The organism is Pseudoalteromonas sp. APAL1, from assembly GCF_021532475.1.
Lineage (GTDB): Bacteria > Pseudomonadota > Gammaproteobacteria > Enterobacterales > Alteromonadaceae > Pseudoalteromonas > Pseudoalteromonas lipolytica_C.
This window is the reverse complement of sequence record NZ_JAKGAW010000005.1, coordinates 1-57671: the sequence shown is the minus strand read 5'-3', so window position 1 is coordinate 57671 and position 57671 is coordinate 1. Positions and strand designations below refer to the sequence as shown.

48 protein-coding genes (1 of these 48 running past the window's edge) are annotated in these 57671 nt (G+C 40.6%); 25 read left to right on the top strand and 23 right to left on the bottom strand.

Annotated features, from left to right (window positions below; translation table 11 throughout):
• A protein-coding gene (locus L1264_RS04120; protein WP_199526810.1) for an ROK family transcriptional regulator crosses the window boundary here: on the bottom strand, positions 1-563 show its beginning. The gene continues 568 nt to the left of window position 1, outside the view; only the first 563 of its 1131 coding nucleotides appear in the window; it begins with the start codon at positions 561-563; the stop codon falls past the left edge of the window.
• A 154-nt stretch (positions 564-717) separates the two neighbouring features.
• Between L1264_RS04120 and fucP the strand changes: the two genes are divergently transcribed.
• The 8 genes from fucP to L1264_RS04080 all read left to right on the top strand — a co-directional run bounded on the left by fucP (position 718) and on the right by L1264_RS04080 (position 10397).
• The gene (fucP, locus tag L1264_RS04115; protein ID WP_199526809.1) at positions 718-2007 is read left to right on the top strand and encodes an L-fucose:H+ symporter permease; all 1290 of its coding nucleotides are present in this window, start codon (positions 718-720) and stop codon (positions 2005-2007) included.
• An 80-nt stretch (positions 2008-2087) separates the two neighbouring features.
• Positions 2088-2438, top strand: coding sequence for a hypothetical protein (locus L1264_RS04110; RefSeq protein ID WP_199526831.1), 351 nt, complete (start codon positions 2088-2090; stop codon positions 2436-2438).
• On the top strand, positions 2438-2818 hold the full coding sequence (locus L1264_RS04105; RefSeq protein ID WP_135925735.1) for a hypothetical protein: 381 nt from the start codon (positions 2438-2440) through the stop codon (positions 2816-2818). Before L1264_RS04110 ends, L1264_RS04105 begins: the two co-directional genes overlap by 1 nt.
• Before the next feature lie 84 nt (positions 2819-2902).
• Positions 2903-3658, top strand: coding sequence for a substrate-binding periplasmic protein (locus L1264_RS04100; protein WP_199526808.1), 756 nt, complete (start codon positions 2903-2905; stop codon positions 3656-3658).
• A 3-nt stretch (positions 3659-3661) separates the two neighbouring features.
• The gene (locus tag L1264_RS04095) at positions 3662-5878 is read left to right on the top strand and encodes a tetratricopeptide repeat protein (RefSeq protein WP_235403669.1); all 2217 of its coding nucleotides are present in this window, start codon (positions 3662-3664) and stop codon (positions 5876-5878) included.
• A 156-nt stretch (positions 5879-6034) separates the two neighbouring features.
• Positions 6035-7918: a propionyl-CoA synthetase gene (locus L1264_RS04090; RefSeq protein ID WP_199526806.1), complete on the top strand. Its 1884-nt coding sequence runs from the start codon at positions 6035-6037 to the stop codon at positions 7916-7918.
• Positions 7919-8031: 113 nt separating this feature from the next.
• Positions 8032-9699 (top strand): asparagine synthase-related protein, encoded by a 1668-nt coding sequence (locus tag L1264_RS04085; protein WP_199526805.1) that lies wholly within the window; start codon positions 8032-8034, stop codon positions 9697-9699.
• A 128-nt stretch (positions 9700-9827) separates the two neighbouring features.
• Positions 9828-10397, top strand: a complete 570-nt coding sequence (locus L1264_RS04080) for a DUF2799 domain-containing protein (RefSeq protein ID WP_235403668.1) — start codon at positions 9828-9830, stop codon at positions 10395-10397.
• Here L1264_RS04080 and L1264_RS04075 read toward each other — a convergent pair.
• Positions 10383-12065, bottom strand: coding sequence for a sensor domain-containing diguanylate cyclase (locus tag L1264_RS04075; RefSeq protein ID WP_199526803.1), 1683 nt, complete (start codon positions 12063-12065; stop codon positions 10383-10385). The two genes, L1264_RS04080 and L1264_RS04075, sit on opposite strands and share 15 nt — an antisense overlap.
• Positions 12066-12175: 110 nt before the next feature.
• A complete protein-coding gene (locus L1264_RS04070) occupies positions 12176-13492 on the bottom strand; it encodes a DASH family cryptochrome (RefSeq protein ID WP_199526802.1) in 1317 nt (438 codons plus the stop codon).
• A gap of 236 nt (positions 13493-13728) precedes the next feature.
• On the opposite strand from L1264_RS04070, the gene L1264_RS04065 reads away from it, so the two are divergent.
• Positions 13729-15366, top strand: coding sequence for a hypothetical protein (locus L1264_RS04065; RefSeq protein ID WP_199526801.1), 1638 nt, complete (start codon positions 13729-13731; stop codon positions 15364-15366).
• Here the strand turns inward: L1264_RS04065 and L1264_RS04060 are convergent.
• Together L1264_RS04060 and L1264_RS04055 are read right to left on the bottom strand one after the other, a co-directional pair.
• On the bottom strand, positions 15363-15836 hold the full coding sequence (locus L1264_RS04060; RefSeq protein ID WP_138624797.1) for a VOC family protein: 474 nt from the start codon (positions 15834-15836) through the stop codon (positions 15363-15365). The two genes, L1264_RS04065 and L1264_RS04060, sit on opposite strands and share 4 nt — an antisense overlap.
• A gap of 68 nt (positions 15837-15904) precedes the next feature.
• A complete protein-coding gene (locus L1264_RS04055) occupies positions 15905-17161 on the bottom strand; it encodes an MFS transporter (RefSeq protein ID WP_199526800.1) in 1257 nt (418 codons plus the stop codon).
• Between the two features lie 249 nt (positions 17162-17410).
• On the opposite strand from L1264_RS04055, the gene L1264_RS04050 reads away from it, so the two are divergent.
• Both L1264_RS04050 and L1264_RS04045 read left to right on the top strand, forming a co-directional pair.
• Positions 17411-19780 carry a TonB-dependent receptor domain-containing protein gene (locus L1264_RS04050; protein WP_199526799.1) on the top strand — a complete coding sequence of 790 codons (2370 nt, stop codon included), beginning with the start codon at positions 17411-17413 and terminating at the stop codon, positions 19778-19780.
• A 119-nt stretch (positions 19781-19899) separates the two neighbouring features.
• Complete coding sequence (locus L1264_RS04045) at positions 19900-20808, top strand: alpha/beta fold hydrolase (RefSeq protein ID WP_199526798.1); 909 nt, start codon at positions 19900-19902, stop codon at positions 20806-20808.
• Positions 20809-20884: 76 nt separating this feature from the next.
• On the opposite strand, the gene L1264_RS04040 is transcribed toward L1264_RS04045, so the two are convergent.
• Together L1264_RS04040 and L1264_RS04035 are read right to left on the bottom strand one after the other, a co-directional pair.
• Positions 20885-22252, bottom strand: coding sequence for an alkaline phosphatase PhoX (locus L1264_RS04040; RefSeq protein WP_199526797.1), 1368 nt, complete (start codon positions 22250-22252; stop codon positions 20885-20887).
• A gap of 372 nt (positions 22253-22624) precedes the next feature.
• Positions 22625-23074, bottom strand: a complete 450-nt coding sequence (locus L1264_RS04035) for an Lrp/AsnC family transcriptional regulator (RefSeq protein WP_199526796.1) — start codon at positions 23072-23074, stop codon at positions 22625-22627.
• Positions 23075-23172: 98 nt separating this feature from the next.
• Here L1264_RS04035 and L1264_RS04030 point away from each other — a divergent pair, with 98 nt between their 5' ends.
• The 5 genes from L1264_RS04030 to dps all read left to right on the top strand — a co-directional run bounded on the left by L1264_RS04030 (position 23173) and on the right by dps (position 27394).
• The gene (locus L1264_RS04030; RefSeq protein ID WP_199526795.1) at positions 23173-23763 is read left to right on the top strand and encodes a LysE family translocator; all 591 of its coding nucleotides are present in this window, start codon (positions 23173-23175) and stop codon (positions 23761-23763) included.
• A gap of 122 nt (positions 23764-23885) precedes the next feature.
• Entirely contained in the window at positions 23886-25058 is a 1173-nt protein-coding gene (locus L1264_RS04025) for a GGDEF domain-containing protein (protein WP_235403667.1), read from the top strand.
• 83 nt (positions 25059-25141) lie between these two features.
• A complete protein-coding gene (locus L1264_RS04020; RefSeq protein WP_199526793.1) occupies positions 25142-26152 on the top strand; it encodes a substrate-binding domain-containing protein in 1011 nt (336 codons plus the stop codon).
• A gap of 79 nt (positions 26153-26231) precedes the next feature.
• Positions 26232-26651 (top strand): CBS domain-containing protein, encoded by a 420-nt coding sequence (locus L1264_RS04015; RefSeq protein WP_054551886.1) that lies wholly within the window; start codon positions 26232-26234, stop codon positions 26649-26651.
• A 224-nt stretch (positions 26652-26875) separates the two neighbouring features.
• Complete coding sequence (dps, locus tag L1264_RS04010; protein ID WP_135925754.1) at positions 26876-27394, top strand: DNA starvation/stationary phase protection protein Dps; 519 nt, start codon at positions 26876-26878, stop codon at positions 27392-27394.
• 60 nt (positions 27395-27454) lie between these two features.
• On the opposite strand, the gene corA is transcribed toward dps, so the two are convergent.
• The 4 genes from corA to L1264_RS03990 all read right to left on the bottom strand — a co-directional run bounded on the left by corA (position 27455) and on the right by L1264_RS03990 (position 30648).
• The gene (gene corA, locus L1264_RS04005; RefSeq protein ID WP_135925755.1) at positions 27455-28411 is read right to left on the bottom strand and encodes a magnesium/cobalt transporter CorA; all 957 of its coding nucleotides are present in this window, start codon (positions 28409-28411) and stop codon (positions 27455-27457) included.
• Between the two features lie 120 nt (positions 28412-28531).
• Complete coding sequence (locus L1264_RS04000) at positions 28532-29761, bottom strand: serine hydrolase domain-containing protein (RefSeq protein ID WP_199526792.1); 1230 nt, start codon at positions 29759-29761, stop codon at positions 28532-28534.
• 28 nt (positions 29762-29789) lie between these two features.
• Positions 29790-30404, bottom strand: a complete 615-nt coding sequence (locus tag L1264_RS03995; RefSeq protein WP_199526791.1) for a hypothetical protein — start codon at positions 30402-30404, stop codon at positions 29790-29792.
• A gap of 31 nt (positions 30405-30435) precedes the next feature.
• Complete coding sequence (locus L1264_RS03990) at positions 30436-30648, bottom strand: helix-turn-helix domain-containing protein (protein ID WP_130050899.1); 213 nt, start codon at positions 30646-30648, stop codon at positions 30436-30438.
• Between the two features lie 230 nt (positions 30649-30878).
• On the opposite strand from L1264_RS03990, the gene L1264_RS03985 reads away from it, so the two are divergent.
• Entirely contained in the window at positions 30879-31529 is a 651-nt protein-coding gene (locus L1264_RS03985; protein ID WP_199526790.1) for a tellurite resistance TerB family protein, read from the top strand.
• A 45-nt stretch (positions 31530-31574) separates the two neighbouring features.
• Here L1264_RS03985 and L1264_RS03980 read toward each other — a convergent pair whose 3' ends face one another.
• Positions 31575-31823 (bottom strand): hypothetical protein, encoded by a 249-nt coding sequence (locus L1264_RS03980; protein ID WP_135925759.1) that lies wholly within the window; start codon positions 31821-31823, stop codon positions 31575-31577.
• A 159-nt stretch (positions 31824-31982) separates the two neighbouring features.
• On the opposite strand from L1264_RS03980, the gene L1264_RS03975 reads away from it, so the two are divergent.
• Positions 31983-32429, top strand: coding sequence for a carboxymuconolactone decarboxylase family protein (locus tag L1264_RS03975; protein WP_138556619.1), 447 nt, complete (start codon positions 31983-31985; stop codon positions 32427-32429).
• Positions 32422-33192 carry an AraC family transcriptional regulator gene (locus L1264_RS03970; protein ID WP_199526789.1) on the top strand — a complete coding sequence of 257 codons (771 nt, stop codon included), beginning with the start codon at positions 32422-32424 and terminating at the stop codon, positions 33190-33192. The genes L1264_RS03975 and L1264_RS03970 overlap by 8 nt, the downstream gene beginning before the upstream one ends.
• On the opposite strand, the gene L1264_RS03965 is transcribed toward L1264_RS03970, so the two are convergent.
• From L1264_RS03965 to L1264_RS03955, 3 genes are read right to left on the bottom strand one after another with little or no spacing between them, the layout of a single operon-like run.
• Positions 33189-33395, bottom strand: a complete 207-nt coding sequence (locus L1264_RS03965) for a helix-turn-helix domain-containing protein (protein WP_054560721.1) — start codon at positions 33393-33395, stop codon at positions 33189-33191. The two genes, L1264_RS03970 and L1264_RS03965, sit on opposite strands and share 4 nt — an antisense overlap.
• Positions 33395-33952 (bottom strand): DUF2975 domain-containing protein, encoded by a 558-nt coding sequence (locus L1264_RS03960; RefSeq protein WP_062565018.1) that lies wholly within the window; start codon positions 33950-33952, stop codon positions 33395-33397. The genes L1264_RS03965 and L1264_RS03960 overlap by 1 nt, the downstream gene beginning before the upstream one ends.
• Positions 33949-34803, bottom strand: a complete 855-nt coding sequence (locus L1264_RS03955; RefSeq protein WP_206769133.1) for an alpha/beta hydrolase — start codon at positions 34801-34803, stop codon at positions 33949-33951. The genes L1264_RS03960 and L1264_RS03955 overlap by 4 nt, the downstream gene beginning before the upstream one ends.
• A 264-nt stretch (positions 34804-35067) precedes the next feature.
• On the opposite strand from L1264_RS03955, the gene L1264_RS03950 reads away from it, so the two are divergent.
• Positions 35068-36216, top strand: a complete 1149-nt coding sequence (locus L1264_RS03950; RefSeq protein WP_199526787.1) for a hypothetical protein — start codon at positions 35068-35070, stop codon at positions 36214-36216.
• A 35-nt stretch (positions 36217-36251) separates the two neighbouring features.
• Here L1264_RS03950 and L1264_RS03945 read toward each other — a convergent pair whose 3' ends face one another.
• The gene (locus tag L1264_RS03945; protein ID WP_199526786.1) at positions 36252-37856 is read right to left on the bottom strand and encodes a sensor domain-containing diguanylate cyclase; all 1605 of its coding nucleotides are present in this window, start codon (positions 37854-37856) and stop codon (positions 36252-36254) included.
• Positions 37857-38044: 188 nt separating this feature from the next.
• On the opposite strand from L1264_RS03945, the gene L1264_RS03940 reads away from it, so the two are divergent.
• Both L1264_RS03940 and L1264_RS03935 read left to right on the top strand, forming a co-directional pair.
• On the top strand, positions 38045-38584 hold the full coding sequence (locus tag L1264_RS03940) for a heme NO-binding domain-containing protein (RefSeq protein ID WP_199526785.1): 540 nt from the start codon (positions 38045-38047) through the stop codon (positions 38582-38584).
• Between the two features lies 1 nt (position 38585).
• Positions 38586-40313: a response regulator gene (locus tag L1264_RS03935; protein ID WP_199526784.1), complete on the top strand. Its 1728-nt coding sequence runs from the start codon at positions 38586-38588 to the stop codon at positions 40311-40313.
• 3 nt (positions 40314-40316) lie between these two features.
• On the opposite strand, the gene L1264_RS03930 is transcribed toward L1264_RS03935, so the two are convergent.
• On the bottom strand, positions 40317-41453 hold the full coding sequence (locus L1264_RS03930; RefSeq protein ID WP_235403666.1) for a helix-turn-helix domain-containing protein: 1137 nt from the start codon (positions 41451-41453) through the stop codon (positions 40317-40319).
• 224 nt (positions 41454-41677) lie between these two features.
• Between L1264_RS03930 and L1264_RS03925 the strand changes: the two genes are divergently transcribed.
• Entirely contained in the window at positions 41678-42490 is an 813-nt protein-coding gene (locus tag L1264_RS03925; protein WP_235403665.1) for a DUF2306 domain-containing protein, read from the top strand.
• 67 nt (positions 42491-42557) lie between these two features.
• On the opposite strand, the gene L1264_RS03920 is transcribed toward L1264_RS03925, so the two are convergent.
• From L1264_RS03920 to L1264_RS03905, 4 genes are all read right to left on the bottom strand, one after another.
• On the bottom strand, positions 42558-43559 hold the full coding sequence (locus L1264_RS03920; protein WP_199526783.1) for a family 43 glycosylhydrolase: 1002 nt from the start codon (positions 43557-43559) through the stop codon (positions 42558-42560).
• A gap of 303 nt (positions 43560-43862) precedes the next feature.
• A complete protein-coding gene (locus L1264_RS03915) occupies positions 43863-45290 on the bottom strand; it encodes a hypothetical protein (RefSeq protein WP_235403664.1) in 1428 nt (475 codons plus the stop codon).
• Positions 45291-45558: 268 nt separating this feature from the next.
• On the bottom strand, positions 45559-47334 hold the full coding sequence (locus tag L1264_RS03910) for a sodium:solute symporter family protein (RefSeq protein ID WP_199526781.1): 1776 nt from the start codon (positions 47332-47334) through the stop codon (positions 45559-45561).
• Positions 47335-47352: 18 nt separating this feature from the next.
• Positions 47353-48495: a Gfo/Idh/MocA family protein gene (locus tag L1264_RS03905; RefSeq protein WP_135925770.1), complete on the bottom strand. Its 1143-nt coding sequence runs from the start codon at positions 48493-48495 to the stop codon at positions 47353-47355.
• A 432-nt stretch (positions 48496-48927) separates the two neighbouring features.
• Between L1264_RS03905 and L1264_RS03900 the strand changes: the two genes are divergently transcribed.
• Both L1264_RS03900 and L1264_RS03895 read left to right on the top strand, forming a co-directional pair.
• Complete coding sequence (locus L1264_RS03900) at positions 48928-49713, top strand: IclR family transcriptional regulator (RefSeq protein ID WP_135925771.1); 786 nt, start codon at positions 48928-48930, stop codon at positions 49711-49713.
• Positions 49714-50016: 303 nt separating this feature from the next.
• The gene (locus L1264_RS03895; RefSeq protein WP_168246743.1) at positions 50017-52815 is read left to right on the top strand and encodes a TonB-dependent receptor; all 2799 of its coding nucleotides are present in this window, start codon (positions 50017-50019) and stop codon (positions 52813-52815) included.
• Positions 52816-52970: 155 nt separating this feature from the next.
• On the opposite strand, the gene L1264_RS03890 is transcribed toward L1264_RS03895, so the two are convergent.
• On the bottom strand, positions 52971-56039 hold the full coding sequence (locus L1264_RS03890) for an Ig-like domain-containing protein (protein WP_235403663.1): 3069 nt from the start codon (positions 56037-56039) through the stop codon (positions 52971-52973).
• A 562-nt stretch (positions 56040-56601) separates the two neighbouring features.
• Positions 56602-57671 (bottom strand): iron-containing alcohol dehydrogenase (locus tag L1264_RS03885; RefSeq protein WP_235403661.1); only part of this gene is annotated, 1070 nt, incomplete at its 5' end.

The window sequence follows — 57671 nt, the reverse complement described above, 5'->3', positions numbered from 1 at the left end:
TAAACAGGTAACTGAAACTGACTTTCTAAGTAGCCTTTCAAATCAAAGTTTTGCCATTGGCTAAGGGGATTTTTTGCTGAGTCTGAAGTTGCCTGCCATTGCCAAATATCAAACGGCATAGCGACCCCAAGCCCGCACACATGTGAGCGCAGCTCAGGTTCTAATTGGCTGATTAATTGAGGAATATGTGTTTCTAAAAATACTTTAAGCTCATCAACCGATGCCTCATTCACCTCCAAAGATACAGACGCTCTTTGCGTGCTTTGTAAATCAACGAGTATCAGGTCGAAGCGTCGTCGTCCGATTTTTAAACCAAAACTAAACGCGCCATCAGGGTTAAGCCTAAAAGGCACACTTGGCTGCCCTACTCGGCCTTTAACAGGTGCATCACGAAGCAATAGCTTATCTTCTTCGAGCTTATTGATATTCACTGTTGCCGCCTGAGCAGACAAAGCTAACGCCTTCGCTATTTGTGCCTTAGGTATGCTTTGCTGCTGCCTAATTAAACTTAAAATTGCGCGCTCGTTATTGCTTCTTGGTGCTCGCGATAAACTGCTCTTCATAACATCCTTCTTGATACAACCTGATAAGCGGCCTATTAGACCTGTTTGGAGTACTATCTACCAGTCAAAATAATAAATCAACTAGGTTGATTTATTATTTGTAGTCGTTAATACTGTCGGCCACAACAATATGAACACATTAATCTGGTGAACTATGCAAACACAGTCCGCTATTGTATCGCGCCAAATGCTATGGCCTTTTATTCTGCTTACAATTTGCTTTGCTGCTTGGGGCACTGCAGCCAATATGACAGACCCATTAGTGAAAGTTTTTAGCAAAACATTTTCGATGAGTGCCTTGCAATCAGCATTGGTGCAGTTTAGTTATTATGGCGCTTATTTTTGCCTAGCTTTACCGGCGGCCATGATCAATAGACGGTTTAATTATAAAACGGGGCTGTTAGTAGGTTTAGCCATGGCCGCCTGTGGTGCTTTATTGTTTTACCCTGCTAGCCAAACCATGCTCTATAGTCACTTTTTATTGGCCTTGTTTATACTTGCAGGTGGTTTATCTATTTTAGAGACCTCTGCAAATCCCTATGTCATGCAGTTAGGATGCGAGCAAACAGCAACCCGCAGACTTAACCTGGCACAAGCTTTCAACCCCGTTGGGACTAATATTGGTGTGTTTTTGGCGGCGACGTTGATCTTACCAAACTTAAATCAAGCCGATAGTGCAAGCCGTGCTTTGATGAATGAGGCACAATTAAAAGCCGTTGTTAGTGCTGAACTCGATGCTGTGATGGTGCCGTATGTGGGCATGGCCTGTTGTTTAATCTTGCTATGGCTATGTATCTTCTTTAGCCGCTCTCCTGCAACAGAAACAAAAGTAGCAGCGCAGCCATGCAAACTTAAAAAGACCTTTCAACATTTGTATCAAAACAAGCATTATCGATTTGGTGTGCTGGCACAATTTTTTAATGTTGGCGCTCAAACCTGTGTATGGACCTACACCATTGGCTACACCATGGAAGCACTTAACACCACAGAGGTGACTGGTGGCCAAGTATTACAATATTCGATGTTGGTATTTTTAGTATCTCGCTTCATTATGACATGGCTCATGCGCTTTATAAGCGGCGCTAAATTACTGCGTTTTATGGCTTTAGTTGCAGCTGTACTTTGTTTTATTGTTGCAACGCAAGTTAACTTAATGGGCGTAGTCGCACTTGTTGCTATTTCGAGCTGTCTATCTTTGATGTTTCCGACCATTTACGGCACAGCACTTGAAGGTCTGGGTGAAGATGCAAAAGTGGGTGCAGCAGGCTTAGTAATGGCTATTTTAGGAGGCGCATTTTTACCGCTGATCCAAGCCGCAACCATAGATGCCTTTAACACTGCGGTTTCGTTTGTTGTACCACTTGTTTGCTTTTTAATTGTTGCTTTGTATGGTCACCATACCAAAGTAGCAGCAATACCCGCCAAAGCGGAGTTGCAGGACTAAACGCATCAATGAGATAATGCACCTCGTTTACCTACTTAAGCGAGGTGTATCGTCAATTAATGGCACATATTACATTTTTCATGGTCAAGTTTTTGGCCTTTTCTGTTGGCTGTTTTGCCTGCTTTTTACTTCATGACCAAGCTAATGTTGCCCTTGTTTTATCTGCCGCAGTTACTGGGTTAGTTGGCACATTCATTCCTTTTCCTGCTCGTTTTGGTAATCACCCATATGCAGCCATATACGCTGGCAGCTTTGCTGGCATGTGCTCATCAAGTTTAATCAACAGCTACTGGGAACTGAGCTTTATCTCTTTAATTGGTGCCAGCCTTTACGTATTAACTATGAATCTATTTGCAGGTTTTGGTGGTCGTCTTGGTAGCGTTGCTTTTGCCAGTGTAGCGCTTTATATGCTGGCAAAAGGGGTCTTTTAATGGATTTATTTATTGCTATTACCGCTTTATTAGGAGCCTACTCAACGTACTTTTTAGCGCATCATAATCGCTTTGATGGCATCCGTGCATCAGCGGCTACCAGCATTATTGCATTTAGTGTCTTGAGCCTTTTATCTGTTGATGTGGAGCTCTACAGCGTGGCTTTCTTTGGCGGGACTTTCATTGGCATGAGCGCACCAAAGCGCTTTGGTATCTTCACGTTAGCCATTTCTTCGTTACTATTTGCAATGTTGTTTGAATACTTAGTGCCACGTTTGCATGGCTACGGCGGCGCACTTGGCGTAAGCGCATTTTTATCTGTATGTGTTTGTCATATAGGAATTTTACTGGGTGCTCCTCGCAGTAAAAAAAGTAACTAAATCTTACGCAGCAGCTAAAAACCTATACCTTTTCACTAATATTAATTAATATGTTAATAACTTGTTTAAGGATAAAGGGTCTTTATGCTGCTCCGCTCATTTATGATTGCTACCCTGCTTTGTTTCATCAGTTGTGCGACGGCTGCGAAAACACTGACCTTTCTTGCCGAAGATTTACCACCGTACCATTTTAAAAATCAGCAAGGCGAAGCAGACGGTGCGCTTGTTGAAGTAGTAAAAACAGCTCTGATAAGCGCAAACATCTCCGGCGAATTCAGAATTATGCCAATGGCACGGGCTTTTTATGAGCTTGAAAACAATCCAAACATGTTAATGATTTCGTTACTAAAAAATCCAGCTCGTGAAAGCCGGTTTAAGTGGTTAGCACAAACCTATTTTTCAGATGCTTATTTAGTGGATCTATCGAGTAAAAGCCACAAAATATTTAGCTTAAAGCAAGCCCAGCAGTACCGTGTAGCGACTATTCGAGGCTATTCAAGTGAACATTATTTGAAGCAAGCGGGATTTAATGAAGATAAAAACTTGGTGCTAGTCAGTCATTACCATCAACTTTGGCAATTGCTTGAAAAAGAGCGCATCGACTTTGTGCTTACCAACACTCTAACCTTGCAAAACGAACTGGCATTATCTGGAGTTGACCCTAGTGACATTCATAAAAGCCTGCACTTAGACGACTTTCCTTCAGGCCTTTACCTCGCTGCAAACCTTAATATAGACAAACAACTCGCTATACAATTAACTGATGCAGTTAAAGCTTTAAAGCAAAGCGGTCAATACCAAGCAATTTTACAAAAATGGCAGTTGCCTTTACCCAAATAAAAAATGAAAAATACTCCATTATTTTACAAAAGCTTAGCTTTGGCTTGCGCCCTTAGCTGCCTATCGTTAAGCATCTTTGCAATAACTCCTGAACAGGCTCAAGAAAAACTAAACGAAGCACAATTGCTACGTAACAGTGATCCAAGCCAAGCAACGGATATATTTGAGCAGTTAACTAACGATACAACCCTCATCAATCAGCCACAGATCATTCAAGAAGCGCTCGAATCGTTGGCGTTTATGAATGTAAGCAATGGCGATTATGACCAAGCACTGAGCTATGCAGAGCAACTACTAGATTACGGACAAACACAAAATAATCAGGTTGTAACGGTGCGAGCAATGCTTATTCAGGGTTACGCACAAGGTAGAAAAAGTAACTTTCTTACTGCAGAGCAGCACTACCGAGATGCATTATCCATTGCCAAAGAGATACAAGATTCTATGCTGATAGCCCAGTCTTATGAGCGATTAGCAGCTATTTTACGCTGGCAAGATAAATACATAGCTGCTCTAAGCGAAGCACAAAAAGCAGTCAATATTTTACGCGAGTTCGATGACGAAAAATCGTATGCATCTGCGCTACAAAACTTAGGTATTATTGAAGCCATTATTGGCGATCACAATGCGGCGCTTGCTAATTTAACTTTATCATTTTCTTTGCATCAAAAACTTGATGATAAAAAAGGCATTGCAGATGCGCTTTATGAAATTGGCGAAGTTTATCGACGTATGGGTGACAATGCTCAGTCGTTAAAGCACTTTAAAATGTCTCACGTGTTGGATTTAGAAATTGGCTCCAAAGTCGATATTGGTAATAGTGCCATGAAAGTTGGCTATGCTGCACTTAAACAAGGTGAACTTGCTACAGCCACGGATTACGCTGAGAAGTCGATTAGCTATTATCAACAATCATCTTCAAACACAGGGCTATGTCGCTCGTATAATTTAATGGCGTTAATTGCTTTACAACAAGGCAACATTAGTGAAGCGCAAGCATATATTGATCGCGCTTTAGCAATCGCTACTGACTATAATTTTCGATCACACTTAGTGTCTTTAGGGATCACTCAAACACGCATCTATCAAGCCCTTGATGATCATTCAAAAGCTATTAAAACCGCAGAGCAAGCTTTAAAACAGGCTGACGAACTGCATGATGTTGAAGATCAAATCAGCTTAAATAAACTACTCACTGACTCTTACCTTGCATTACAACTGTATAAACAAGCATTTGAATCGCAAAGCCGCTATCAAACCCTTGAAGATAATACCGGTAAAAATCAGCACGACTTAACCGTGGCCGCAATGCAAAGCCAAGTGGCTTTTATGCGAAATCAGCAAGAAATCAATCAATTGAGTGCTGATAAGCAAATTCAAGCCGCCCAACTAAGCGAAAGTGAATGGCAATTTAAAGCGTGGTTACTGGGCTTAAGCTGCGTGATTTTACTGATATCAGGCTTTGGCTACCGCTCATTTAAAAAGCGTAAACTTGCCAGCGAACGAGCACAGCTACTCCAAGAAGTTGTTGATAAAAAGAACCGCTTACTAGCCGATGTATCTCATGAAATTCGCACGCCACTCACAGCACTACAATTGCAAGTTGAAGCATTGCAATACAATATCGCCAAAGACGTTGATGCCTCTTACGATGCAATTAATCGAAAACTCACCGATATCAATATACTGATCCGTGATATCCATCAACTAGCACAAGCAGATTCAGATAGCCTGTACCTTAACTTAAAACCCTACTTACTTGCTGATGTATTATCCGTTTGGCAACAAGACTTTACTGCTTTTGTAGAAAACAAAGGCTTTGAATTTACTTGTAACATTCGCGTTGCTGCTGATATCAAGGTGACATGGGATATCGATAAAATTAAGCAAGTACTGACGAACCTTTTATCAAACAGTACTTTTTATACTGATAAACCCGGAAAAATTAAATTTATAGCAATGGCCTCAGAGCAGAGTATTACTTTTAGTATTGAAGATACCCCACCCGGCGTTACCGACAATCAGTTAGTTGAAATATTCGAACGCTTATACCGCGTTGATAAGTCGCGCAGCCGTCAAACGGGGGGCTCAGGCCTTGGACTGGCGATTTGTAAAAGCCTGATTGAAACACACAAAGGCACTATAAAAGCTGAGCACAGTGAGTTAGGTGGCGTTAAGATCCTCATTTGCTTACCGCTTATTAGTGAACAACAGGTTTAGTATCACAACTCCCTGGAATCGCCCCTAAACCGGGCGGTTTCATTACATCTAGCCCAATTAATGCCGACCAAGGTCGCATATTATTTAATCAAAAACCGCCCTATATTTTTTAGTACGTTGTACAAATCTCTCACTAAAAAGTATAGGAGCCTCACAATGGCGGGCGAATATCAACAACAATATCAACAGTTCCAGCGCGATCCGGGTCAGTTCTGGCTTGAGCAAAGTAAACGAATTCCTTGGTTTAAAGAGCCAAGTGCTCCTTACCAATATGACGATAATGATTTTTACCATTGGTTTGCCGATGGTCAGCTAAACACTTGTTACCTAGCCCTCGACCAACATGTCGAGGCAGGCTATGGCGACCAAACTGCACTGATTTACGACTCCCCTGTTACCAATACCAAACAACAATACACTTATGGCGAGTTACAAATTCAGGTAGCTAAATTTGCAGGGCTCATGCAATCCCTTGGCGTAAGCAAAGGTGACCGCGTAGTCATTTATATGCCAATGATCCCACAAGCGGTTATTGGTATGCTGGCATGTGCGCGCCTCGGTGCCATTCACTCCGTTGTATTTGGTGGTTTTGCACCGCACGAACTCGCGGTGCGTATTGATGATGCAAAGCCTAAGCTTGTGCTTACTGCGTCTTGCGGGGTCGAAATCAATCATGTGATTGAATATAAGCCACTGCTTGATGAAGCACTCGACAACGCCAAGCATGCTGTTGAACACTGTATTGTATTTCAGCGTGAACAAGCCATCGCCGAGATGCAAGATGGCCGAGACATCGATTGGCAATCAGCCTCTGAGGCAGCAAGTGCAGTCGATGCAGTACCTGTTGCAGGTGATGACCCGCTTTATATTCTTTACACATCAGGCACTACAGGAACTCCTAAAGGGGTGGTTCGAGAAAACGGGGGTCACGCAGTTGCAATGCATTACAGCATGGAAACCGTATATGGCATGAAACCCGGTGAGGTATTTTGGGCAGCTTCTGATATTGGCTGGGTAGTTGGTCACTCGTACATTGTATATGCGCCGCTCATTTATCGCTGTGCCACCGTACTTTACGAAGGCAAACCCATTAGAACCCCAGATGCCAGTGCGTTTTGGCGTGTTGTCGAAGATTATAAAGTCAGCGCCTTATTCAGTGCTCCTACTGCGTTTCGCGCAATTAAAAAAGAAGACCCTAACGCTGAGGGCTTTAAACAATACAACACCTCAAGTTTAAAGCGTTTATTTTTGGCCGGCGAGCGCCTCGATCCACCCACTTATGAGTGGCTAAAAGACAAAACGGGCTTGCCCGTACTCGACCACTGGTGGCAAACAGAAACAGGTTGGGCAATTGCGTGTAACCCAATTGGTATTGAACAACTTGCCACTAAACCGGGCAGCTCTACTGTACCGACACCGGGCTTTGATGTACAAATTCTTGATATGAACGGTGAGCAGTGTGCAGCAAACGAAAGCGGCGCTGTAGTTATTAAACTGCCTTTACCTCCTGGCTGTTTACCTACAATTTGGCAAAACAATGAACGCTTTCAAGCGGGCTATTTAAGTGAATACCCGGGTTATTACCTCTCTGGTGATGGCGGCTATATTGATGACGATGGGTATCTATTTATTATGGGTCGTACCGACGATGTGATTAACGTTGCAGGTCATCGCTTATCAACCGGTGAAATGGAAGAGATTGTAGCAGCCCACCCTGCTGTTGCTGAATGCGCAGTATTTGGGGTTAATGATGCACTCAAAGGGCAACTACCCATGGCAATGATTGTGCTCAAAGATGATTACCTTGGCGATAGCAAAGAAGTCGAGCAACAATTAGTTCACTCGGTAAGAAATCAAATTGGCGCCATTGCCTGCTTAAAAAACATTTTGCATGTTGAGCGCCTCCCAAAAACCCGCTCAGGGAAAATACTCAGAAAGAACCTACGCCAATTGGTCGATGGAGAAGAACTACAAATTCCATCTACCATTGATGATGCAAGTATTTTTGATGAGATCAACCAACAACTTAACAATCGCTGATCTGCGTTTGTAATTTTGTAATGTTACCCAAAGGCCTTGTTTAAGGCCTTTATTCGTTTTGGCCTATGGCTTGCAATTTTACTAGTAAGTTAGCAAACGAAAAGGTGGTTAACATGGCTGTTATCGCAGGTTATATCCAATTCAATGAATTAGGCAAAACAGAATTTCATTATATTAATCAAATAGCTGATGTGTTTAATCGCTATAAAAAAGCAGATGTTAAGCGCTTTGATTGTGATAATGGAGCTATTTTTCAATATGATTTTGATGCATACCAACAAGCGAGTTGGTTGCAAACTGAGTCGCAAATTGCAACGCTGATTGGTCATCCCTTACTCAGTAGCTCGCGCAGTGATGATTTAAAAGCCATGGCCAATACAGCTTCGCTCAACACCTGCTTACAGCAATGTGAAGGGGTATTTAGCTTTTGCCAGTTTAATAGCCAATTAGGCAGCTTAGTACTTGCCACCGACCCACTTGGCTTAAAACCATTTTACACCTTAAAAACGGCGCAAGGCTTACTGTTTTCAACCAACTTGGGGATATTTAAACAACTGAGTATTGAGCTTGAAAGCGATGCCGAAGCACTCACAGAGCTTGCTGTACTTGGTTACCCGCTATTAGATCACACGCCTTACAAAAACATTAAATGCTCATACCCAGGCGAAGTATTACGTTTTGATGCCAGCCACGGCGTGGTAAAACAACGTTACTTTGATTGGGTCGCCCTTGCCAAACAAAACCGAGAAGTGACCGATGCAATTGAAGGCGTTACTCAGGCCTTTCGCAGTGTTGTAACAAAAGCGATGCACACCGATAAAAAAGTGCTCAGTACCCTGTCGGGCGGCTTAGATTCACGGTTAATTAACTGCGAGCTATTACGCCAAGGGGTTCAGCTAAAGTCGTTTAATTTTTCGCAATCAGATAGCCAAGATCTCTACTGCGCAAAACAATATGCTTCGCAAAATGCCCTTAAACTTGAAGTAGTGCAAGTACGCGACACACAAAAGCTCTCTGTTGAGCAGCGCCTTGGCAAATACTGGCGCAAAGCACATCACAATGAATATAAAACCGTTTCAAGACCACAAATTAGTTGGTCTGGTAATGGCGGCAGTGTTGGCTTAGGTGCGGTGTTTTATGGCGACGCTATTTATGCTGCGGCAAAAGAAAACAATCTTGATAAACTCATTCAAGCTTATTTAGATCAGCAGTACGCTTATTTGCCAAAGTCAGTGGTACATAATGCATCTGCACTACAGCAAAAACTAATTGATAACCTAAAACTTAGTTTTAAACCCTTGGCTGAATTGCCACTCGAAAAAGCATTTCAATTGTTTTTGCTACTCAATGATCAACACCATCATTTGAGCATTCCAAACGAGCAAGTATGCGAGTTTAAAATGGAGTTCTTTCATCCGTTTTATTCGTGGAAAGTGCTGCAATATCCTTTAGCAGTCTCTGTTGAATATGTTCGTAAGCACCGTTTTTATCAGCGCTGGCTGAAAACCAGTTATCCGCGTGCCATGCTTGCACCATGGCAAGCCTATCCGGGCCATATGCCCTGCCCAATCAAAGTAAACTACCAGTCGCAGTGGCAATTTAACAATAACAACCTGATGCGTTTTGGTGAGCTGTTTAAGCTATGGTACGAGATCATGCGCTTTGACCGTCATCAGCTTATAAAACGCAGTCACTTTACCGCGTTATGTATATTGCAATTAGTACATTTAAAAAATGCACAGCCAAATATTCGCATCGCCCAGCGGTTCTGTCAGTGGTGATGGATACTAATCGGCAATAATACTTAATCATGTGAAGGCATTGTTATGAAATACAAAAACAACTTTCTAAAAAATAATATTTCAGGCTAGAATCAAGTCAGTTATTAATAGTTCAAGCTGAAATTTCAATGAGAAAATGGATCCTTGCCCTGCTTCCTTTAACCGTATTAGCAGGCTGTACCTCGGTAAGTAAAGATGAATGTTTACAAGCCAATTGGCATGGTATTGGTTATAAGCATGGTGCAGATGGCACTGAGTATCGTGATGGCATAGATGCCTTATCACAATGCAGCGAATATGGCGTAAGTGCCAATATTGCTGAATATAAAGTGGGATATGATCAGGGTCTGGCGGTGTATTGTGAGCCCGAAAATGGCTTTACCCTTGGCATGCAAGGCGCATCTTACAATGGCGTTTGTAACAGCACTGCTTTTCGTGAAGCATGGCAAGAAGGCAATGATAGGTACGAAGTACAGCAAAGACTGATATACATTGATGAGCGAATTAACGACATTGACCGCCGCTTAAAAGATATTCGCGCAGAGCTAAATAGCAACCAGCTTGATAATGGCCAGCAAAAAGAGCTTTATCGAGAACGCAAAGATTTAGAAAACGAACGCAAAGATTTACGCAAAGAGCGCGCCTTACTACCGCTTTTAAATAAACTACCTAGCGTCGAAATATCAACCGAGTGGTAACGATTTGTTCTTTAGCTTCATTTTATACATTTGCTCGTCAGCTGAGGCGAGCAACTGTTTGGCATTTTTACCATCCTCTGGAAACATCGCAATACCAAAACTTGCACTAACGGGTAACAATGTTGCGTAACGCTTGGCAACTGCTTCAACCGCTTTTTGACAGCGCTCGGCAATATCCTGACAAACAAAGCGTTTTGCTAAGGTCGGCAGTAGAATAACAAATTCGTCCCCGCCAATACGCGCCAACACATCATTATCTCTTAACTGTAATGAAAGTTGCTCACTGATATCTAACAGTAAATTATCGCCCTTTTCATGGCCAAAAGTATCATTAACAAGTTTGAAGTTATCGAGGTCTATATAGATTAACGAAAAGTGATTATGCTCAACGGGCGCTTGCATTGAAAATGCATTCAATTGAATATCTAAGCCGCGTCGGTTTAGTAATTTAGTTAATGGGTCTTGATTGACTAATTCACTTAATAATTGTCTGTTTGCCACCTCTTGGGAAATATCATCAAATGCGCCAATGTAATGACTTACATTGCCGCTGTCATCATATAAAGCATCAATCGATAATAACTCAGGAAAGACCTCGCCTGATTTACGTTTATTCCACACTTCTCCTTGCCAAGAGCCATCAGCAAGTAATGTCTGCCACATAGATTTGAAAAACTCACAAGGATGACGGCTAGAAGATAAAATGGCAGGGTTTTTTCCTAAAACTTCAGATTTTTTAAATCCCGTTATTTGTTCGAAAGCAGGGTTTACATCAACAATTTTAGGTTCTGAGGTGGTGATTATGATGCCTCTACTGGTTGTCGAAAAAACTGCTGTGAGTAGTTTTATTTGCTCGTTATTTTTAATTTCTTCGCTAACATCTTCTAAATACCCATTCCACTCAACACTTCCATCTTTATGTGCTACAGGTGAAGACTTGCCTTCAACCCATATTAATCCCTTGGTTGGATGATTAACCCGAAAAACCTCATGCCAATCGTCTAAACTAACGCGTGACCGCACAACACTTTTGTAAATACGTTCATAATCATCTGGATGAACTGTGTCTGTTAAGATACTGGCTGATTGTTTTATTTCTTCAGGTGTACACCCATAAATATCAACCACCTTAGTTGTTGCAAAAGGAAATGATGCATGGCCTTGCTCATCAATTACAAATTGATAAACAAACCCGGGAAGATTGTCAGTAAAGGTTTGTAGCTTAGCGTGCAAAAACTCTATTTCACGTTCTTTGAGCCATTGTTCTGTAATATCAATGTGAACCCCTAGCATCCATTCAGGATTACCTGCTTCATCCCAGCTTTGCACCTTACCTTTATCAAGCACCTTTACCCAGTGCCCTTTTTTATGCTTCATACGAACGTCACAAATATAACGCTCAGACTCACCACGAAAGTGAGCATTAAGAAGCTTTTCTGAATTTTCTAAATCATCTGGGTGGGCTAAATTCATCCATGTTTCTATCGATACAGGCTTTAATTCGTCTAAGGTGAAGCCAACGATTTTAGCCCACTTATCATTAAAAATTGTTTCGCCGGTTTGTATATTCCAAAGCCAAATGCCTGCATCACTGCCATCAAGAATTAATTGAGCCACATCTAAACCTAGCTTAGATTTGACCGTCTCATAGCCTTCACTAAATATCATAGTTTTCCTTGCTCGCTAACCCAATGGCACCAATCAAGCCTCTATATTTATATTAGTTAACAAACAATAAAACCTCTAACAGAGTAGGCAAGTATATTGATCTACAACAGCTAAGTGGCTATTGGCCAATCAGCTGCATCGACAACATCAATAAGCTCAGAGACTGTAACATCACCTTGCCATTTTCGAATGTAACGAGCCAAAGGATCATACAGCGCTGTTTGCTTATTAATATGAAAGTGCCGCCCTCCTCTGGGGTCAACACCGACACCCGCAATGTATTGCCAATTCCCCCAATTAGCTGCTACATCATAATCAATGAGCTGTTGCTCGAAATAAGCCGCACCATAGCGCCAATCAAGCTCAAGTTCGTTGACCAAACAACTTGCCGCAATTTGGCGCGAGCGATTAGAAATATAGCCTGTCGCATTAAGCTCATGCATTATTGCGTTCACCAAAGCAAACGGCGTGCGGCCTTGGCACCACGCCTCAAAGCGCTGACTATTAAAGGTAGTCAGAGGCGCGCTTTGCTTTTGCCCTTTAAAATGGAATAGTTTTGCACCAGCCTGTACTGCATGCCACTTAAAGTATTCGCGCCACAGTAATTCGAACTTTATCCAATAACTAGACTCATTCGCCCCGTTTTTAAGCTCATATACTTCAACCTCTCTGTACAGCTGTTTTGCGCTAATTGTGCCACCAGCGAGCCATACACTGAACTTGGTACTGTTACTAAAACCATCTAACTCGTTACGCGTTTCTTTATAACTGCTTGGCGCTTTAGACGAAAAATATGCATTGCAATGCTGCTGAGCTGCAATTAAACCACCTTTAAAACTGCCTGAGTGAGCAGGAACATCATCTATAGCTTGCTCAGGACATAGCTGAACTGGGTGAGGCAAAAGGCTTACCGCTGGCAAAGGCGCTGCTATAAAGGTTGGCTCAGCTTCTACCTTGTTACGAAAAGCAGTAAAGTTTTTTGGGAGGTTATCAAGTTGAAAAGGCAAGTCACTTGCCTTGAACAAGGTATCTTGCTGATAGGTTTTCACCGTCACATGTGGGCATAATGCTTTGATTTTATTGAGCTGCTTTTGCTCGTAAACACCAACCTGCTCAGTACAAACCAATGTTTCAATTTCATATTTTTGCAATCGCTGACTAATTACTTGCTCAGGCTCACCAGTGATCACATGCAGTGTTTGCCCAAGCTTCTCAACTGTTTGTGCAAATGCCGCGAGACTCTCACGTAAAAAGTTGAATTTATGCGTACCAAACGATTTCGACTGATAGTTAGTTTGCCTAAACCAGCGTGGTTCAATCACAAACACTAAATCAAGCTCACCATCAAAATCAGCTAACTCAGATAGAATTTCATTGTCGACTAGGCGTAAATCATTTTGCAGCCAATATAAAACACGCTTTTTCATTACTTACTCTATTAGAAACCTTAAGAAATCATACGTAAGCCAGCTATTACACGATTAATTTCGCCTCAGTTGATTATCATATCCCTTATTAATCATAGCGTTACAATCTTCAATCAAGTTTAAGTTTTAGTTAAGTTTTTCTTAAGTTAGCGATTTTATGCTGAGAACTGTAAAGAATTTAAAGGTTGATAAAGCAAATCGCTGCGTCTCCTTGGTATTTAGTAGGCATAACAAAGATGAATAAAATAACCTCCGTTTTATTATTTTCATGCACTGCTACAGGGACAGTTTATGCAAAAGAACCTTTAAGCTTAGATGTTGTTTGTGAAGTAAAAAGCAAACCTACAACTGAGTTGAGTGAAGATAAAGACATCTTCGTTGATAAACTCAACATTGATACACACACGATTTTTGACCCCAATGATCCTGAAACGACAGCATTGCATCGCTTTATCAATTGGCTACATATTGATACCAAGAAAAACGTAATCAGCGAACAGATAACCTTTAAAGAAGGCGACCAAGTTAGCGAACGCCAGCTTCAAGAAGCAGAGCGCATCCTACGCGGCAAAAAATACTTAAGAGATGCCAAAATTAGCTATACAAACGACTGCCTTGAAGATGAGCCACGCGTGGTGCAAATCGATACCTGGGATACCTGGAGTTTATTACCAACCATTAATTTTGGCCGTAGTAGCGGCAATAATAAATACAGCTTAGGTTTTAAAGAAGAAAACTTTTTAGGCTACGGTATTCGCGCATCATTAAAGTATAAATCAGATCATGAACGCTCAGGCTACCACTCAGTGCTGCAAATGCCAGTGCCTTGGCAGCCTCATGCAACCCTCACTTTACAAGCTGATGATTACGATGACGGGCAAGTCTTTTTAGTGGATTATCATCAGCCTTTTTATCAACGCAGCAGTGACGCACTAATGCGCTACTTTGCACAATCTCAAAAGCAAAAAAGTTATATCTATCAAAATGGCATGACTCGTTCAGAGTTTTTTACTGATGAATTAATCGCCCAGTTTGCTTACGGCGGAATTTTATCGCAAGACAGCCAGCAAACCTTCCACTGGCTTGCTGGGATTGATTACCAAGATGTCAGCTACCGCCCTTTTGAAACAGAGCCTTTACTTGCAGGCCTTAACGATTACACCATTGCAGCGCCTTGGGTCGGATTACATTGGATAGAGGACAATTACGCCGTATTGCACGATATTGACCTAATAAACCACAACGAAGACGTTAACCTCGGCTGGGAGCTAAATTCAAAGTTTGCCATCGATACCGTAAATTTTGGCCAAGGCTTTTTATTTGATACAAACCTTACCAAAGCGTGGTTTAACAATAACGCCTTGTATCGATTTGCCGCTGGAATCAAAGGCAATGTCGGAACTGAGCTTGATGACCGCTTAGCTATCTATTCAAAAGCACAAATGAACTATCGCTGGTCAGACTCATTTGCTTTTTATGCGCATGTAAATGGTCATTGGCAAAATCATGAATTTGCTGATAAACCGCTGGCTGTTGGCGGTGAAGAAGGCATGCGTGGCTTCCCAGAAAGTTACCAACATGGTACTTCAAGCGTAAAAGCGACGGCTGAACTAAGAATGTACCCTAATATTAATTTGTATCAGTTCGTAGATGTAGGCTTTGTTGGCTTTGTTGATGTTGGGCAGGCATTTGGCAGCACTGAAACTGCGAATATTTCAGATTCAATGCTAACCAGTGCGGGTGTGGGTATTCGCCTATATTCATCGCGCTCAAGTAACGATAACGTTATCCATATCGACTTTAGTACGCCACTTGGCAGTTACCAAGACGTTGATTCATGGCAAATAGGAATGTCGGTTGAAACAACTTTTTAAGCATCTTGCTCTTTGCTCATAAGCTCACTCATTCGCTGCATCAGCTCTTGCTCACTGAGGTCTTCTTTGTGTGTGCCTATAGTCCAAATATGGCCAAAAGGGTCTTCTAAAGTCCCTGATCTGTCGCCATAAAATTGATCATGCACGGGGCGCAGCTCTTTCGCGCCAAGCGACAAGGCTTTAGCAAAAACAGCATCGACATCTTCAACATACAGCATAATGCTCACCGGTGTACCGCCAAGTTGTTGCGGCGACTTAAATTGCACATCAGGGCAATTATCAGAAAGCATAATATGAGAATCGGCAATTTTTATTTCAGCATGCGCCACTCCACCATCAGGCAGAGGCATTTGCATTACAAGTTCAGCAGCAAAAGCTTGTTTGTAGAACTCTATCGCCTTAGTGGCACCTTCAATAACCAAATACGGGGTTACCGCATGGAAACCTTTTGGGATTGCAGAAACAGCCATGTTACACCTCAACGTTAAATGTGTGAGTTATAAAGGTAGCAGCTGTTGTGCAATTTCACGTTATAAATTTACTTTGATAATGAGTTTGCAAAATCTGGTCTGGGTAGCTTTTCGAGTATGGCGTATAAGTAAATCACCACAAGGCAAAGCCCTCCCGCGACAAAAAACAAGGTTGGGCCATCGTAATAATCTAAAATTAAACCGCCACCGAGCGGCGCTAAAGCAAACCCTAAATCGTAAAACGAAGCCGCGCCGAAGTAAGCTCCACGTAAATGAGATGGCGCGAGCCTATCGAGGTGCACGTTCATCGTCGGAAATAAAATGGTTTCGGCCAAACTCATCACCACTATTGCACCAATCCAGCCCCAAAATAAATCGATCGGATTAAGTGCTAGCCAAAACTGCGACACCATTAATAGCACTAAACCAATTTGAATTCGCACCGTTAGGTTAAATCGTGCCATCATTTTTAACAGCAAAAATTGGCTTGAAATGATCACCAACGCATTGGTAAATATCAGCGCAGAAATCAATCCAAGTAGGTCGGGTGCCTCTGCACGAGTGAGGTATTGTATGAGTGAACTATCCATTTGCGCATAAATAAACATGCACAAAATATTGGCTAAAATTAAACATTGCAGCAGTTTATCAGCAAATAAAATACGTAAGATTTGCTTGCCCTGTACAGCTGGTTTTTTCTCTTCGGGCTCGTCAATTGCGGCAGTATTTTTTGCGGCTTTATCACTAAAATTAAAGCCCCAAACAAGTAGCACCAATAAAATAGCAAATGCTACTGCGGTAATATAAAAGCTCGACTGCTCACCAGTTAAACCTAGCCATACCCCAGCTAATGGCCCCACCGCACAGCCCACATTTACAATAAAGTACAGCGACTGCATGGCCAGCTCGCGAGTTTGTGCATCATCAATAATATCGCCAATCGCCGCGCTGGTTAATGGTCGCCAAAGTGCGGTTGCTATCGAGCATAAGGTCATCACAATCACATACCCTGCTACCGTTTCTACCTCAGCTAACAACGAGAAAGAAATGATATACAGCACGCCAGTAATGTACATCAGCGTATGCCGGCCCACTTTATCTGATAGGCTGCTACCAATAAAACTGGTGAACACCGAAATCACGGCAGCACTGGTAAGTACCAAACCGACTTCAGTCGCCGATAACGCAAACTTTTCGTACAAGATCACCGCAAGAAATGGCCACACCATGTAATAACTGCCACGGGTAATAAACGAGCCAAATAAGAAGATCCACATAAGCACAGGAAATTGCTTAAAGCGCGCTAAAGCGATATCTGAATTCATTACTAAAATTTTAATTGTGATGGTTAAAACAATATACCTCAATAACCTCTGCTAAGAGTATTTAATCTACAGCTCATTTGTAACACCGCATTAATTAGCTAAGAACCAAAACAACTCAACTAAAAATATTATTTAATGAGTTAAAACCCAAAAACCTAAATACGAATAATTATTGATTGTATTTTTAATTTGTGTACTATACGCACCGTTCCTCAAAAGGAAATCAACATAAAGAACTGGAAACCTACAATGAAATCAATAAAACCAAGCTTACTGGCACTTGCCATAGCAACACATTTTTCAGCCTTTGCTGATGACGCTAAGCCTAAACAAGATATGGAACGTTTAGTGATTACTGCAACAGGCTTTGAGCAAAAAGTTACCGAAGCACCTGCAAGTATTTCAATTATCACCAATGAAGATATTAAGTCTCATGCCTTCACCTCAGTGCTTGATGCTGTTCAGTATTTAGAAGGTATCGACATTGGTACAACTCGTGATAAAACCGGCCAAGGCAGTGTGAGTATGCGTGGTTTAACAGGTGAATACACCCTGTTACTCATTGATGGTAAACGCCAAAATAACCATGGCGATATTTATCCAAACAATTTTGGTGGCAACGCGTTTAACCACGTACCACCAGTTGATGCCATTGAGCGTGTTGAAGTTATTCGCGGCCCTGCATCAACGCTTTATGGTGCAGATGCACTGGGTGGTGTAATCAATATCATCACTAAAAAGCACACTGATAGCTGGAGCGGTGCTGTTTCATTTAGTCGTTCATTACAACAAAACGATGATTTTGGTGATGACATTACCACTGACTTTAGTGTGATGGGCCCGCTTATCAAAGACGTATTAAGCTTAGGTGTACGCGGCAGTGTTTACGAGCAACAAGCATCATCGCCAACATTTGAACCAGCAACCGATCCAAATGGTGTTGTTCATACTCGTTCATTAGGTTTTGGTAGTGGCGGTCGTACCGTTGATAACACCAACGAGCAGTATGGTTTTACTCTAACTTATACCCCGTTTGAGTCTCATCATTTACGTTTTGATTATGATAATTCAAGCCAAGTGTACGACAACACGCCAAGCTACGACATTGAATCAGGCACCATTACTTACCCTCTTGGCACTAAAGATAATATTGAATCAATTTGGCAAGACCGCCGCGGCCAAGTAAACCCGCGTGCAGGTTATGCAGCAGACCAAGAGTTTGATCGTGAATGGTGGTCATTCAGCTACGATGGCGAGCTTGATTGGGCAACGCTGAAGGCCTCGGTTTCTTATGTTGATACACAAAATAATGGCCGTACTTTACCACTGAGTGTAAGCGAGCGCTTAGAGCTGCAAGCTATGTACGATGGTACTGGCGAATATGAAGGAATGGACGAGCAAGCACGTAAAGACTTAGCCGAAGAAACTTTCCTACCACGCCCTGCACGCCCACTAGAAAGCAGCCAGTATACCTATGACTTACGCTTTGATATTCCTATCACAGGCAGCTTTGGTAGCCATAATCTAGCAATTGGTGGTCAATTAATTGATGGCGAGTTAAAAGACGGTGTATTTGGTCTTGAAAGTGACCAAGCAGGTAAAGTACAAGAGCAAAACATGTACTCAATCTTTGCCGAAGATAACTGGATGGCAACCGACAACTTTACCTTCACATTAGGCGCTCGTTACGATGATCATGATGTATTTGGTAGCCAAGTATCACCGCGCGTTTACGGTGTATATAACCTCTCTGACACTTGGACCTTAAAAGGGGGCGTAAGTACAGGTTATAAAACGCCGCAAACCACTGATCTTTACGACGGTATCACCGGATTTGGTGGTCAGGGCACAAGCCCATTTGCGGGTAACCCAGATTTAGAACCAGAAACCAGTGTGAACTCAGAAGTTGCACTTTACTGGACTTCGCTTGATGGCGATCACAACATCAATGTGACTTACTACAACACCAAGTTTGAAGACAAAATTGCCAGCGGCGACACTATTTTAAGCTGTGAGCAAACTAACGATGTACGCCCTTGTGTGAACTTAGGTCAGTACGATCAACTTGGCTACGATAGCTATAGCCAAAAAATCAATATCGACGAAGTAGACCTACAAGGTGTTGAAATTGCAGGCCAATATACTATCAGCAAAACAGTGTCTGTTAACGGTAACTACACCTGGACTGATAGCGAACAAAAGAGCGGCCCTGAACAAGGTCAGCCACTAACGAACTCCGCTGAGCACATGGCAAACCTTACCCTAAACTGGGAAGCGACTGACTTTATGAACCTATACCTACAAGGTGTATATCGTTCAGACCGTTACCGCGGTTGGGATAACGTGCACGACAAAGCGCTGTACTACAAAAACTACAACCTACTTAATTTAGGTGCGCAGTTTTATGTAAATGAGTACGTGCAAATCAATGCCCGTGTAAACAACCTATTAGACGAAGATTTCACCTCGTATAGCACAAGCTATACCGACCTAAATGGCGATGGTGAGTATGAGTACCTAACAGGTCGCGGTGTAATTAGTGAAGTCACATTCACAGACGACTACAACGTTAAAGATAAAGGCCGTAACTTCTGGATTGGCGTTACCGCTTACTTCTAAGAAAACTCCCTGAAAATAGACAGCATGCAGTCATGTGCTGTCTATTTTTCTTGCTGTCACTAAACTGCCAACTTCACACACTAAGCTGATGATACCTGCGTAAGCTTATTTGTCAGTCTATGGAACATATCCTTACAGCCAGCGGTATCAGTATTAGTTATCAAGATGAAGGCGATGAAAACGCGCCTGTGATCATCTTGATTATTGGCTTAGGTGCTCAATTTACCGTTTGGCCAGAGTCGCTTTATTTTGGCTTAGTCGAAAAAGGTTTTCGGGTTATTCGTTTTGATAATCGTGATGCAGGGCTATCTTCATCGTTAGATGAGTTAGGCAAGCCGAGTCTTGTAAAACATTGGCTTAGCCGCCGATTACCCATTCGTGCAAAACTGCCCTATTCGCTCGATGACATGGCTCGCGATGTAAAAGAATTAATGGATGCACTGGCTATCAAAAAAGCGCACTTAGTGGGGGCGTCGATGGGTGGCATGATTGCGCAAATTACCGCGGCAAAGTATAAAAAGCGCGTGCTGAGCTTAACTTCAATTATGTCAAGTAGCTCGCCGTTATCGTTTTCGGGTTCAAACATAAACCTATTAGTAAAGCTCGCTAAAATACGCCCTCGAAGCAGTAATAAAGAAGCCGCGATTGATTACAATGTTAAGCTCAACCAACTCATTGGCAGCCCAGCCTACCCACAAGATGAACACGCTTTATACGCCAACGCAGAACGCTATGTTGAGCGGGCCCACACAAATCAAACAGGCTTTAAACGTCAGCTTGCAGCCATTGCCGCAACGCCCTATCGTGAGCAACTTTTAAAGAAGATTAAAGCCCCCACGTTAGTGATCCACGGCAGTGCTGATCCTGTTATGCCACTGTCTGCGGGCATCAACACCGCTCTGTTAATAAAGCGCAGTAAGTTAAAAGTTGTGCCCGGAATGGGCCATGATTTTCCACCCGCTTTAATGAAAAAAATGACTAAATGGATTGCCAAGCATGCTAATAAAGTGAACTGTAAGAATAATTAGAATTCATGGCTATGCGGTCCAATTATATTATCAGCTTCCAGTAAATTGAGGCACTCATAAAAGAGTGCCTACAGAATTAAACACTAAACTGGTGCCATGGGCCTGTTATAGCTAGGGTTTTAGAAGGTGAGTAAACATTTACAAACAAGGTGCTTCCATCCGGTGAAAAACAGGCACCTGCCAGCTCGGTTTGCGCAACCAAACGGGCAAAATTATAAACTTGGCCTTGAGGTGTAACACCACGAAGATGGTTATCAACCACATCGGTGTATTGGTCTTCACAGACAATTAAATGCCCATTAGGTGACACGGTTAAGTTATCGCCAAAGTTGTAGAGGGTTTTGCTGGTACTTTCTACAAACAACGAGATTTTACCGGGTTGCTGTGCTTCTTTATCGGTGCCTTCAAATTCTGATGGTTGATATTTCATAACCTGACCAAGTTGTTTTTTACCACCATTGGTACAGCAAAAATAAAGCTCTTTATCACCCCAATGAATACCTTCACCGCGAGCAAACAGTGCCGCGCCTTGCTTGTATCCACGTAATCGTAAGTCGTCTTTCGGGCTTTCTGGGTTATCTAGATTTACCCACTCAACCTCAAGCTCTTGATGTAGCCTCATGGCTTTATTGTTCCAGTTACGGCTATCGAATTGTGGCTTACCTTTTACCACCATAGCCTGTAGTTGCCCGCCTTTATGCAGCTTGCCATATTCATTTGGAATAAAGCGATAAAAGACGCTATCACCTTTGTCTTCTGTTAAATAAACAATGCCTGTGCGCGGATCAACGGCAGCCGCTTCGTGGTTAAATCGACCCATGGCTTTTAATGGCTCAGGTTTAATTAAGCCTTTGCTATTTGCGGGTACTTCAAAAATATAACCATGATCTTGGTTAAATCCATCAGCTTTAGTATCGGTGGTTTCTTCGCACGTAAGCCAGGTGCCCCAAGGCGTGATACCGCCAGAACAGTTACGAATAGTGCCGACCAATGACAAGTATTCTTGCTCTTTTTGATGGGTTTTTAGGTTATAAATGATATGACTTGTGCCACCCGGTAACGCCACACCGTCACTGTTAGTATCAAAAGCCAGAGGTGTTTTATGATTGGCAATACTTGCTTCAGCTTTCGCTAAGTCTTTTGGCTTTAGCTCATGGTTTCGCACTAATGCAACACGGTCATTACCAAGCGCTAGACAGCCCATGCCATCGGCTTTATCGGGTACAGTAAAGCCATCAGACATTTTCTCACCTAGGCTTGAAACTACTTGATAACTAAAGCCCTCAGGTAAGTCGAGCAATTTATCTGGATCAGGAATTAACGGGCCAAAGCCGACAGCCGTTGTTTTTAAATCACCTAATGACACCTTTCCTATGGCACTTTTTGATAATCCTAAAAAAGCTAACGTGCCCGCCCCTACTAAAAAATCTCGACGTGAAACCATACTAACTCCAAGCTAAACCCAAGTTTATCATACAAATAAAATGGCATTATAAAGCAAAGAAACGATAAAAAGTTACATTATCACAATCTTCACGAAATTGTCATAAAGCTTGATTTTAGTGATTGAACCCGTGCAGCATTAAAAAATATTGATTTAGAGTTTTCGTAAAACGTGCTTTCTAGACGGCGCTTGCATTTAACACACGTTTTGAAAACTTACGTATAAAAGTTGAAGATGGCGACATGGTAGTCCCAATGACGGCTAACGTTTTGATGCAAATTCAGTAACTGAGACATGGCTATGTATCTGCTTATTGCTGCCTATGTGTTTTTATAAATCAGTAATAACAACTAAAAAGCTTAAACTCTGTCGTTATGCACGTTCATCTTTGGGTGATTCCATTACTACATGAGTTGTAATGGTGCGTACTTGTGGGATAGAGCCGATCACATCAGCATGAAACGCTTTATAAGACTTAAGATCTGCCGTCTCGACTCTCAGCAAATATTCAAACGAGCCAGTTACATTGTGGCACTCTTTTACTTCATCAATAAACTCAAGGGCTTGCTCGAATGCTCGCTGAGATACCGTTGAGTGCTCATTTAAACCAACCCCAACATAAGCGATAAATCCTAGACCCACAGCCTGATTATCAATAACCGCCCGATACCCCGCAATAACCCCAAGTTTTTCTAATTCTTGCACTCTACGAAGGCATGCCGATGGCGATAAACCCACTTTATCTGCCAGCTCCGCATTGGCAATTCGACCATTGCGTTTAAGCTCATGCAATATTCTGTCGTTAATTTTATCTTTTTTCATTTTATGTTGTGAACTCTGAATACATATAACAACATTAAGCGCAAAAATTGCGCTTAATTCAACTTATAATTGCATAAAATTAAAGTGGAGAGATAGCAATGAGTTTTGAAATTTTAACAGCCCTGGCGTTATTTGCCTTGGTGTCATCAATTACTCCTGGACCGAATAACTTAATGTTGATGAGCTCAGGTGCCAACTTTGGCTTTAAAAGAACCACACCACACTTACTTGGCGTGACGCTTGGCTTTATGTTGATGCTGGTTCTAGTGGGCCTTGGCATCATGCAACTATTTGATTTATTTCCACCAAGCTACTTGATATTAAAAGTGTTTTGTATTGCTTACTTACTCTATCTGGCGTTTAAAATTGCCACAAGTAGCGCTCAACAAAAAGCCAATAGTGAAAGTAAGCCGTTTACCTTTATTCAGGCTGCACTTTTTCAATGGGTGAACCCAAAAGCATGGGCAATGGCATTAAGCGCAGTAAGCTTGTATGCCCCAGACAAAAACCTCACCTCTGTGTTAGTAGTAAGCCTCGTATTTGGTTTAATTAACCTGCCATGCGTCAGCTCGTGGACTCTACTTGGCGAAAAGCTTCAACACTGGCTTGCCAGCCCAAAGCGCTTAAAAGCATTTAACTACTTAATGGCAATACTATTAATCGCTTCAGTGATGTTTAGTTTGTTTTAAATGAGCAAGATTTGCTAGGAAGTATTACGTACATAGCCTTTGGCAGTCGTATTTTAAGATTTTAAGATGAGAAATTTACCCTGTGCTAAGATTTATTTATCTAGATCTTTTCAGTGCGATTCATGGCTAGTAACGTAGAGAATTACTTTTACCACGGCTTTTTCGTCTTCTTACTTATTACGGTAGTAACCTGCTCCATTATAGCTACGCGCCTGATGCGCAGTAGTTTTAATAACCGCTCAATTTACCTATTTAATCTATTCTTTTACCTTGGTGTAATTGGCTTTGCATGGCTTTGGATCCAAGATCTATTCAACCTTGCGCCGAGCTTTCGCTCTGGTGTGGTGATTTATATGATCTCCATGACATTGCTGCAATTATCTATTTATAATCACGACGAACCCTGTCGATTTAATAAGATAATTATTGCTCATGGGGCTATTTTTTCTGTATTTGCCATCCTTACTCAAAATATTAACCAACTGGCCTTAGTCGAAGCTTGTTATACGTTAAGCGTGCTACCTGCACTGATTTACTACACAACAAAGCGTGCTGTATGTGAGAAAAATATAGGCAATACTGTGTTGTCGATGGCGCAATGTATCTTACTGTTAGTGCCCATTTCACAACTGAGTATCATTACCCATGAGCACAACTTAGCAACCCTTTATTCACTTACTGTAATTGCCCATGCAACCGTATTTGTTATGACAGGTCTTGGACTCATCACGACACTATTAGTTGACGAAAAGAAACGTTATTTGGAGCTGTCTTTAAAGGATCCGCTTACCGGACTTTATAACCGCCGCGGACTGCAATTTATTATCGAACAACAGCAATTATTCAGCCCGAACCAAACTTCTAGCCTTTATGCCTGCGTTGTTGATATTGATTACTTCAAGCAAATTAATGATAGATACGGTCACGATGGCGGTGATCTAGTACTCGAAGTGTTCTCTGATTTAATGAAACACCATTTAAAAAAAGAAGACTTATGTTGCCGCCTTGGTGGTGAAGAATTCTTACTGCTATTCTTTGCAGCCGACATCAGCTCAGCGAGACAATTTTTAGACAGCCTTCGTAAAACCATTGAAGCCAGTCAAATAGCTTTTCAAAAGCATCGTATATCGGTTACCGCTAGTTTTGGATTAACTAACTGGCAAGTAAATGACAGCTTTGAAAGCTTAGTGAATCGCGCAGACAAAGCGGTTTATGAAGCGAAAAATAATGGCCGTAATCGAGTCGAAATCAACACCCAAAACCAGAACAAAGAACCAAATAGACCAAATTGGTAAATGCTTTTGTATTAATCTTGTAAATTCAAACTCTACCACTATAATTAGTGCGTGCTTATACTTAAATTGCAATATGTAGTGCTATGTCTTTAAAAGTATTATTAAATTTCAAATTAAACTGGGTGTTTTTGTGCGCCAGTTTTTGGCTTTTTGCCCTGCCAATTCAGGCTAAATATGTGGTGGCTGTTGTGGGTAAAACCAAAAACGATAGCTTCTATCAGCAAGCCTTTAAAGGGTGTGAGCAATTTGCAAAACAGCATCTCGATTTTGAATGTATTTACGATGGCCCTAAAGACTTTCAAGATATTCGCACACAAGTATTAGTGATCACCGACCTCGTGCGCAGAAACAACATTAGTGGTTTATTAATCGCTACTACAGACTCTAATTACCTTGTTGAACGCGCTTTAAAAAAGCTTAAAGACAATAATATTCCTGTAATTACCTTTGACTCTGATTTGCTCGAAGATGATCAGCAGTATCGTTTAGCCTATGTGGGTACTAATAATTTTGATTATGGTGTGGCCTTGGGGAACGAACTAAAAAAATTCACTGACAAAGAAGTTAACCAAGTCTGTATTCAATCCGGACATTCCACAACACCTAATTTAAACAAACGCATTGAAGGTGTTCGTTATGCGTTATCAGGGCAAAAAGATAAACGCTTAACTGGTGAAAATGGCTGGAGTGAATTTGACCGCTGCCCTTTATATAGTTTAGGAAAACGTGAAGTATCACTGGGTCAGCTCGACAAACTACTTAATATTGAAAACCCACCACTATTTTTAGCTGTAGCAGGTTTTGCCCAATTTAATCCTAACTACGCAAAAGTGATTGCTAAACAGAAACAACGTATTGCCAGTAAAGAGGTGGTCATTGTTTCTGCCGATACAGAACAAATGCAATTAGAAGTATTAAAACAAGGATTATCATCGGCTAATATTGGTCAAAATCCATTTGAAATGGGACGCCTGTCTGCCGAATTGATGTATCAATACCTAACAAAAGGTGAGCGACCAGCCAAGTCTCACTATTACCTAGACTTTCATTATTGTCAGCAAAGTAATGCAGGTACATGCACAGTTAATCACTAAAACTTTGATCTCACTAAAGTGCAAATAAGTCGATAAGCGCTAGACTTACCACAGCTTGATTAATTGTAAGGATTTAGCCATGACACACCTAGTTAGTGATTTGATGACGCCAGACCCATTCGCCATTAGCGCGCAAAATACCCTGCATGACGCGCATAATCTAATGAAAGAGAAAAATGTCCGCCATATTCCAGTGATCAATGAGCACGGTGGTTTAGTTGGCATGTTAACGCAAAAAATCATGATTGCTCAGGTAATGAATATCATGGCGAATTACAGCGCCAGCGCCCTTGAACGCAAAGAAAAGCAAACTAAAGTGGTTGATATTATGGCCACTGATTTTACCAGTATCTCGCCAGAGCAGCCGCTACACGAAGTTGCTAAGTTTTTTGTTGAAAATCGTCATGGCTGCATGCCTGTGGTTGATAAAGATAACAACTTAGTGGGAATTCTAACCTCATCTGACTTTGTTCGTTTAGCGGCGGCATTACTTTCTTAAGTCGTAAATTTGTATCTGCACACTGAATTTTTTACAGAAGGTGTGCAGAGTTTTCATACTCATACCTCATCACAACCACTCCACCTCAAAACAAAATAAAATTAACCCTATAAATTCAACTAGTTAACAAAATTCCATTTTAGGCACAACGTTTGCTTCTACCTAATCAAGCGCGCTTTTAAACTAAAAGCGAAAGGAAATTTATAGATAATCTCGGAGGAGTAATGAGTAATTCATCATCAAAAATCGCAGAATTTACAGCACCCGGTGTTAAAGACCAAGCTGCAGCTGACACGATTGCAATTTTAGACCAGCGTATGGTCGCTTTAATCGATTTACACCTCACTTTAAAACACATTCACTGGAATGTTGTTGGTCCTAACTTCATTGGTGTACACGAAATGCTAGACCCACAAGTAAGCGCAGTGCAAGAGATGACTGATACGATTGCAGAGCGAATTGCAACCATGGGCGGCGTACCTGTTGGCACACCGCAATCAATTGTAGATCGTCGTACTTGGCAAGACTACTCAATTGGTAAAGGTTTAGTCACTGACCATCTAACAGCGCTTGATAAAGTGTATAACGGCGTTAATAAAGATCACCGTGCAGCTATCGAAAAGCTTGCTGAGTTAGACCCAGTTTCTGAAGATATGATCACCGGTCAACTGGCTGATCTAGAACAATTCCAATGGTTTGTTCGTGCGCATATCGAATCGTCTACTGGCGAATTGAAAGGCTAAAACCGCAAAGTCTATCCGAAGACCCCTTGCCCAGCATTTGCTGGGCTTTTTTATGCTTTGCTACAGCCAACCTTTATGTTTAAAGAACAAATAAGGTGCAAAGCCAGACAACAACATGATGCCAATCGCAAACGGGTAACCCCATGCCCATTGCAGCTCAGGCATGCTATTAAAATTCATGCCATAAATACTGGCAACGACGGTCGGAGGTAAAAACACCACAGAGGCAATTGAGAAGGTTTTAATAATTTGGTTTTGTTCGATATTAATAAAACCCTGAGTCGAGTCCATTAAGAAATTCACCTTATCAAACAAAAATGTACAGTGAGACATTAGGGTATCAATATCGAGTACAATTTCACGTAGTGACTCGCGGTCTTCAGTTGGTGCACCTAAATGACGCAGTAAAAACGAAATATTTCGGCGCGTATCCATCAAACATAATCGCACCTTACCGTTGTTATCTTCAAGGCGCGAGATCCGGCTGACGGCTTCTTCTAAATCTGAGTCGTCCTCTTCAAGTACATAGGCACTGAGTTTTTCTAACTGGTGATGCATATCTTCAAGCATATCAGCGTGGTTTTCGACTTTTTGGTCAAACAGAGTCACTAAAAGTTGCTTGGGATTATCACACGCCACTTGCCCTTTACGAGCGCGAAGTCGTAATAAACGAAAATCGGCTAATTCATCATCGCGGATTGTCAGCAAACAGTTGTCTTTTAACAAACAAGCCACGGTCACCGTATTAAAGCGCCCTTCATTTGGTGACATAAAAAGCGCATGCACATGTAGGCCTTCGTGGTCGATAAAACAACGGGAAGATGCCTCGATTTCTTCAACATCATCAGCACCGGGTAAGGTGATATTAAGCGTGCTTGCCAGCGCTTGTCGCTCTTCTTCAGTCGGATTTATGGTGTCAATCCAGTGGGCATTTTTAATAGAAGTAACAAGAGGCGTATCTGCAGCTGGCTCAGTTTCTGTGATCACACCTTGGTCTATAGAAAAAAAACGTAACATTTGCCCTACCCTGATAAATCAATTTAAAACAAATACTATAGCTGTTCACGTTAATGAACAATGACAATGCAACGAATTAAAAGGTAAAGTAGAAAATAATTAAGACCTTACATCATTTACTTATTTCGCTTTTTTGAAACGCACAATAATCATACCTATGAAGATGATGACAAGGCCTATTAAGCAAGGTACAAAAGCGCTTTGCAGGGCAACATCAAACGCTAAAAAGTCGGGGTAACCGGTTTGCCAAAGCGTCCATTCATACCCGAGTTTTGATGCAATATGTTCACCACCGCTGCTAAGTACGATGATTGCATCATTGTTATCTGGGTTGATGCGAAGTGTGCTATTTATTGCTGGCTCATTCGCGCCATCATGACCAAACACAAAATCTCCCGATGCTGTTGGTGCATAAAGCATGGTACCAAGCCCCCAAATTGGTGCGCCTAAGCTAATAGCCAAAGGCGCTCGCATAGTGCTAATCATTTGTGAGCTTAACTGTCCTTTTTGAGGTGATGTTAATGCGTTAACTAAAGCGATTAAATCATGGCTACTTGCCAGTAAACCTGTTGCCGCTGCCGATGCGTATTGAAAATGCCCAGCAGCTTGCCCGCTATTATCATAAGCAGGTGCGATGCTATCTAACTCGCTAAGTACATCGTAACTGGCATCAGTCATGTTAACTGACTTAAAGACGTTATCATTCATCCAAGTTGCAAAGCGTTGATTGGTTTTCTCTTCTACCAGCAGCTCTAGCATCAAATAGCCGCCCCCAGAATACTGAAAATCGCCCACAGGCTTGGTGACTTTAATTTCACGCACACCCGTTGATGATAGCGGCTTGTTTAGCGACTCAAGCAAGCTTGGTACGGTTTCATTTAGCTCAATATCAGCAAAGCCTAAACCATCACCAAGTCCCGCAGTATGCGATAACAGATGTGCAATGCTAACTGGTTGATTATCAAACTCTGATTCAGGTAACTGCCAACCCGTCAGTTGCTCATTAATCGCGTGATCTAAACGGATTTGCTGCTGCTCTGCCAGACTCATCACGCCATAGGCAGTAATAAATTTACTGAGTGATGCCACTGGGAACAGAGTATTGGCGGTTATTTCATCTTTGCTTTTAGAGTAATCTTGAAAAACCACTTGGCCATTTTCAATCAAAACATAAGCTATGTTTGCGTGTTTGTTGGCAATCAGCGCCTGACTGTTGGCAATAAATTGCTCAGTGTTGCCCGTTTCGGCGATGGGTTTTAAAAACCAACCACTAACACCACCATACACACAGATTGCAGCCCAAACAGATGACAAAAACAGTGTTAACAAAATTGTTTTAAACCAGCTCATACTCTATACCTTGTATTACAAAGCGACCTTAAACTACTTCGATTTGTTCAGGTTTTCTGATAAAGAACACCATTAAAATTAATAATGCTGCTGGGAATAAGAACACATTCAAATAAGCAAAAATAACCGTTAGCTGTAAGATACACATCAGTAACAGTAGAATAGAAAACACCGTTAGCAACGACGACATTCCATGGCGTTTTGTTAGTAATAACGCAGCGGTGATCAACCCCACTAGCGCATACAAGCCTAAACTCCCAGCCGAGACCACCATGGCAATAATTGAAATACTTTCAACCACATCGCTCGATGCTTTTTCGCCAGCAACGGCAAGATAAACATCGCATAACACAGTGGCATGAAAAGCCAATACCAGCACGGCTAACACACATAACAAGATGCGAACGCCTTCAACATCAAACATATCTTTTAGTGCCTTGCGTAAACTCAGGTACACATAGATTTCAAGTGCACCAATGAGTACAAACACAAGGTCTGAAAAGTTTAAGCTTTGCAAATCGAGCTTAAGCGCTTCGCCTAAGCCATCAAGTGTTTCGCCAAATACTGAAATCCAGTACATAGGAAAAATTATGGCAAGTAACCCCGCTGCTATGCCGGGTAGTAAATAGTCACGGTTGAGCATACGCCCTCCAAAATCCTGTTTCGTTGTAAAGTTATTCGCTATCGCGTTCGTACACCAAAATATCGCCGGGTTGGCAATTAAGCTCTTCACAAATAGCTTCAAGGGTACTAAAGCGGATCGCTTTCACTTTTCCGTTTTTTAGTAATGATAAATTGGTCATAGAAATACCAATGCGCTGAGATAGCTCCTTCAGCTGCATTTTGTTCTTTGCCAATTCTATATCTAGGTTGATTCGTATTTTCATAGCCTAAAAAGTACGCAATGGATTTATGATTGTCAAACTTTATTTTACGATTATCATAAAATAAAAAATGAAAAGCATAATTAACACGTTTGTATTTAACTCCGTTTTAAGACTAAAAACCCAGTTAAATCAGCTGTAGGTTCATTCATTGTTGTTTTTTGTAACACTTCTCACATTTTCTTTTCGGCGCGAATCACCTAACCTGAGAAAACACATGCAAGGAGAGAACAATGAAAGACTTACAAAAATTAGTGGGTAATTTAAATAAATCAGGTGCGCTGAGTGGTTTTTTAGGAGGTGTTGCTAGCGGCGGACTAACGAGCTTAATGGGCGGAAAAACTAAAAAGAGCAGTAAAAAAGCCGTAAAATATGGTGCGCTTGCTGCTGTTGGTGGCCTTGCTTGGAAAGCCTATAAACAATACTCAGAACAAAAAGCGGCTCCAGTTCAGCAAACGAGTTCACGTGGTTTTGATTTTACCCCCGCTACGCTGCCTGAGCAGTCATTTACTGATGCAATCGACGATAATCACAGTGATGGGCAATTATTACTCATGCGCGCTATGATTGCAGCCGCCTATGCTGATGGCCACATTGATGAAACGGAAAGACAAAAAATTTTCGCACAAGTAGAAACAATGCAATTGTCTGTGCAAGAAAAGGCCATGCTGTTCGATGAGCTAAGAAAACCAATGCAACTATCAGAATTAGTTGCCGCTGTGCCAAACGCACAAATGGGTATTGAAGTCTATGCAGCCAGTGCCAGCGCAATTGATTTAAGCCAAGCAATCTCTAAACACTACTTAGATACGCTGGCTAATCAATTATGTATTCCTAGAGAATTGGTAATGAGCATTCATAGAGAACTTGCCGAGTACCAATAAAAATGGGGCCTACTAGCCCCGTTTTTAGTATTAAGCCTTTGCTAATTAGTGCGGTTTTTTAGTGCCGTAACGCACCATATCTTTACCGTTTTCATACACATCATTGCTTACGTAACGGCCAAGTAAAAGTTGATGTTTATCATCAAGTACCGCGATAAATGGGCGGCCATCACTATTGTTGGTTGCAAGGGCTACACCGGTTACATTCTCAAGTCCTAAACCGCCATTTTCAACTAGGCGTAAAAACGTTTCTAATTCGTCTAATGTTTCAATTACATCGTTATCGTTAATCATCTCAAATACTCAGTGATTGCTAATGGGCGTAGCATAGCAGGATTAAAAATAAGGTGCGAACCAGTGCGTAAATTTGCCACCATAAATGTCGTTTTTTTGCAATATTTCGCCTATTGCCATCGTTACACTTATTGCTCTTCAAACAGCTTAGGAATCACCATGAACCGAGCCAATTATTTTGCTTTACAACCTCAATTAACAAAACATCTAATTGATCAAGAACAGTTAATTAAACAAGCAGCCGAGGCAACTTTCGGCTTAACGACTTGGGAGCTAGTGAAATTAAGAGTATCCCAGCTAAATCAATGCGCGTATTGCATTGCTATGCATACCAAACAAGCCAGAGAGTACGGTGTAACTAACAACCGTATTATTGCTTTAAGTGCTTGGCAAGACATGCCAATTTACTCACAGCACGAGCGACTAGCCTTAGAATTGTGTGAAAAATTGACACAAGCACACACCATTGATGATACTTTCTACCAGACCCTAGAAAATCAATTTACAGAGCCAGGCTTGGTTGCACTCACCATCGCTATTAACGCGATTAATAGTTGGAATCGTGTAGTGAAGATATTTAAGCCTACTGTGGAGTTTAATGAATAACCATTTAACGCTAGAACTAAAAACCCCAGAGGGCAATCTTGCCGAGAGTATACAGGCTATATGGTATGCCAAAGCACACTTAGCAGGTGAACAATGGCTGGCTTGTGATGGTGCAACTGGGGTTATTTTTCCCGTTACAGGTGAAGTTTTATTGGATGATGAATCTCTTGCGCATCCCTATGCATTTCAACAAACCTCAACTCATGCTTCTAAGCTCAGCTTTTCTAAAGGTGCTCAATTTTGTGGTATTCGCTTTAATCCAACCGTATTGCCAGAGCTAAAAAGAAACGACCATCCGCTGATTGCTACGCCTTCACTGTGCGCCATAGCTGAAGGCCTGCAAGATAACGCCAGCTTAGCAGCGTTTGTTGCGCTTATTAGTCGCCACTTTACTAATAATAAAAACATTAACCGAAGTAACAAACACTCAAAACACTTAATCCGTAACCTTATTGAGTTAACACCACTTGAAACCGCTTATCAACTTGCCCCTCTCAGTCAACGCCAGCTTGAAAGGCAAGTAAAGGATCAATGCGGTGTCACCCCTAAGTATTTTGAGCGAATATACCGGGTAAAACTTGCTAAACAAGCGATTAAAGATAACCCCGAAATGAGCTTTGCAGATATTGCACTTGAGTGTGGCTTTACCGATCAGCCTCATTTAATCAAAGAATTTAAAGCCATAATGCACATTACCCCGGCAAAATACCGCAGATTACTGAAAGACTCTCAAACAAAACAAACAAAGCTCATTTTGCGTTAGTCATCCTCAAAACGCAAAATATCACCAGGCTGACAACCTAAGTGCTTACAAATTGCATCTAAGGTCGTAAAGCGCACAGCTTTAGCTCGTCCAGCTCTAAGAACTGATAAGTTTTGTGGCGTAATACCTATCGCTTCAGCTAATTCTGCAGACTTCATTTTTCGCTTAGCTAACACTACATCTAAATCAATAATAATCGCCATTAAATCACTAACTCTTGCTCTTTTTGTAGCTGCTGCGCTTGACCCATGATCCAACCAATAACATAAATAATTAATCCCATCACTAAGCCTATAATATCAGTATCTTGTATAGCCACGACCCTTCCGATATCTGATCCTGTTGCCAAGTTAAGAAGAGTTATAAGTAGTGACGGGTAGCACACAACTAGTGCAAATTGCGCCAATAATACGCCACCTAACCATTTAAAACATTGTATATTTTCAATAGCGAAGAAGGATCCACGTCGGTAAAGCAAAAATAACCGAATCAAAATTATGTTGATCAGAATAAACGGTAGCAATTGCACAAGACCAAGCCATAAAACACTATCAAAACCATGCTCATTTAATGTTTGTGCTACTCCTTGCCAAGAGCCGCTGACTTCAAGACCAATCCACATATGCGCACCATTACTTTGTGTAAAACTTAAAACATTACTGTCACTGAAAAGCACAATAATGCTTGTTACTAACAAGCTAATAAGCGTAAAAAATAGCAGGCTTAGGATAAACGAACTCATCCAAACAATTTTTTTCATGACGATTTACTCAGTGTTATTTGTTTTAGAAGTTGCTCATAATGAGTCGCTAACTGCTTACCTGTTAACGCATTAGAATGGTGCTTCCCTTTTGCAATGTAAATCTGCTTTTGCTGAGATTTTGCATGTTGATATAGTGACTTAGCTAACTCAGGTGGAGTTTGAGTGTCTTTTTCACCGGTAATTATTAATAGCGGTGCTTGATAAACTTGTAACGCTTTTAAATTATCGACTTGTTTAATCCCTTCACTAAACTCAACACTAACAAACGGTTTAGCAAACCACGGAATTCGTGCTGCTGTCATCTGTTCAACATTTGTCACACTCCCTTCAAGTACCAGAGCATCAACGTTACGCTGACTGGCAAGATAACCGGCAATCATACTTCCTAAAGAATGACCATGGATCACCACAGGCAAAGTATTTAGGTCTGATCTGCTTTTTACATAATCAAATACCTGTAATGCATCAGCTTGCAGATTAGCTACGCTAGGTACTCCAGAACTAAGCCCATAACCACGATGATCCATCATTAAAATATTAACTTGAAAAGGTAAAAGTAGCTTGGCAGGTTCCCCACCTGCGGCACTAACGCGAAACTGGTTACCACCGAAGTAAATTACCGTGGCACGAGCATCTGCAACTTTAATAAGGGTACCCTTAAGTCGAGTACCCTCATCGGTAGTTAAAGTTATCTCCAGTGTTTTGGCGGTGGCATTAACACTTTGTATTTCCTGCATCGTTATTTTTTTATCAGGGTATAAAAAGTGAGACTCCTCAACCTTAATTGTCGTACAACCAGTTAATAACAGCACAATCAGCGAAACCACCGCAATAGAACCAAATTTCATTTTCACGATCCTTCTAGTAAAAAAACTACTATGGCACTAGATAAGTTAAAAAACAAACTAAAATTACCGAAAAACGATAATTAATTATTTAATATCGAACATTAAAAGCCCTTCCTTTGAGAAATAACTTTGATCAAAAGCGCTATCTCCTTTAATTCATTATTTTTCAAATTCTGTGTTGAGCGATTTTATTTGCGCTCGGCATTTATCCATAGGATAGTTAACGCAAGCCTACTAAACGTGCTGTAACTAAATAGGATAATCATGAAAAAAGTTTTACTTGCCACCAGCTTAATCGCCTCGTCATTTACTGCATTTGCAGCCAATTTAACCGTTGAAGAACTGCGTATTGAAAAAGCCAGCAAAGCCATGCCAAAGGTGTTGAGTGCTTTTTCTGATCAAGTGAATCAATTTGAAAAACAGTGGCAAGCTGCCGCCAGCTATCAGCAAGCAAGTGATCTTATTGATGATTACGCTAAACAATTATGGCGCGATGCCAAAGCACGTATCATTAAAACCAATAGCTTCGACGACCGTGAACTGTATTGGGCGCGTTTACTTTCAAGCAAGATTATTCGCAGTGCTAAACCACAGTTTGCAATCACCGACAGTGAACAAACCGCATTATTAACAATGCTTGAAAATGGCAGCCGTGGCCGCACCGACCTTGATTACAGTAAAAACACCGACAAACGCATTTTAATTACCGGTTTTGATCCATTCTTACTTGATCGAAATATTAATCAAAGTAACCCATCCGGTGTTGCGGCATTATTACTTGATGGCCAAGTTATTAATTACAATGGCATTAGTGCTGAGATCAATACTGTGATGGTACCAGTACGCTACGAAGACTTTGACCAAGGTATCATCGAGTCATTACTTGCGCCGTATTACGCACTTAATAATGTTGATATGATTGCCACTATCAGTATGGGCAGCAAAGACTTTGATCTTGAACGCTTTCCTGGTAAACGCCGCAGTGTAACGGCGCCCGATAACGCCAATATTGTTTATGGCGGTACAGCCACTGCACCAAAAATTTCAAGCCTGAATGATCGCCCTCTTCCGGGTAATGAGTTTGTGACTTTTAGCTTACCAGTTAAGCAAATGCAACAAGCCAAAGGGCCATTCCCAATCAACGACAATAATAAAGTTGTGACTCTAGAAAAAGCATTTGAGCCAAAATCACTTAAAGAGTTAGAAGGTGCGATTGCGGTTAAAGGTGGCGGTGGCGGCTACTTATCTAATGAGATTTCGTACCGCAGTATTCGTCTTCGTGATGAGCTTAATTCAGACATTCCTACAGGGCATATTCATACCCCACGTATTCAACAATTTGAACCAGAAACAGAAGCTAAAATTGTTAAGCAAATTAAAGCCATGCTAGAGCACAGCTTAGTTGCAATTTAAAGCGTGAAGCTCAGCTATAAAGCAATAGCTGAGCTTCACCCTGCAACACAGCAGTTGCGGCTTTGCTTTTTCGCTTTATAAAGCGCGTCATCCGCTATTTTAAACAAGCTATCTGAATCAAACGCCTCATTAGCAGCCTTACTGGCAACACCTATCGATAAAGTAACAAACTTAACGTCACTTCGTCCTTCATGCACAATAGCTGCTGACTCTACCGCTTTACGAAGTGTCTCAGCAACACCAAGCGCTCTCTTTGCATCGGTGTTACTAAGCACCATTACAAATTCTTCGCCGCCATATCGAGCTACAAAATAATCCTCGGGCGCTGCTATAGTCATTAAAACTTTGGCCACTTTACACAACGCTCTATCACCCTGTTCATGGCCATAATAGTCGTTATAGAGTTTGAAGTGATCAACATCAGCTACGATAAATGATACTGCGGTCTCTTCACATTGCGGATCATTAGCAAGATCTTCTAAATGCTTATCCAATGCTCGACGATTTGCCAGTAAAGTCATTGCATCTGTATTACTGATTTGCTCAAGTTTTGCATGGCGCGCAAACAGTTCAGCGCGCTGTGTTTCAATTAATGCGAACAGTTCATTAATACCTTGTCCTAACTGGTGTAATTCATTGTCACCATGGTAATTAGCACGGATACTAAAATCGTTGTTACTGATTGCCGAATATACCGACACTTTCACTTTACTAAGGGGGCGTAAAACTTGTTGATTAATGTAAAGATAAAACAATATAAACACAGAACCAGATATCATTAATCCGGTTAGCAAAGAACTATCAAATAAATTTTTATCATAGGTATGTTCTCTGGTAGGAATTGATAATACAAACAGAAGGTTAGAATATTTATCTTCAACACCAATATAGAGTTGATCATTGTAAGTGATCGGCTGAAAATCTGTATTTTTTTTGCCAAAAACTGTGGTTAAATAATCAGAGTAACGTTGTGCTTCCTCACCTTCGTGATAGCCAATATCCTCGGCAAGCCCGGGCGTTAAAGTCTCAATAAATGCTTCATCAATAAAACTCCACAACATTAAAGAGCCGGTCGGTTCGCCCAATCCATCTGACTTAGTAACATTATAAGACACAGTTAATGCAGGCTTGTTATCAATTTGTATAAAGTGAACTTTAGAAATTAATGGCTCTGATTGACTATTCAAATCACTCGGTAAAACAATCAAATCATTATCTATCAGTAGTTTTGGTGTCTCAAGAATGACTGGAGAATAGGCTTGGTACTCATTGTCAAAGCTTCCTCCTGCAATAATTACAGCTTCAGTATCGTACAAATACCAACCATTAACGTCTAATCGTTGAAGCGCATCTGCAATAATATAATCATTGTTGAACCAGTCTGCATTGCGCTCTTTGGCTGCATTATACATGACGTCCCAAGCCGAGCTGTCGAACACCATTTTCGATAAAGCATCTATTTCTTGTTGTAGTTGTGATTGAACTCGTTGAATATCAATTTTGTCGTTTTGCTTAGCCATTGCCTCGAAAGAGGGCAAAATCCAAAAATGCCTAATAATGGTCTGCGCACCTAAAATAGCAAAGCAAGCAAAGGTAAAAGCAAGAAGTAAACGTTTTTTCAGTCTCGTTCCTATAACCATAAAGCAGTGCACCAACCACAAAAGAACAACTTAAGTACTACCAGTATAATCCCCTTTTGCCTGTTTGCTTGTTAGTCAGCTAATAATCTGTCAATAAAGGATAAAGTACGATGCCCCTTACTCATATGAAATTGTAAATCTAATTTTTACATCTAAACTCTTATTATGAGGAATCGTTAGATTTACGCATGAAAGGTATTATTTTTACTGAATTTATAGATATGGTTGAACATGAGTTCTCATATGAACTAGTGGATAAAATAATCACAGAAAACTCACTGTTCACTGATGGTGCTTATACGAGTGTGGGCAACTATGATAATAAAGAATTGATCATGCTAGTCACTTCACTAAGTAAACATATTGATAAGCCTGTTGATGAGCTTGTACATGCCTATGGTAAGTACCTGTTAGGTCGCTTCTTTGTATTATTCCCACATTTTTTCAAAAACGTCAGTAACACCTTTGACTTCCTTGATACTATTGACCGTCACGTTCATATCGAAGTCAAGAAGCTATACAGTGATGCAGAGCTGCCAAGCTTTTGGACACAACGTATTAGTGATACACAAATGCAAATGTTCTATCGCTCATATAACCCTTTTGCTTGTTTAGCTGAGGGGTTAATCGAAGGAGCATGCGAACATTTTAATGAAACATTGACCGTTAAAAGTGAGATTGAACCTGATTATCAATCGGCCATTTTTACCCTAACAAAAGTAATCTAGCGTGGATGAGAACCTTTTTAAACGTCGATTAGAGCGAGAGCGCCGAGCTAGAATAGAGGCTGAAGCGCTTCTTGAGCAGAAGTCAATGGAGTTATATGAAGCGAATATGACTCTAAAAAAAGCAGCCGAAACACTAGAGCAAGAGGTTGCCCAGCGCACTGATGACTTAAACAAAGCCAAAATAGCTGCTGATACTGCAAATAATGCAAAATCAATGTTTCTAGCTAATATGAGCCACGAAATTCGCACTCCGATGAATGCTATATTAGGCATGGCTTACCTTGCCTTAGATACTGAGTTAACTGACAAACAATATGATTACATTGAGAAAATTCAATTATCAGCTAAGTCTTTACTAGGGATCATTAACGATATTTTAGACTTTTCAAAAGTCGAAGCGAATAAATTAGAATTAGAAAGTAATGATTTCAATATTAATGACCTTTTATCCACTTTGGCTAACTTAGCCAGTAGCTTGATTGAAAAACATAACATTGAGGTCATATTTGATATTGATGATAATATTCCCGAATACCTCATTGGCGATACGTTAAGGTTAAATCAGGTACTGTTAAACCTACTTAGTAATGCAATTAAATTTTCAAATAATAAAAATGTTAAGTTAACACTCTTATGTGTATCGCAAACTGATGAGAATATTCAAATTGAATTTAAAGTCACTGATCAAGGGATTGGTATGACTGAGGAGCAGGTCAAGACGATATTTAAGCCATTTTCTCAAGCTGATATTTCAACAACAAGAAAATTTGGAGGTACAGGCCTTGGCTTAGTGATCAGTAAAAAAATAGTTGAATTAATGGGTGGCAATATTCACGTTGATAGCCAGCTAAATGCTGGCAGCTGCTTTAGCTTCACCGCATCTTTTGGTAAGTCGGCTGTAAAAAGTAACTATAATACAAACGATTACAAAAACAAAAGTGCGCTAATAATTGAACAAGACCATGTAAAAGAAAGGCACCTTTTTAAATTACTCGAAAAGTTGGGCATAAAAGTTGATAGTATTTCTTATCATGATGACAAACTATTAAACATAGATCCCTGCCAAGACTATGACTTTATTTTCCTTGATTGGCATATTTTTAATGATGAACACAGCCCCCTTCTCAATAACCTAAAAAAACAGCTTACTATCAATATTAAGAAAATAATTTTTCTTGCCTCATTTGAAAATCAAAAAGTAAAAAGTAGCTTAACTAAGCTTGATAAAAATATTGATGAAATTTTATTAAAACCAATTATCAAAGCTAACTTATGTAAATCACTGGATCACGTCTTAGGTATTGAGAAAAAGAAAACAAACAAAATTGATACCAGCTGTTTTAAAAAATTCGCTGGTTCAAGAATTTTATTAGTTGAAGACAATCCGCTTAACCAACAAATTGCATCACAAATATTGCGCTCAAATGGCTTTATTGTTGATATTGCCGAAGATGGTATTGCGGCCATTGAAGCTGTCGAAAAAGACACATTCGATTGTATTTTGATGGACTGCCAAATGCCAAGAATGGATGGTTATACCGCAGCGAATAAAATTAAAGAGCAGCCAAAGTTTGCCCATATCCCTATTATTGCCATGACCGCCAACACCATGGAAGCCGACCTCACCAAAGCCAAAGAGTCAGGGATGCAAGGTTATATAGCCAAGCCTATAGAAGTACAAACTATGTTTGAGGTCATTGCAGAGCATTTAACTCAAAAACCACTGTGAACGCTAATCAGTAAGCTCCACGATTTGTTGTTCAACTAATGAGTTGTTCTGCTTACGAAACTCATTAGGGTTTACCCCGACAATGCTTTTAAAAACACGGTTAAAGGTAGCAAGCGAAGAAAAACCACTTTCCAATGCAATACTGAGAATACTCCAATGACTTGCTTCATCTTTTAGTAATAGCGTTTGTGCATACTGAACTCGGTACTGATTTATAAATAAATTAAAATTAGTGGCTTTAAAATGATGGCGAATAGCGCGGCTAATCTTGTACTCAGGTACTGCTAATACTTGTGCAAAATCAGAGATTTTTAAATTACTTTGTAAGTAAAGCTGCTTGTTGATCAGTGCTTCTATACCCGTGATAATCTTAGGCTCTACCTCTTTATTTTCAGACAACTCAGTTTGTTTGTGAGCTGTGCTTACATCTTCAGAGTTCACTACTTCAGTATCAACTGATTCAGGCACGCTACTATGAGCACGTTTTTGCAAAAACATCACTAACTGCATCGCAAGTACAATCAATAACGCAGATGAGGTAATTATAAGCGGCTCAAAGCGTTGAAATTCGCTTTCACTAAATAAAAACTTAGGCAAAATGCTGGCATTAAATACCGCTAAAAAGTAGCAACTAGCAAAAATTTTTGCCTGCAACTTTTGTGTGTCGGTTTTATCTTTGTAACCTCGTAATGCTTCCCAAAAAGACAGCACCAGAATACTTGAAGATAGCAGCACTGTTATTTCGGCCATACCTTGCTTTAATCGCCACATAAATTGGCTATCAGGGAAAACCTGCACATCAATACTTACTAAATAATGCCAAGTTTGGTTGAACATAATTAACCCCGCAATCGCGCCTGCCACTGCAATATGTACGGTAGAAATAGGTTTGTGCTCACGAAATAAAGTACGTGAAATCAGCCAAGACATATTACAGGTAGCACAGGTAAATAAGCCAATTAAATAGCTGTAAACACCTATACTTGGTGCACTGATTTTTTGCACACCAACCATGCAAAGCGAGCCACAAAATACAGCAAACAGATAATGAATGAGCTGCTTATCCTTTTTCATGCCATTTAGCAGCATTAGCCCCATACAGACAAAAACGAGCACGTAATAAGGGGAAGTATTTTGCATAACTCGGCATACCTTAAATTGGGTGTTTGATGAATTATTTACCAATCAGGTAATCTTACTTTTTCAAAATCAACATAGCAAAAAGAGTTTGTTAGTGAATGTGTCAAACCCTGTGTGAGTTCTCATAAATAAACACAATATTTCATTGATCAAATTTCGAATTTGAGAAGAAATCTTGCTCTAGCCCTTTATATTAGCGGCATTAGAAAAATGTAATGGAATTGATGATGTTTAACAAAAATAGCAAACTCACACCTTTTAAAGCGCTCGAATACAGTAAAAAACTTTGGTTTATTAGCCTGCTAATGGCGCAAACTTGCTTTGTGATTTACCTCATTCTTGGTTATGGAATGACAGGGTTAACTACAGGTCTGTCAGGTTGGAACCGACTTAATAACACCGCCTATGTTGCTAATGATGCCACAGGGAATTTAATGTATGCAGTGCATGTATTATTTGCAGTCGTGATGATCCTTGGTGGAAGCTTACAGCTCATTGAAAAATTGCGAGCAAAATACAGAACATTTCATCGTTACAATGGCCGTGTCTTTGTTGTTTTAGCTTGCTGTATTTCATTTGCGGGCATGTACTTAATGATAGTAAGGGGCACCGTTGGTAATACCTTGATGCATGCACTGACGATGTTTGGCGGCTTTGTGGTTATTGTATCAAGTATATTCGCGGTTAAAACTGCGCGGGCTCGTGACTTCAACGCGCATAAAACTTGGGCGATACGCTTATACCTTGCAGCTAATGGTGTGTTGTTTTTTAGATTACTGATATTTGCATGGTTTTTAGTATTTGGCACCTTAGGCGTTGATACCGCGACCTTCACAGGGCCAGCAGTGATTGCCGTAAGCCTTTGCTCTTATTTAGTTCCTCTTTTAATCGCTGAGCTTGTCCGCTATGCAGAGCAAACTCCCCATACATCTATCACTCTCGCTACTGCATCTTTGATGGCGTTAATATCTGTCGTATTTTTAATCGGCTTATTTGGGGTGACGCTGGCAAACTGGTACCCTGCCATCACCGCTTAACCAAGCTTTAAAGCTAAAAAGCCACCTATATAGGTGGCTTAATACTTTTAATCTGCATTACAGTAAATTAATACAATTCAAATAACGGGCGGCCATTTTCGTCGTATTTTACTTCCATAACACGAGCATGGCGGTTTGGATCGTAAAGCGGATCTTTTACAATCTCTTCAAGTGGACGCGTATCTGTTTTTGGCACCACACTTGGCTCACCTACTGCGTGCTCATAGTCACGGGCATGGTAAACACACAGTGGTGTTTCTCCATCTTCAGCAACAGTAAAACAGTTATGACCAGGGCCGAAAATTTTCTTTTCAACACTTGTTTCAAGCACTGGCATACGTGTTTTAGCCCAAGAATTACGATCAAGCAAGTCACTGTTTTCGTCAGCTTCCATATAGCCCATGCAGTAACATGCACCAGTTGCGCTTGCAGAAAAAGCAATGAAGATTTTCCCGTTATTTTTAAGCACTGCTGGGCCTTCGTTTACCCAAAAGTCGACACGTTCCCAATCATAATCAGGGGTTGTTAGCATAAACTGTGCGGTTTTTAGCTTAATTGGCGATTCCATTTCAGCTAAATAAAGATTTGATGCCGCAAATTGGCCACCAGTTTTCTCTGCCCAGCAAAAGTAACGTTTACCGTTATTTTCAAAAATGGTGGCATCTAAAGAGAAATCAGTGAACGACTTTTCATCGCCGTCAGCTGCTTGCATCATGCCAAGCTCAACCCATTCGTCATTTAGTGGATCTTGACCCTTACACTCAAGTACATACGGGCGTAGTGCCCAGATATCTTGTTCTTCGCTGGCTGCAAAATAGATATACCACTTACCATCGAGGTAATGAATTTCAGGTGCCCAAATATGTCGGCTCATTGGGCCGCTGTCGTGTTTAAACCAAATATCAAAGGTCTCAGCGTCTTTTAAGCCCTCTAAAGTCGCAGACTTACGAAGTTCAATGCGATCATAGGTGGGTACAGAACCGGTAAAATAATAAAAGCCGTCGCTGTGCTTATGCACAAACGGGTCGGCACGTTGCTCTACTAGCGGGCTATTAGTGTGTAATGTCATATTGAAACCTGATCATTGATTTTCATTTGTATTATTTTATTACTTTTTATAAGAACCACAAATATAGCATTATTTTTAGCAAACGGTAAAAGGAAATGTAAGGTGCAGCAGATTTTTAGAGGTAAACTCAATATAGACAAGAAAAAGCAAGCTTAAAAACGCACAATTTGGACGACTCTAAGCTTGCTCTAGAATAAAAAGGGGGACATCACTCCACCCTTGATTTAGGTATCGCTATTGCGATTTGGCTTTATATTCTTCAGGTTTTTTCGATAACACAACATCAACGGGCATAACATCACCCTAAACTTTCTTAACGGTTAAAGTATGTGGCCCCGCTGCCAAGTCATGCTTTTCAAAAACAATGCTTTGTACTTGTCGATAATTGTTACCGTCAAAAATTGAATACGTCCCTTGTGATTGACCATCCAAGATCACTTCTACGTCACCTTGGTTTGCAGCTTTTGAAGTAGCAAAGACAATACTCGAGCCAGTAAACTGGTAACTAAAATAAGCTCCATTTACTTCGGTTATGTGCATATCTTGCTTATACTCTCCAGTATTCGTTTGGCTTACAAATTGCCAGTTCCCATTCTCACTGTATTGGATACGTGGATCATCATCGTTGACTAATTCAAGGCCTGAGTAAGTTGTATCTTGCGTTGTACCCACTGTATTACCGACTGTTTGGATCTGCACCAAGCGGTCGACTAACCAAGTGCCATTTGGATTAATCGCAACATCTAAAGTAGTAACCCCCCCGACTTGCGAAATAGCTTTCACCCGCTCGGCGACTTCTTCATTGCTGTATTTTAGGCTTCGTTTTACTTGACCCCAACCACCAAAAAGTGGGTCTTCTAGTGATGTATATGTAAAGCCATGCCACTGCACTTTGGTGCCAAGTGCTGTTGTCACTTCGCCTGATTCAGGAATGGGCGGAAGCTCATTATGCTCACCTTGGGTGTAGTTACTTTGTGGGTCATTTGGAATGAAGCTATAGTCAAATCCATCACTAATAGTGATAACAGCATTAGGATTACCACTTCGCACTGACTCAGCTAACTTATCAGCAACTGGGTAAGCATTGTTTGCAGCTAATTCTTGCTCTGACTCATCAGCTTGGTACCAACCATCAAACCACCAACCAGCAATATTATCGCCCCATTTTTTTGCTCGCTCACTAATAAACCCTTTTAAAAACCAATCTGGATAAGGCGCTTTCACTTTTGTGCCCGTCCATCTATCTCCTAAATGAGAAGGTAGATATGCAATTAGCTTGATGCCTTTTGCTTTAAGTGCAAGCGCCAAATCCAAAACAAGGTCTCGTGATGGGGTGTAATCAGCTTGATTCGAGTTAAGTTGAGTTTTACAACCTGGAGCAACCTCAACCTTTGGACAAGCAGGTGAATGTAAATCGTATATCTCACTGGTTGTAGACAAATAACCGCGATTTTGGGTCAAGGTAAAAATCACATACCTGTAACCTAGTTTTTCTGCCTTTTGTGCATAAGCGTCAACATCAAATCCATTTACATAGTTATTCCATTCATCATAATCGGTAATTTGATACCAAGCGTTATCTAACGTCCCACCTGCCAGATAATGATGGCTAATGCCCCACTTGGCATCTTGCATCCACCTTACCTCTTTAGGTAACTCTGATGAGCAAGCGCTCAATGAAGCAAAAGCTAGAGCAATGCTTGGAACGATTTTGAGGAGTTTATTATTCATTATTTCTAAACCACTGATGATTAAAGGCTATAATATGAGTCTACACAACCGCTTTTAATTAACAAATAAATTACAAAGTTACACATCACTATTCTCTCTATGTTTTATCTGTAAGACATTAAAAATAATTACGTTTCAGATATAAAATGGCTATAAATAAACAGTATGCTGAAGTGTTTAAAATCTATTTTTTAAACAAAAAAAAGCCATGCAAATGCTCTTTACAAGAGCACTGCATGGCTTGCGACACAACTAAAAAACTCTTTTGTTATACTTCTTGCCTTAATGAAGCTATTACTTTTGGCATCTTAATTTTTACCACCCAACCAGATGCAATTATGAATATTAAGTAATAACCAAAGGTAGACCAATCTTCAAACAGGGCGTTACCTATGCCAAGCAGTAGGGAATAAATAAAGATAATACTCGCGACACAGGCAATAGCATTATCTTTAATTCCAGCTGCTATTGGCTCTATACCTGTGATGTCTCTAACTTTTTTCCATCCTCTACCGTGAATCTTAAGGCGGCTATAAAATTCAATTGTTTTCGGGCTGGGTGTTTTGCTCGTTGTAAGCAATGTCACAATTAAGCTAATAACCAAAGTTGCGCATGTGGTTATCAGCATACGAACAGCAAACCATTTAGCATCGCCTTCATCAGGTAAAATATACATCATTGCATTACCTACAATTACTGCAGATAAAAGTGCACTTATTTCTGACCAAACGTTAATGCGCCACCAATACCAACGAGCTATTAATACAACTGAAATCGGAATAATGATAACGGTAATATACTCATAGGCTCCCAAAATACTCTCCAGCTGAGTCGTGACTATTAGAGCAAACAGAGTTAGTGCTAGCATGCTGATGCGTGCAACTTTAATATAATGCGCTTTTTCACGTCCTTTCACTAAATAAGGCTCGTAAACATCGTTGACCAAGTATGACGACCCCCAGTTTAGCTGCGTATCTAAAGTACTCATGAAGGCAGCAAGTAACGACGCCACCATAATGCCTTTTAAACCTACAGGTAAAAACTCATCAATCATCATAGGATAAGATTGTTCGGCATCGGCGATCGCTGGGAAATACACTAATGACGCCACACCCACAATGATCCACGGCCAACTTCTCAATACTAAGTGACAAAACGCAAACCAGTACAAGCTCAGCATGGCATCTTTTTCGCTTCGCGCAGCTAATGTTCGCTGAAGGAAAAAGCCAAACCCTGGGGCATAGTTTAACCAACCTATGCAAACCAAAATTAAGAAAGTGGCTGTTTTTAGATCCCACTCAAAATCAGGGATCATTTTTAACGTATCACTATTAAAGCCAGGTGACGCTTCAACTGCAGCTACGATACCTCCATGATCTTGCAAATCAACATAAACGATAACAGCTAAAACCATCGAACCAATGATAGCGAGCGCAAATTGAATTAGGTCGGTGTACACAACACCATATAAACCCGACATAGCGGTATAAACAACAGCAGCAACCGCTAATACAATAAGAATTAATGTCGTCGCAGTAATGTCGCCAAATAAAGGAATTGCAAATAAGGGCTCTGGTGAGAGCCCTAAAATTACCACTATAATTTTTGACATTGCTAACGTAACCGAAGCAATAATGATGCAGTTTACAAATACACCATCAAATATCGCTTTGAATATACGCAAAAAATCTGTGGCTAAGCTCTTATCATAACGCTGTGAGATTAATTCAATCTCTGTCAGTGCTTTAGAGCGACGCCACAAATTAGCAAAGAAAAATACAGAGATAATTACCCCGATTACGCTAACCCACCAGATCCAGTTTGCATAGATGCCCTGCTCACGCACGGCCCCTGCCACAAACAAGGGGGTGTCTGACGAAAACGTCGTTGCCACCATGGATGTGCCAGCGATGTACCAAGGTAATGATCGACCTGCAACAAAAAAATCAGCCGTACTTTCACTGGCCTTTTTTGTAAAGAGCATCCCTATAACAACGGCTGCTACTACATAAAACGCAACTATTAACCAATCAATTAAGACCATGTGAATCTCCCAATGCTTTTAATTTTTATTTAGGTAGCTATCAAATTTTTTCCATGTTTCAGTCATGTCTATAATTGTGCCGGTTTGGCGAGCTTCATCTAGCTTGATAGCCGTTAAGCCAGCCTGTAAAGCATCAACAATTGAAACTGGTAACGGTGTTCCATTTTCAAAGTAAGCAATCCAATCGGCAGCCATTTCCTCTTCAGCACCGTAGTGCATAGAAACTGAATCATCATGTATGTATGACTTATCGATAAGAGCGCCTGAGGTAATACAGTCATGTACTTTAAAGTAATTTCGTACAAAATCTCCTTCAGCCATACCAATCGTGCCAAACACACTGAAATGACGATAATCATTCGGTACGTTCAAATTTGTATGAAAGCTTAAATTTATGCCATTTTCATACTCAATAAGCGCTGTTTGGTGATCCACCAACTCCGAGTCGTTATCAAACACTTCATCAATACCATTCCAACGTGACTTACGTTGATGATAAACAGGGTGTTTACCAAGGTGTTTGTTTTCTGGCGTAAATGTTTTACGACCACCAAAACTAACAAGTTTTTTTGGACGGCTCTTCACAAGACCTTGGTAAAGATCAAGATCATGACAACATTTCTCAAGTAAGAAGCCCCCAGACAAACCATGGTGTCTACGCCAATCACGCATAAAAAATGCACCATGTTCTGGTGGAATATGCTCAGATGCTTCAATACTTGTAATGTCACCCAATAGCTTTGAAGAAACAGCTGCAATTAAATCTTTGTATAAAGGAGCATAGCGTAAAACCATGCCTACCAGAATTTTATCGAACGCATTATGCTTAGCGATAAGTTCAAGTACGTCATAGGTTTGCTGCTCTGACATGACAATTGGCTTTTCTGCAAAAATCAGTAAACCTGCTTCAATTCCTAATCTAAGGTGCTCTAAATGCATATGATTGGGCGATCCAATCATCAACATATCTAACTGCTCATTAGCTAACATATCCGCAAGATCATCATAAGATCGCATTGAAATACCATGGGACTCCATGTACTCAACTTTTACAGATTCCGGATCAGCAAAAGCGACCAAATTAAAGTTTGGGATTAGCTCATGCATAACTTTGGCGACATAACTCAAACGGTCACCTAAACCACAAATACCTACTTTCACAATTTTATTCCTAGCAACTGATGCACTGTTACTTACGTTAGTAACGGACGACTTACTAGGTCAATCACTTGTGACTTTGACATGAATGAGATTTTTTTAATGAAACTAAACGCAAGCAGGGTTTCAAATACAAAACATTCACATTTAAAACATGAAATTTACAAAGCAGACTGTTAACTATTGCCTAGCTATGTTTTGGTTCAATGGAGACTAAACGTTGTTTAAAAAACGTTTGATGAATAATTTATAGGCAGCTTAACGCTATAATTTTTATATAAAAATAAGAATTGGTTTATTGACCAAAACGAAATAGATGAGATATACACATACTTTTACCGCTTTTTTCAGCGATATAAAAGTGCATAAGTTAACAAAAAGTCTACACTTATGTATGACCACCAACCTCTTTTTATAAGTGATTAGACGTACCCAATGACTGAGAAAGATACCAAGTATAAAGCACCTGCTCTTGAGAAAGGCATGGCCATTATAGAATTACTGGCAAAAACTCCTGAAGGCCTTAACCTTACGCAAATTTCTGATTCATTAGGGAAATCTAAAGCTGAAATATTTCGTATGGTCGCAGTACTAAATGATTTACATTATCTTGAGTTTTTTCAGCAAGAACGTGTTTACAGACTGTCCCTAAAACTATATCGACTAACCCACCGGTACGCCCCAGTCCACCATTTAAACAACGTTGCATTTCCGATCATTCAAACGCTTTGTAGCGAAATTCAACAATCTTGTCATTTAGTCGTGTACTCCGATGGCGGCGGTTTAATACTTTCGCACCAAGATTATGACACCAACAGTAACTGCTTAACCTTACCAGTCGGAGGGCGAGGCCCGCTCACTGATAATTGTGCTGGTCATGTGTTACTTGCTTTTGCATCTTATGATAATCGCGAGCGCATGCTTAAGGCATATCAAGAGAATCACCCCGAGGTTTCACTTGATTTGATGGCACTGCGAAATATTTGGTTAAGGGTAAAAGAGCAAGGCCATGAAGCTATGCCCAGCCCTGTTTTGACAGGCGTATACGATATCGGTGTGCCTATATTTGATTACTACCATAATGCAGTGGCCGTGTTATTAACATCGATACTTATGTATCGTGATGAATCTCGTAATGCTAATTTTGATGAGGTAATTAGAAAACTTAAAGACACGTCATTGTTAATCTCAAAGAAAATGGGCTTTAACGACGAGAATTGACGGATGTACAACTAATTATGCACTTACCTCACCTCCCCACTTTTAAATACTTATTTGTCTTTTGGTACGTGCTGTTTTTCTGGTGAAAAAGCGTTTTTCAGGAATATTCAGAAAACGTTTTGTTAACAGGTTTGCAACCAACTTGTTTCATTTATAAAACATTAATCTTGGCAAAATTTTAACTAAGAAATCTAAACAACGTAATCACTAAAGCGCGTTGACGGAATTTTAGTCTTTATATATCACTGATATGGACATTTGAACATTCACGATAACAATACGCTTAGAGCGATGGGGGTCAATATGATGAAATTCACCAGAAGCCAAATAGCCTTATCTGTAGCGCTCTCTCTAATGGGAAGCACAGTAGCGGCGGAGGAGAATACACAAGCACAGGATGCTAAAAATGATGATATCGAGGTAATTGCAGTCAGCGGCGTAAGATTGAGCTTGAAAGAAGCCATCGCGACAAAACGCGGTTCGGACAAAATTCTTGATTCAATTGCTGCTGAGGATATGGGTAAATTTCCCGATGAAAACGTCGCGCAGTCGTTGCAACGTGTTCCGGGTATTTCGATAGACCGTCCTCGTGGTAGCCCAAATGGTGGCACGAATGGTAGTACAGATGGTCGCCTTGGTGGTCAATATGTACAAATCCGTGGCTTACCAGTTGACTTTACACAGGTAACACTAAACGGTCGTTCATTATCGTCTGGCCGTAGTATTGGCCGTCAATTCTCTCTTGATGTACTTCCTTCTGAGTTAATTGGACAACTGGACGTGTATAAAACCGTTTCGGCAGACCAACTTGAAGGCGGTATTGGTGGTAACGCAGATATTAAAACGCGTAAACCGCTTGATGCTGATGAAGTAGGCTTTTCGGGTGCTTGGTCAGCCGAAGGTGTTTACAGTGAACTTGCAGATTCAACAGATCCTCGCTTGTCAGGTATCGTGAACTGGAAATCTGACGATGAAAAGTTTGGTGTACTTGTAGGTGTTACCTATTCAGAACGTCAAACGCGTGAAGATGAATACTTCTCTTGGGGTAATGTAAACTTTGGCCCAGGTACAGGAGACGGTGTTGAAATTCGTCCTGATCTTGCCACAGTTCCAGGTGGTACTAACGATGGTAGTATCGATTACCCTAACTCTCTATACCCAATTGAGCCACTAACTCAATACTATGGTGATGAGAGAACTCGTACAGGTTTAAATGCAGTTATTGAATTTCAGCCAAGCGATGAGTTGAACATTACATTCGATGGTTTATATGCAACATTCGATGTTGATGAGACAGCACTGCAACTGCCTGCTCGTTTCCAATTCCGTGGCCCACAAGATCCAAGTCAATGGGTAGCTGCCGATATTAATGATCCTAACGGTCGTGGTGTAGGTGGTATTTTCCCATTCTTAGTTACTGAAGCTGTTGTTGAAAACGATAATCTTGTTTATGCCGTTGCACCACAAACACAATTCCGGAGTGTATCAGAATTAACTAAACTTGAATCAGATACTCTAGCACTTGGTACACACGTGAACTGGGCACCAAATGAAGATTGGGTACTTGATTTTGATATCGGCTATTCGAAAGGCGAGCAAACACGTGATCTTAAGAGCGTACTACTACAAGCCTTTGCAGACGTAGTATATGACGCACGTAATCCAGATAATGGTATTCCTGATTTATATGTTACAGGCACTGATCTGAATGATCCTGATAACTACCGTGTTGCATTTGGTAATTCAAATGCCCGTGATGTAAAAGATACGTCTTTATCATTTGCTTTTGATGCCAAATACTTCTTAGACAATGACTATTTCACAAGTCTTGAAGCTGGTGTACGTTACACACAACGTGCAAAAGAGATCAAAGCATATGTAGGTAATAGCTTTACAGGTGCAAATGGTGTTCCTGCGGTACTACCAACATCTGCAATCAACTTACTTGACTTCCCTGTTGACGATTTCTTAGGTGAAGCGCCAGATGCAAATGTAATACGTAGCTTTGTTATTGGTGACCCAACTGATTTCCACAACAAGTATGGTGTTGAAAGACAGTTTGATAGCATCAGCTCATTCAAAGTTGAAGAAGACATTGCCGCGGCTTACATCAAAGCAAACATGGCCTTTGACGTTGCAGACATTCCAGTAAAAGGTAATGTTGGTGTACGTGCAGTCAAAACTGATGTAGAAGCAACGGGTGCACTACCTGTAGAAATCATCATCCGCAGTGCCGGTGACTACGATGTTGTTGGTGAAACAAGCTCAACGAGCAGTAATTACACAAATGTCTTACCTAGTTTAAGCTTAAATGCTGAATTAACTGACGAAGTGTACTTACGCTTTGGTGCAAGTAAAACTGTAACACGCCCAACGCTTTCACAGCTTTCACCGCGTTTTACATTTAGTACTACAACTCTAACAGGTTCTGCTGGTAACCCGGCCCTTGAACCGTTTGAATCTGATTCATTCGATTTATCACTTGAGTGGTACTTCAACGATACAGGTCTTCTAAGTGGTGCATTATTCCAAAAAGAGATCGATGGTTTCGTATTTAATTCAAGTGCGCCAGAAACAATCGCTGGAATTGATTGGGCATCTGTAGACCGTCCACGAAATGCGGCTTCTGCAACTATCTCTGGTGCTGAGTTAAGTTTCCAAACAACGTTTGATTTCTTACCTGCTCCATTTGATGGTTTAGGCATGTTAGCAAACTACACTTATACAGACAGTGACACTAACTTTGGTGATGGCTTTGAAGGTCAAACATTCAGCTACACAGGTCTATCTAAGAATGTATATAACTTAGTTGGTTACTATGAAAAAGGTCCAGCATCAGTTCGTTTATCTTACAACTACCGTGAGAAATACTTACTTGAGCCATCATTTGGTTTCTTCGCAGGCCCTCGTCATGTAAACGACTACCAACAGCTTGATTTAAGCTCGTCATATAAAATCAATGACAATTACTCATTGACATTCAATGTGACAAACTTAACCAATGAGCGCTTCGATCGTTACTTTAATAACGATGAGTCAATCATTGCGACAACCAACTTTACAGGTCGCCAATACTACGTAGGTATTCGCGGTACCTTCTAACTCATTATGTTGTTGTAGGTGATATACCTAAGCCAAAGCCTCCTAACGGAGGCTTTTTTTGTGAACTATTTATCTTTCGTGATGCCAATATTTAACAGCAGACATTAAAATGCTGCACCACGTTAATTGATACAGCATAAATAAACTACTTTTACTTATAGCTTAAGTTTACGTCTAAACGCGACCATGGCTAACAGCAAAGATATTAAGTAGTACACGCTACCACCAGAACCTGAATCAGAACTTGAGTTGTCAGCTTTGCCAACTACGTTAATCACGACAGTTTTAGCCTCTGAGGAAGCAAATCTGTCTTTTGCTCGGTAACTAAAGTTAACAGCATAAGTCGACTCACCCGCAGGCTCGTAGACAAACAAGCCTGTGTCCTTATCAAAACTAAGCTCGCCAGAACTTGGGCTTGTTACTAGCTCAAATTCTAACTCATCACTATCTTCATCATTGCCAATAAAACGACCATTAACTACCGTTGAGTAATAAGTTTCATAACTTAAATCTGTAGCTGTTGGTGTGGTATTTGTTAATTCAACAACAACATTGGCAAGTGCCGTCTCTTCAAGGGAGTCTTGCGCGGTAAAAGTAATTGAAACAGGCTGTAAAGATTCACCACTCGGCGTGTATTTAATTTCACCCATGTTTTGATCAAGTAACTCAATATGACCATGTTGAGGCTCATTTTTTACAGTGAAAATAAGTTGCTCATCATCTGCATCAGAGGCTGGCAAATTAAGTATCAAGGGTGTATTCCAGTGTGTTTTAATCGTTGAGTTTTCAACGACTGGCGCCTGATTTGTTAAGGTAGCTGTGAACTTTGCGAGCTCAGAACGTGAACGACCTTTTACTGTATAAAACGCTAATTCATCAACACCTACAGCGCCGTTAGGCGTATATGTGAACTGCCCTGTTTTGCGGTCAATAAACGTTAATTGGCCAAGGCTAGGGCTATTTTCAAACACTACAAAATCAATATCACTCAAATTAAGATTAACGTCGATTGCTGCAAGCACATGAGATGTTACCTCGCTATCTTGCGGTGTAGCTAAAGGTGCTGCGGCTTCATTCGAGAACACCTCTATAGATTTTCCTGAAAGCAGTGAATAGTCCACACCATTGTATGTTGCACTCACAATAGAACTGCGTTGATTTGCACGCGCTACTCCATAAAGCAGTTCATCATTAATTAAGTCGTACTCTCCAAACTTATCTTCACAACTAAATAAGATGAAACCTGCGCGTGTAGATACTATATTGTTTAATGAATTGTCACATAGTTGAGCAACTTCTGACATTTCTCCTGATTCTTTAAACGAGAATAAAAGGCCATACTGATTGACAACATAAAGCGCTTTTTTACCATCAACAACAACACCCTCTAGCGACTTAAAACTGTCGTTTAAAGAGTAATTAGTGACACTATTATCAGTGTAATTATATTTAACTAATTGGTTACCTGTTAAAGCAAATAATTCTTTACTGCTTTGCTGTGTATCTATGCCTGCGACTATGCCAGAAACCCCACCCCAAAAGTTTTGTAAGCGAGGTGATTGCTTAAGTAGCTCACCCGTTTGCCCATTAAAAACTCGTATATAAGAACCTTCACTGCCGGTGTGTGATGCACCGTTACCTACAATCAGCTCTAACAGACCATCGTTATTGATGTCATGGGCTTCAATCGTTGAAATTTGGTCGCCACTTTGAAAAGGAACTGTATACAGTAAGTTTCCATTTTCTGGTGAAAATACTTGTATATTTCCAGTGTAAGTTTCTGAGCCAGCAACAATTAAATAGTTTTTGCCATCATTGAATAAATCAGCAGTAATCACATACTGGTAGTCATTCCAGCCATCGGTCAAAGCAATGCTAGGTAACACCTGCTCTTTTGTTTCTATATCAATAACTTGAAGCTTATTTGTGCCATTCTCAGAAAAAATAACATCAATTCCACCTTTACCGTCAATATCAGCAAGTCCTAGCAAAAATTGTGAATAGACAGTGATCGTTTGCGACCATTGCATAGACTTATCTTCAACGGTATGAATATAAAACCCGTCATCACCTGAAGATGTGTAACCCGCTCCCCATGCAATATCTGTTTTTCCGTCAAGATTAAAATCATCCACCAAAATACTTGAAACACTGTGTTCAGGGTTATTGATTTGCCAAAACTCCTCGCCAGAACTTAAAGTCAAAGCATGAATTTGCCCCCACTGACCATCGCCATATACTAGCTCTTGGGCACCGTCATTATTGATATCTGCAACTATAATTTTTGAAATATCTAAATCACTATTGGCTGTCCACACAATACTGTCTGTATTTGGACTGATTAACTCAATTGAATACCAGCCTTGGCCATTAATGACTTCATCTAAGCCATCTTGGTTTGTATCAACACTTTGTAAATGGATACCTGTTAGTTGGCTGTTCAGTGTTTTTATATAATCTATTGTATTTTCAGAGATACGATACAACTTGCCATCTTCAAGCATTAATTCGTGAACATTTTGCTCGGTAAACGAACCAACAACAAATTTGTTACCGTAATACTCAAGCTCTGAAATAACAGAAAGGTCTGACTGGTCTAGTATTAAAATCTGGCTATTGGCAATAGCAATAAGCTCGTCCTGACCATCGTTATTAATATCTCTTGCCGTAACTGATTGGCTAGAAACTACATTCTTAGTACTTTCGACTTTCATTGTTAGTAAGTTAATTTTTACTATCTGACTGCTCGTCATAAGTATTAAATAATATGTATCATCGGCAATGCTTTTTACCAATGTACTATCAGTAATGTAATCCTGAGAATCGAAACCTTCAACGACTGAATATTGATTATCTTTATACTCAATAATATTAAAATCGTTTTGTTGCACCGAAATAATTTGCTTATTACCGTTACCGAACAAGTCAACAGCATAAAGACCATTGAGACCTGTTGAATTACTTAATGAAAAACGGCGAAACACCGAGGTAAGCTCGATGTTTTCTAATTCTGATGTAGTTGTTGTCGCTAAGGTTTTACTCAACGAAGTAGTCGGCGCTATATTTTGCTGTGCGCGACTTGTAAAATAAGATTCGTCATAATTAATTGGTTGCGAATTTGAATAAGTCGCATCGCCAAATTGATTATATTCAGGTGTGCTTTTAGTCGCACTGATAGCTTGCGTGCTAAGTAAAAGCATCGCTAGACATGTTAGTTTGGTCATTTCCCTATCCTTAAGGTAGTGCTTTAGCTCTCGATTAAACAATAGCCGGAGGTGAGTCCACTTTAGATGTTGGTATTAAGTTCTATTTTTAATTTAAAAACCGTGCATTTTCCCTTATCAGAAACACACGGTCAAGGTAATTGTATCCTTCATGTTAAAATTGCTATAAAATACAACATAATTCTTGCTTCACTTAGCGAACGTATTCCCTCATCAACCAATACAACACCCCGTTATTTTCGCTCCTCGTCTCGTACTTTTACATTGAAATTAATTGCTTTAAAATTAATAACCTCACGGTCAATCCTTTGTTATGTTCCCCGCATCATCAAACACATAGATAGCATTATTAAAAACTGCCACAGCAAGCTGCTTTAGGTAGTACTGAAGTTAAAGGCACTGCTTCTGTGAATATGCAGTTTTTAGGAGCAAAGACTCAATGCGCTCTGGCATCTAGACTATTTTGCCATTGCCCACTTTGCTTATTGCTTGGGCTTTAGACATTAAAAAAGGCGTAACAGTTAATCACTATTACGCCCCTTCATATTAAGTTTTAACTAACTCAAAGTGCTAATGCTAAGATTGATTTCACCTTTTCTAAATCAATATCACCATGCTCACCTAATTTCGTTAGCTCGTTTTTCTCTAAATTAGCAACAACGGCCTCAATAGCTTGCTCGTCAAGGTCATAATCAGCTAGACGTGTTTTCACCGTCATGGCCTCAAAGAAGTCCTGTACAGCTTTAATCGTTTTATCGATTTGCTCAGCTTCGTCGCTATAATTTAGTCCGAACACTCTTTCACCAAGCTGCTGAATCTTAATTGATTTCTGTTCTTTTTGAACATGCATTAAGGCAGGTAGAACAATCGCCAAGGTTTGCGCATGATCAAGGTTATAAAGTGCCGTTAATTCATGGCCAATCATATGTGTAGACCAATCTTGCGGTACACCTTGACCAATTAAACCATTCAGTGCCATCGTAGCCGACCACATCACATTAGCTCTAACATCATAATTTTGTGGCTCGCTCAGCGCCTTTGGCCCTTCGCTAATCAAGGTTTGCAAAATACCTTCTGCAAAACGGTCTTGTAATGGCGCATTAACAGGGTACGTTAAGTATTGCTCAATAACGTGAACAAACGCATCAACCACACCATTACTTACCTGACGTGCAGGCAACGAAAACGTGTATTCAGGATCAAGTACAGCAAAAACAGGTTGTACTGTTGGTGACGAAAAAGCGCGCTTTTGTGAAGTCTCTTTTTTAGTTACCACTGAGTTACCATTACTCTCAGAGCCTGTTGCTGGTAAGGTTAATACCGCACCGATTGGTAAAGGATTGCTAAACTCTGCCCCTTTAACAAGGATATCCCACGGCTCCCCAGCATAGTTATAGGCTGCAGCAACAAACTTAGCGCCATCAATAACACTGCCACCACCAACAGCTAAAATAAAGTTAACATGGTGCTCTTTTGCCGTTGTAACCGCTTGCATCAGTGTTTCGTAAGTTGGGTTTGGCTCAACGCCACCAAACTCTATAACGTCAACATCGGCTAGTGCACTCATAGCTTGGTCGTATACGCCGTTTTTCTTTATTGAGCCACCACCGTAGAGTAACAACACCTTTGCAT

What these genes read in the sequence shown, in the direction of transcription:
- fucP (WP_199526809.1), top strand. Translation starts at nt 718, where the DNA reads ATGCAAACACAGTCCGCTATTGTATCGCGCCAAATGCTATGGCCTTTT.
- L1264_RS04110 (WP_199526831.1), top strand. Translation starts at nt 2,088, where the DNA reads ATGGTCAAGTTTTTGGCCTTTTCTGTTGGCTGTTTTGCCTGCTTTTTA.
- L1264_RS04105 (WP_135925735.1), top strand. Translation starts at nt 2,438, where the DNA reads ATGGATTTATTTATTGCTATTACCGCTTTATTAGGAGCCTACTCAACG.
- L1264_RS04100 (WP_199526808.1), top strand. Translation starts at nt 2,903, where the DNA reads ATGCTGCTCCGCTCATTTATGATTGCTACCCTGCTTTGTTTCATCAGT.
- L1264_RS04095 (WP_235403669.1), top strand. Translation starts at nt 3,662, where the DNA reads ATGAAAAATACTCCATTATTTTACAAAAGCTTAGCTTTGGCTTGCGCC.
- L1264_RS04090 (WP_199526806.1), top strand. Translation starts at nt 6,035, where the DNA reads ATGGCGGGCGAATATCAACAACAATATCAACAGTTCCAGCGCGATCCG.
- L1264_RS04085 (WP_199526805.1), top strand. Translation starts at nt 8,032, where the DNA reads ATGGCTGTTATCGCAGGTTATATCCAATTCAATGAATTAGGCAAAACA.
- L1264_RS04080 (WP_235403668.1), top strand. Translation starts at nt 9,828, where the DNA reads ATGAGAAAATGGATCCTTGCCCTGCTTCCTTTAACCGTATTAGCAGGC.
- L1264_RS04075 (WP_199526803.1), bottom strand. Translation starts at nt 12,065, where the DNA reads ATGATATTTAGTGAAGGCTATGAGACGGTCAAATCTAAGCTAGGTTTA.
- L1264_RS04070 (WP_199526802.1), bottom strand. Translation starts at nt 13,492, where the DNA reads ATGAAAAAGCGTGTTTTATATTGGCTGCAAAATGATTTACGCCTAGTC.
- L1264_RS04065 (WP_199526801.1), top strand. Translation starts at nt 13,729, where the DNA reads ATGAATAAAATAACCTCCGTTTTATTATTTTCATGCACTGCTACAGGG.
- L1264_RS04060 (WP_138624797.1), bottom strand. Translation starts at nt 15,836, where the DNA reads ATGGCTGTTTCTGCAATCCCAAAAGGTTTCCATGCGGTAACCCCGTAT.
- L1264_RS04055 (WP_199526800.1), bottom strand. Translation starts at nt 17,161, where the DNA reads ATGAATTCAGATATCGCTTTAGCGCGCTTTAAGCAATTTCCTGTGCTT.
- L1264_RS04050 (WP_199526799.1), top strand. Translation starts at nt 17,411, where the DNA reads ATGAAATCAATAAAACCAAGCTTACTGGCACTTGCCATAGCAACACAT.
- L1264_RS04045 (WP_199526798.1), top strand. Translation starts at nt 19,900, where the DNA reads ATGGAACATATCCTTACAGCCAGCGGTATCAGTATTAGTTATCAAGAT.
- L1264_RS04040 (WP_199526797.1), bottom strand. Translation starts at nt 22,252, where the DNA reads ATGGTTTCACGTCGAGATTTTTTAGTAGGGGCGGGCACGTTAGCTTTT.
- L1264_RS04035 (WP_199526796.1), bottom strand. Translation starts at nt 23,074, where the DNA reads ATGAAAAAAGATAAAATTAACGACAGAATATTGCATGAGCTTAAACGC.
- L1264_RS04030 (WP_199526795.1), top strand. Translation starts at nt 23,173, where the DNA reads ATGAGTTTTGAAATTTTAACAGCCCTGGCGTTATTTGCCTTGGTGTCA.
- L1264_RS04025 (WP_235403667.1), top strand. Translation starts at nt 23,886, where the DNA reads ATGGCTAGTAACGTAGAGAATTACTTTTACCACGGCTTTTTCGTCTTC.
- L1264_RS04020 (WP_199526793.1), top strand. Translation starts at nt 25,142, where the DNA reads ATGTCTTTAAAAGTATTATTAAATTTCAAATTAAACTGGGTGTTTTTG.
- L1264_RS04015 (WP_054551886.1), top strand. Translation starts at nt 26,232, where the DNA reads ATGACACACCTAGTTAGTGATTTGATGACGCCAGACCCATTCGCCATT.
- dps (WP_135925754.1), top strand. Translation starts at nt 26,876, where the DNA reads ATGAGTAATTCATCATCAAAAATCGCAGAATTTACAGCACCCGGTGTT.
- corA (WP_135925755.1), bottom strand. Translation starts at nt 28,411, where the DNA reads ATGTTACGTTTTTTTTCTATAGACCAAGGTGTGATCACAGAAACTGAG.
- L1264_RS04000 (WP_199526792.1), bottom strand. Translation starts at nt 29,761, where the DNA reads ATGAGCTGGTTTAAAACAATTTTGTTAACACTGTTTTTGTCATCTGTT.
- L1264_RS03995 (WP_199526791.1), bottom strand. Translation starts at nt 30,404, where the DNA reads ATGCTCAACCGTGACTATTTACTACCCGGCATAGCAGCGGGGTTACTT.
- L1264_RS03990 (WP_130050899.1), bottom strand. Translation starts at nt 30,648, where the DNA reads ATGAAAATACGAATCAACCTAGATATAGAATTGGCAAAGAACAAAATG.
- L1264_RS03985 (WP_199526790.1), top strand. Translation starts at nt 30,879, where the DNA reads ATGAAAGACTTACAAAAATTAGTGGGTAATTTAAATAAATCAGGTGCG.
- L1264_RS03980 (WP_135925759.1), bottom strand. Translation starts at nt 31,823, where the DNA reads ATGATTAACGATAACGATGTAATTGAAACATTAGACGAATTAGAAACG.
- L1264_RS03975 (WP_138556619.1), top strand. Translation starts at nt 31,983, where the DNA reads ATGAACCGAGCCAATTATTTTGCTTTACAACCTCAATTAACAAAACAT.
- L1264_RS03970 (WP_199526789.1), top strand. Translation starts at nt 32,422, where the DNA reads ATGAATAACCATTTAACGCTAGAACTAAAAACCCCAGAGGGCAATCTT.
- L1264_RS03965 (WP_054560721.1), bottom strand. Translation starts at nt 33,395, where the DNA reads ATGGCGATTATTATTGATTTAGATGTAGTGTTAGCTAAGCGAAAAATG.
- L1264_RS03960 (WP_062565018.1), bottom strand. Translation starts at nt 33,952, where the DNA reads ATGAAAAAAATTGTTTGGATGAGTTCGTTTATCCTAAGCCTGCTATTT.
- L1264_RS03955 (WP_206769133.1), bottom strand. Translation starts at nt 34,803, where the DNA reads ATGAAATTTGGTTCTATTGCGGTGGTTTCGCTGATTGTGCTGTTATTA.
- L1264_RS03950 (WP_199526787.1), top strand. Translation starts at nt 35,068, where the DNA reads ATGAAAAAAGTTTTACTTGCCACCAGCTTAATCGCCTCGTCATTTACT.
- L1264_RS03945 (WP_199526786.1), bottom strand. Translation starts at nt 37,856, where the DNA reads ATGGTTATAGGAACGAGACTGAAAAAACGTTTACTTCTTGCTTTTACC.
- L1264_RS03940 (WP_199526785.1), top strand. Translation starts at nt 38,045, where the DNA reads ATGAAAGGTATTATTTTTACTGAATTTATAGATATGGTTGAACATGAG.
- L1264_RS03930 (WP_235403666.1), bottom strand. Translation starts at nt 41,453, where the DNA reads ATGCAAAATACTTCCCCTTATTACGTGCTCGTTTTTGTCTGTATGGGG.
- L1264_RS03925 (WP_235403665.1), top strand. Translation starts at nt 41,678, where the DNA reads ATGATGTTTAACAAAAATAGCAAACTCACACCTTTTAAAGCGCTCGAA.
- L1264_RS03920 (WP_199526783.1), bottom strand. Translation starts at nt 43,559, where the DNA reads ATGACATTACACACTAATAGCCCGCTAGTAGAGCAACGTGCCGACCCG.
- L1264_RS03915 (WP_235403664.1), bottom strand. Translation starts at nt 45,290, where the DNA reads ATGAATAATAAACTCCTCAAAATCGTTCCAAGCATTGCTCTAGCTTTT.
- L1264_RS03910 (WP_199526781.1), bottom strand. Translation starts at nt 47,334, where the DNA reads ATGGTCTTAATTGATTGGTTAATAGTTGCGTTTTATGTAGTAGCAGCC.
- L1264_RS03900 (WP_135925771.1), top strand. Translation starts at nt 48,928, where the DNA reads ATGACTGAGAAAGATACCAAGTATAAAGCACCTGCTCTTGAGAAAGGC.
- L1264_RS03895 (WP_168246743.1), top strand. Translation starts at nt 50,017, where the DNA reads ATGATGAAATTCACCAGAAGCCAAATAGCCTTATCTGTAGCGCTCTCT.
- L1264_RS03890 (WP_235403663.1), bottom strand. Translation starts at nt 56,039, where the DNA reads ATGACCAAACTAACATGTCTAGCGATGCTTTTACTTAGCACGCAAGCT.